General features: G+C 46.3%; 43 protein-coding genes, 1 tRNA gene and 1 pseudogene. 14 read left to right on the top strand and 31 right to left on the bottom strand.

The genetic code is table 11. The features are described from left to right. A pseudogene (locus QUA25_RS20245) lies at positions 1–206 on the top strand (hypothetical protein); the annotation flags it as partial. Between the two features lie 322 nt (positions 207–528). Here QUA25_RS20245 and QUA25_RS20240 read toward each other — a convergent pair. From QUA25_RS20240 to QUA25_RS20210, 7 genes are all read right to left on the bottom strand, one after another. After that, positions 529–1,068, bottom strand: a complete 540-nt coding sequence (locus QUA25_RS20240) for an MgtC/SapB family protein (protein ID WP_333040872.1) — start codon at positions 1,066–1,068, stop codon at positions 529–531. Between the two features lie 268 nt (positions 1,069–1,336). Beyond that, a complete protein-coding gene (locus QUA25_RS20235; protein ID WP_333040871.1) occupies positions 1,337–3,454 on the bottom strand; it encodes a DNA-binding protein in 2,118 nt (705 codons plus the stop codon). 263 nt (positions 3,455–3,717) lie between these two features. After that, positions 3,718–5,484 (bottom strand): NACHT C-terminal helical domain 2-containing protein, encoded by a 1,767-nt coding sequence (locus QUA25_RS20230; protein ID WP_333040869.1) that lies wholly within the window; start codon positions 5,482–5,484, stop codon positions 3,718–3,720. A 351-nt stretch (positions 5,485–5,835) separates the two neighbouring features. Further along, entirely contained in the window at positions 5,836–6,528 is a 693-nt protein-coding gene (locus tag QUA25_RS20225) for a hypothetical protein (RefSeq protein ID WP_333040868.1), read from the bottom strand. 151 nt (positions 6,529–6,679) lie between these two features. Continuing rightward, positions 6,680–7,351 (bottom strand): hypothetical protein, encoded by a 672-nt coding sequence (locus tag QUA25_RS20220; protein WP_333040867.1) that lies wholly within the window; start codon positions 7,349–7,351, stop codon positions 6,680–6,682. Between the two features lie 38 nt (positions 7,352–7,389). After that, a complete protein-coding gene (locus QUA25_RS20215) occupies positions 7,390–8,163 on the bottom strand; it encodes a PP2C family serine/threonine-protein phosphatase (RefSeq protein WP_333040866.1) in 774 nt (257 codons plus the stop codon). 182 nt (positions 8,164–8,345) lie between these two features. Then, positions 8,346–9,008: a VWA domain-containing protein gene (locus tag QUA25_RS20210; protein WP_332953856.1), complete on the bottom strand. Its 663-nt coding sequence runs from the start codon at positions 9,006–9,008 to the stop codon at positions 8,346–8,348. Positions 9,009–9,252: 244 nt separating this feature from the next. Between QUA25_RS20210 and QUA25_RS20205 the strand changes: the two genes are divergently transcribed. Continuing rightward, positions 9,253–9,855: a Uma2 family endonuclease gene (locus QUA25_RS20205; protein WP_333040864.1), complete on the top strand. Its 603-nt coding sequence runs from the start codon at positions 9,253–9,255 to the stop codon at positions 9,853–9,855. A 52-nt stretch (positions 9,856–9,907) separates the two neighbouring features. Then, positions 9,908–10,147, top strand: coding sequence for a DUF6737 family protein (locus tag QUA25_RS20200; RefSeq protein ID WP_333040863.1), 240 nt, complete (start codon positions 9,908–9,910; stop codon positions 10,145–10,147). Positions 10,148–10,431: 284 nt separating this feature from the next. Here QUA25_RS20200 and carB read toward each other — a convergent pair whose 3' ends face one another. Together carB and QUA25_RS20190 are read right to left on the bottom strand one after the other, a co-directional pair. After that, a complete protein-coding gene (gene carB, locus QUA25_RS20195) occupies positions 10,432–13,743 on the bottom strand; it encodes a carbamoyl-phosphate synthase large subunit (RefSeq protein ID WP_333040874.1) in 3,312 nt (1,103 codons plus the stop codon). Positions 13,744–14,316: 573 nt separating this feature from the next. Next, positions 14,317–14,556 carry a hypothetical protein gene (locus QUA25_RS20190; RefSeq protein WP_333040862.1) on the bottom strand — a complete coding sequence of 80 codons (240 nt, stop codon included), beginning with the start codon at positions 14,554–14,556 and terminating at the stop codon, positions 14,317–14,319. Positions 14,557–15,110: 554 nt separating this feature from the next. On the opposite strand from QUA25_RS20190, the gene QUA25_RS20185 reads away from it, so the two are divergent. The 4 genes from QUA25_RS20185 (at position 15,111) to QUA25_RS20170 (ending at position 18,550) form a co-directional block, all read left to right on the top strand. Beyond that, positions 15,111–15,368, top strand: a complete 258-nt coding sequence (locus tag QUA25_RS20185) for a hypothetical protein (protein ID WP_333040861.1) — start codon at positions 15,111–15,113, stop codon at positions 15,366–15,368. Continuing rightward, the gene (locus tag QUA25_RS20180) at positions 15,361–16,584 is read left to right on the top strand and encodes a murein transglycosylase A (protein WP_333040860.1); all 1,224 of its coding nucleotides are present in this window, start codon (positions 15,361–15,363) and stop codon (positions 16,582–16,584) included. The genes QUA25_RS20185 and QUA25_RS20180 overlap by 8 nt, the downstream gene beginning before the upstream one ends. A gap of 151 nt (positions 16,585–16,735) precedes the next feature. Continuing rightward, complete coding sequence (locus QUA25_RS20175; protein ID WP_333040859.1) at positions 16,736–17,443, top strand: tetratricopeptide repeat protein; 708 nt, start codon at positions 16,736–16,738, stop codon at positions 17,441–17,443. Between the two features lie 219 nt (positions 17,444–17,662). Beyond that, a complete protein-coding gene (locus tag QUA25_RS20170; RefSeq protein ID WP_333040858.1) occupies positions 17,663–18,550 on the top strand; it encodes an ROK family protein in 888 nt (295 codons plus the stop codon). Positions 18,551–18,702: 152 nt separating this feature from the next. Here QUA25_RS20170 and QUA25_RS20165 read toward each other — a convergent pair whose 3' ends face one another. The 3 genes from QUA25_RS20165 to QUA25_RS20155 all read right to left on the bottom strand — a co-directional run bounded on the left by QUA25_RS20165 (position 18,703) and on the right by QUA25_RS20155 (position 22,356). Further along, on the bottom strand, positions 18,703–19,125 hold the full coding sequence (locus tag QUA25_RS20165) for a hypothetical protein (RefSeq protein ID WP_015174977.1): 423 nt from the start codon (positions 19,123–19,125) through the stop codon (positions 18,703–18,705). A gap of 461 nt (positions 19,126–19,586) precedes the next feature. Continuing rightward, a complete protein-coding gene (locus tag QUA25_RS20160) occupies positions 19,587–21,245 on the bottom strand; it encodes a CTP synthase (protein ID WP_333040857.1) in 1,659 nt (552 codons plus the stop codon). A 106-nt stretch (positions 21,246–21,351) separates the two neighbouring features. Beyond that, positions 21,352–22,356: an Rpn family recombination-promoting nuclease/putative transposase gene (locus QUA25_RS20155; protein ID WP_333040856.1), complete on the bottom strand. Its 1,005-nt coding sequence runs from the start codon at positions 22,354–22,356 to the stop codon at positions 21,352–21,354. A 300-nt stretch (positions 22,357–22,656) separates the two neighbouring features. Between QUA25_RS20155 and QUA25_RS20150 the strand changes: the two genes are divergently transcribed. From QUA25_RS20150 to cutA, 3 genes are all read left to right on the top strand, one after another. Beyond that, the gene (locus QUA25_RS20150) at positions 22,657–25,209 is read left to right on the top strand and encodes a VIT domain-containing protein (RefSeq protein WP_333040855.1); all 2,553 of its coding nucleotides are present in this window, start codon (positions 22,657–22,659) and stop codon (positions 25,207–25,209) included. 253 nt (positions 25,210–25,462) lie between these two features. Further along, positions 25,463–26,362, top strand: coding sequence for a pentapeptide repeat-containing protein (locus QUA25_RS20145; RefSeq protein WP_333040854.1), 900 nt, complete (start codon positions 25,463–25,465; stop codon positions 26,360–26,362). Between the two features lie 330 nt (positions 26,363–26,692). Continuing rightward, positions 26,693–27,013: a divalent-cation tolerance protein CutA gene (gene cutA / locus QUA25_RS20140; protein WP_333040853.1), complete on the top strand. Its 321-nt coding sequence runs from the start codon at positions 26,693–26,695 to the stop codon at positions 27,011–27,013. A gap of 67 nt (positions 27,014–27,080) precedes the next feature. On the opposite strand, the gene QUA25_RS20135 is transcribed toward cutA, so the two are convergent. Then, complete coding sequence (locus QUA25_RS20135) at positions 27,081–27,620, bottom strand: DUF2231 domain-containing protein (RefSeq protein WP_333040852.1); 540 nt, start codon at positions 27,618–27,620, stop codon at positions 27,081–27,083. A 50-nt stretch (positions 27,621–27,670) separates the two neighbouring features. Further along, positions 27,671–27,949, bottom strand: a complete 279-nt coding sequence (locus QUA25_RS20130; RefSeq protein ID WP_333040850.1) for a hypothetical protein — start codon at positions 27,947–27,949, stop codon at positions 27,671–27,673. A 211-nt stretch (positions 27,950–28,160) separates the two neighbouring features. On the opposite strand from QUA25_RS20130, the gene QUA25_RS20125 reads away from it, so the two are divergent. Continuing rightward, on the top strand, positions 28,161–29,333 hold the full coding sequence (locus QUA25_RS20125) for an FAD-binding oxidoreductase (RefSeq protein ID WP_333040849.1): 1,173 nt from the start codon (positions 28,161–28,163) through the stop codon (positions 29,331–29,333). 19 nt (positions 29,334–29,352) lie between these two features. On the opposite strand, the gene QUA25_RS20120 is transcribed toward QUA25_RS20125, so the two are convergent. The 7 genes from QUA25_RS20120 to QUA25_RS20090 are packed head-to-tail and all read right to left on the bottom strand — an operon-like array spanning position 29,353 to position 42,532. Continuing rightward, positions 29,353–30,474: an ATP-binding protein gene (locus tag QUA25_RS20120; protein WP_333040848.1), complete on the bottom strand. Its 1,122-nt coding sequence runs from the start codon at positions 30,472–30,474 to the stop codon at positions 29,353–29,355. Positions 30,475–30,478: 4 nt separating this feature from the next. Then, positions 30,479–34,186 carry a PAS domain S-box protein gene (locus tag QUA25_RS20115; RefSeq protein ID WP_333040847.1) on the bottom strand — a complete coding sequence of 1,236 codons (3,708 nt, stop codon included), beginning with the start codon at positions 34,184–34,186 and terminating at the stop codon, positions 30,479–30,481. A gap of 44 nt (positions 34,187–34,230) precedes the next feature. Then, on the bottom strand, positions 34,231–37,053 hold the full coding sequence (locus QUA25_RS20110; RefSeq protein ID WP_333040846.1) for an adenylate/guanylate cyclase domain-containing protein: 2,823 nt from the start codon (positions 37,051–37,053) through the stop codon (positions 34,231–34,233). Between the two features lie 57 nt (positions 37,054–37,110). Next, entirely contained in the window at positions 37,111–38,667 is a 1,557-nt protein-coding gene (locus QUA25_RS20105) for a PAS domain-containing sensor histidine kinase (protein ID WP_333040845.1), read from the bottom strand. After that, the gene (locus tag QUA25_RS20100) at positions 38,664–39,200 is read right to left on the bottom strand and encodes a Rab family GTPase (protein WP_333040844.1); all 537 of its coding nucleotides are present in this window, start codon (positions 39,198–39,200) and stop codon (positions 38,664–38,666) included. Before QUA25_RS20100 ends, QUA25_RS20105 begins: the two co-directional genes overlap by 4 nt. A gap of 2 nt (positions 39,201–39,202) precedes the next feature. Then, positions 39,203–41,917, bottom strand: coding sequence for an OmpA family protein (locus tag QUA25_RS20095; protein WP_333040843.1), 2,715 nt, complete (start codon positions 41,915–41,917; stop codon positions 39,203–39,205). 6 nt (positions 41,918–41,923) lie between these two features. Further along, positions 41,924–42,532 carry a hypothetical protein gene (locus QUA25_RS20090; protein ID WP_333040842.1) on the bottom strand — a complete coding sequence of 203 codons (609 nt, stop codon included), beginning with the start codon at positions 42,530–42,532 and terminating at the stop codon, positions 41,924–41,926. Between the two features lie 1,128 nt (positions 42,533–43,660). On the opposite strand from QUA25_RS20090, the gene alaS reads away from it, so the two are divergent. Beyond that, entirely contained in the window at positions 43,661–46,312 is a 2,652-nt protein-coding gene (alaS, locus tag QUA25_RS20085) for an alanine--tRNA ligase (protein ID WP_333040841.1), read from the top strand. A 237-nt stretch (positions 46,313–46,549) separates the two neighbouring features. Here alaS and moeB read toward each other — a convergent pair whose 3' ends face one another. The 8 genes from moeB to QUA25_RS20045 all read right to left on the bottom strand — a co-directional run bounded on the left by moeB (position 46,550) and on the right by QUA25_RS20045 (position 53,502). Further along, complete coding sequence (moeB, locus tag QUA25_RS20080; protein WP_333040839.1) at positions 46,550–47,722, bottom strand: molybdopterin-synthase adenylyltransferase MoeB; 1,173 nt, start codon at positions 47,720–47,722, stop codon at positions 46,550–46,552. A 79-nt stretch (positions 47,723–47,801) separates the two neighbouring features. Beyond that, positions 47,802–48,281 (bottom strand): M67 family metallopeptidase, encoded by a 480-nt coding sequence (locus QUA25_RS20075; protein WP_333040837.1) that lies wholly within the window; start codon positions 48,279–48,281, stop codon positions 47,802–47,804. Between the two features lie 323 nt (positions 48,282–48,604). Next, positions 48,605–48,832: an indolepyruvate ferredoxin oxidoreductase subunit alpha gene (locus QUA25_RS20070; protein WP_006635695.1), complete on the bottom strand. Its 228-nt coding sequence runs from the start codon at positions 48,830–48,832 to the stop codon at positions 48,605–48,607. 144 nt (positions 48,833–48,976) lie between these two features. After that, positions 48,977–50,212, bottom strand: a complete 1,236-nt coding sequence (locus QUA25_RS20065; RefSeq protein ID WP_333040835.1) for an ATP phosphoribosyltransferase regulatory subunit — start codon at positions 50,210–50,212, stop codon at positions 48,977–48,979. A 444-nt stretch (positions 50,213–50,656) separates the two neighbouring features. Next, the gene (locus tag QUA25_RS20060; RefSeq protein ID WP_333040833.1) at positions 50,657–51,553 is read right to left on the bottom strand and encodes a DnaJ domain-containing protein; all 897 of its coding nucleotides are present in this window, start codon (positions 51,551–51,553) and stop codon (positions 50,657–50,659) included. Positions 51,554–51,654: 101 nt separating this feature from the next. After that, positions 51,655–52,470 carry an inositol monophosphatase family protein gene (locus QUA25_RS20055; RefSeq protein WP_333040831.1) on the bottom strand — a complete coding sequence of 272 codons (816 nt, stop codon included), beginning with the start codon at positions 52,468–52,470 and terminating at the stop codon, positions 51,655–51,657. Between the two features lie 113 nt (positions 52,471–52,583). Further along, on the bottom strand, positions 52,584–53,099 hold the full coding sequence (locus tag QUA25_RS20050) for a thermonuclease family protein (RefSeq protein WP_333040829.1): 516 nt from the start codon (positions 53,097–53,099) through the stop codon (positions 52,584–52,586). 34 nt (positions 53,100–53,133) lie between these two features. Next, positions 53,134–53,502 (bottom strand): 2Fe-2S iron-sulfur cluster-binding protein, encoded by a 369-nt coding sequence (locus QUA25_RS20045; protein WP_333040827.1) that lies wholly within the window; start codon positions 53,500–53,502, stop codon positions 53,134–53,136. A 214-nt stretch (positions 53,503–53,716) separates the two neighbouring features. Here QUA25_RS20045 and QUA25_RS20040 point away from each other — a divergent pair. After that, positions 53,717–53,801 (top strand) — tRNA-Ser (locus QUA25_RS20040). A gap of 204 nt (positions 53,802–54,005) precedes the next feature. Here QUA25_RS20040 and QUA25_RS20035 read toward each other — a convergent pair. Both QUA25_RS20035 and QUA25_RS20030 read right to left on the bottom strand, forming a co-directional pair. Beyond that, entirely contained in the window at positions 54,006–54,134 is a 129-nt protein-coding gene (locus tag QUA25_RS20035) for a hypothetical protein (RefSeq protein ID WP_333040825.1), read from the bottom strand. A gap of 82 nt (positions 54,135–54,216) precedes the next feature. Beyond that, positions 54,217–55,023 carry a pentapeptide repeat-containing protein gene (locus QUA25_RS20030; protein WP_333040823.1) on the bottom strand — a complete coding sequence of 269 codons (807 nt, stop codon included), beginning with the start codon at positions 55,021–55,023 and terminating at the stop codon, positions 54,217–54,219. A 71-nt stretch (positions 55,024–55,094) separates the two neighbouring features. On the opposite strand from QUA25_RS20030, the gene QUA25_RS20025 reads away from it, so the two are divergent. Then, on the top strand, positions 55,095–56,024 hold the full coding sequence (locus QUA25_RS20025; RefSeq protein WP_333040820.1) for a phosphodiester glycosidase family protein: 930 nt from the start codon (positions 55,095–55,097) through the stop codon (positions 56,022–56,024). Positions 56,025–56,184 lie beyond the last annotated feature (160 nt).

The raw sequence follows: 56,184 nt of genomic DNA, 5'->3' as shown, positions 1-56,184 counted from the left end.
TCTGGCTTTTCGCTCATCTGACTACATTACCATATTTTTCGGCTCTCTGCGGAACTATTTTTTACCTGAATCCTTACGTGCGATCGGGCGTTGCGTACGTTACGACTGTCGGGACTTTAGGCGGCGGGTTGTTGGCGGCGGTTGCTTTGAATGGTTTGGTTGAGTCTTTGATTGAAAAGCCGAATTGTCATTGTCATCTCAAGTAAAAATTGGCTTGAGAAAAGCTTACAACTCACATTCTCCTGTATCGGGATTTGTTTGATAGCGCAATTCTGGCTTGAAACCTAGTTCAAAGAGTATGGCAAAAAGAAGTGTTTATATTCTAAGTATTACTCCGGTTTTTCGAGGTTTAAGACAGCAAGATCGGACTTACTTACTCAGGCTCTTCTCACCCATGAACAAAATTTGAATTCTATTTTAATCTAAAAATTTCTGAGCTTCAAGCCAGAGCAATTAATCGCAAAAGGTACTCAGAATTGTGTTTAACCGTGCTGAGTATATCTTGTACTTTTTGAAAGGGAAGCTCAGTTATTCTGGCTGCCGATCTGGCACTGAGGCTGCATCTTTGACTCGTGTTTTTGGTTGGCTGTTAACATAAGCACGAATCAACGCAGACTTCTTAAGCCGTTTGACGCCACTCAAAACCAAGAGTGCAAACAGCGTTCCTATCAAACTCATTACCCACAAACCGCAGCCTGCCGCTGCACCTAATCCGGCAGCCAACCAAATAGTTGCGGCGGAAGTTAATCCTTTTACTTCAGCTTTACCCACTGGGTATTGAGTTTGTTGCAGAATGATTCCGCCTCCGAGAAAGCCTACCCCTGTGGCAACTCCTTGGATAGTTCGGCTCAAAGCATTGGAAGAGGAAAAGGTGCTGTCGCCATCCATCTGCAAAGGAATCATTACAAATATAGCTGCGCCTAGACTCACAATCATAAAGGTTCTTAAACCTGCTGGTCTACCTGGCTGCTGGCGGTTCATGCCGATCGCGAAGCCTACCAGTAGTGCAGCCGTCAGCCTAAAGGTGACTGTTTGCCAATCGTTGGGGCTGAAAAAGATAGAACTCATTGCCTGTACTCCTACTAGAACTGGCTGTTCACGCGCACGCATTCCCAGGCGTGGCAGGCTGACTTAATGTAACTCCGGTTAGTCGCTGGATTTACTAGGGGATCAGGTTAAGTTTAAGTTAAGACTAAGTTAAATTCAAGTAGAGGTTCGGAGCGATGTGCGGCCCCGAAACGTCAAACCCTGGAACTCGCAAGCTTTGTTGAGGCGCTGGGCTAATAGCTTGCAGAGAAATATCTGCGGTTGCGAATTTACATCGTTGCTTCTTTCTTCACCACTTCCCCAAAGCCCCCCAAACAGTACCCGAAACCACCCCCCAAATTGCCCCCAAACCAGCCCCCACGATCGCCCCCGCCACAGGCCCCAACTCCACCGGCACTCCAGCGCTAACAGCCGGAAACATCGCAGACACGCCCGCACCCAACACAGCACCCGCCAAAGTCCCCAAAAAACTGCCCCAAATCGCCCCCAAAGCCGCACCCTTCAAGCCCGAAGGCTGAAACGAAATCGGCAACTTCGGCGAAAACCCGCAAAAACCCAACAAACCCCCAGAAACCACACCTCCAACAGAACCCACACCAGCCGCCACGATCGCCACACCCAGCAGCAAACCCGCAAACTCATTCACCGGCCGCATCTGGACACCGTATTGCTGCCAAACCACCAGCCCAGCCCCCAAAAAAACACCAGCCAGAGTCCCCATAAACGAGCCCCAGACCGCCCCCAAAGACCCTCCCCGCCGGCCCCACACCCTCCCCGCCGGCAGCGCCAGAGGAGGCCGAAAACTCGCCCAAACACAGCCCCAGACAGCACCAACTCCCGCCCCAGCCAAAATCCTCTCCCCGATCCCCGGAGTGCTATTAATCGCGCCAAACACCGCACCGCCGATCGCCGCCAACAAAAAAGCGCCCCAAGCCGCCCCCACCAAAACTCCGCCCCACTTCCGCCAAATCTGATTCGGCGGCAAAGTAAAAATGCCCCACATCATCCCAAAAAAACAGCCCCAAATCGTACCAACAAAAATCGCCCCCAAAATAGCCCCACCGCCCTCAGCTATTACCGAATAAATCCCTCCGATCGCCGCCAAACACAAACTACCCCAAACACCTCCCCAAGCAGCATCCTGAACAATGCGCTCAAACTTGCCCACGGGAACCCGAGGCGCAGGAGTCCGACTCCGAGAAGACATCGGCATCGGTAGCAAGGGCACTGCGTACTGACCGAGGGGGCGTGGCAGCCCCGTGGCGGGCTGTTGCCGGCGCACTGCGGGCTCCCTCACGACAGGCGGTGGTTGAGGCTTTTTACGCTTGATTTTCGCAGGCTGCAAGTGCAATCCGTTGCTAATTGCTTGCCGGGAAGGAAACGGATCGCGCCCTTTGAGGAGTTTTGCCCGATCGCACCAAGGACAGCGACTGAGATGATTTCCGTATTTATGCTGACTATTTTTACTGCAAGTAACTAAAGCATCTTCCGCTTCCCGAATTGCATTCACCCAAGTTTTCGCATCCGGGCGCGCCGAAGGATTGCCGTGCCCTTCCTCAAAACAGCGGATAAACATCTGCCGCAGTCGCGGATGCAGCATCTCGAAAGGAGGCGCAGCGGGCATCGGGCGGTAGGGAATCCGTTTCGTACCTGTGGGGAAATGGCCCGATCGAATTCTCGCTTCCAAAGACGGTGGTTCATCGCTACCGAGATAAACTCCCGAAAACGGATGCGTACCTTCCATCAGCAATTGAAAAATTAATACCGCTAAACCGAACAAATCGTGCTCTGGGGATCGATCGATATCGCGGAAAGTCTGCCCCTGCAACTCCGGCGGCGTAAACTCCGGTTTCCCCACGGGACACCGATAAACGTAACCCGTATAAGGATCGCGGACTTGAAACGAATCCGTGTCTACCAGCGTTACCAACGCCGTATCCGTCACGAGAATGTTCGACTCGTTTACGTCGCCGATGACGTAACCCCTGACGTGGAGGGCATTTACAGCCGAGGCGAGATTTCTGGCGGTACGGTGGAGGTAAAGATAGCTAAATAGAGGTTTTTGTTCGCGCCTGGTTTTGGGAGTGTAAAAAGTGTGTACCGGCATCACTTTGTTGACGCGCGGCATCACAAAACCGACAATTTTTTCTCGCCCGCCGACAGTATGCAGCAAATCGATCGGCCAAGCAATGGAAGCGTGCCCGGGTTCCGCGATCGGCGCATCCGGCGGCATACTGAACATGACTGTGAGTTTGTCGCCGTCTTCGTCTGTCGGTTTGTGGTAGATTTTTGCTACAAGGGACGAGTCTTGGGCGATCGGGTAGATGCGACCTTCACCCCCACTGGCGATCGCAGTTTTGGTGTCGATCGCAATCAGTTGTCCGCTAAATTGGCGCTGCAACTGCATAGAATTCCGTTATAGGATACAGGATTTGGAAGCCATGACTCAATAAACTTGACTTGCCCATTAAATCTTACCTTTGTTATGACTTAGGCACCGGTGAGGAGAGACCGGGTTTTTCACCAAAAGACGTGTTGCAGACCGCAGATTCGGTAAAAAACCCGATTTCTTGGGGGGAGTGGTTAAGCCCTTTTGCTGTTAGTGGGATGGGCATCCCGCCCGTCCATCGATTAGTGGAATGGGCGTCTCGCCCGTCCGCGCTATCAAAATTAGATGTGAACCAGCTTCAAATCCACCGACAATAACAACATTTTATCCTCAATTTTTTGTCTGACGGCCGGTGTCACCTGACAATTATCGCTGTTGAGGCATTCCACCAGCAAGTTGTGGGCATAGTAATACTGTTTCAGCAGAGTTTTCTGTTGGGGGCGAAAGTCTCGATTGTAGCCCATCGCAGTTTTGAATTTTGCCAGCCAACAGCTACCGCACTCTTTGCGCCACTTTTTCCAGTTTTGCAAATCAGGCATCTCCGTCTGAAATTGTGCCAGCAGTTGTTTAAGTTCTGGTTCAATATCCAGTGCCCAAATGCCAACCACGATACCCGCCACATCATTATCAAAAGCCAATTTCAGAGACTCGTTAACATCTGCAAATTCTACATTTTTTCCCGCCTTGGCCAAACAATTCCGCAACTTGCGAACTTTCGATCTATCAAACTTCAGACTCGGATCGAGGACGCGAGTCAAAGCCAAATCGAGCACGCAAACTAAGGCAACATAAAAAGCGCGAATTTCGACGGGTTTGAAATTCTTTTGCACTAACTGAGACTTGTGATTTGCCCAGATTAGCAACTGCTGCAAGGTTTCATCTTTAGCCGCCATGCTGTCAATTTTTTGTTGCATCAGCAGCAAAAGTTCGTCAGCAGGTTGCAAAATGCTGACAACTCTCACAAATTCATTTTTCCACTTTTTGTCGGTAATTCGGCTGACTAATTCTGGCAGCGAGTCAGGGTTGGCACTGTCAATCACATATTCTGGTTGAGTTTCGCTTTCCTCTAGCAGTTCGTCAACTGCGCTTTTGATAAAGTTATCCACCAACCAGTCGCGGGTACGCGAGAAATTGCTCTCCAACTCTAGGTAATGGCTGCCTAATTTGGCCTTAAAGTCTTTGGGAAAAATCTTTTTAGCCACTAACATATTTTTCCAGCGAGTTAGCTGGCTGGCGTTGCGTTCGGGAAAGCGGTTGTACAAATAGTCGATCGCGATCGCCTCTAAAATATCCGCACCCAGGATTTCCCGACGCTTCACCTCGTTTTCGGGTCCCCTTTGTCGCCGCCCAGTTAGATCCAGATGCTGGCTAACCGTTGGTTCAATCAAGTGTTCAATCAGCCAGTTTCCCCCACTGGAAAAATCGCGATCGAACTCCAAGTAAATCGCGGCAAACAAAGCCTCAAAACTTTCTGAAAAAGATATAGTGTACTCGCTTTTGTCTGTTTCTTTCCCGTTCCGTACTAGCCAACTAAGTTCGTTTAATTTCAAGTTTTGTGTGAATTCCGCAGTTTTTTTTGAGTCTGCTAAACGAGCTTTTAAGGTTGAGATAGCATCTGGGTCGAGTTCTGGATGTTCACGGTAGAGGTAATCGGTAACAACGGCACCGAAAATCGCTCCCCCTAAGAGTGACAGCCGTTTGTACTTAACCTCTTGCCAAGCGGGAGACTCCTCCGGGCGATCGGAGTAATAGCTGGTAGAGTTACGGCAATTTAAGGCAATTTCCAGCAGTTTTGTCTGCTGAAAGCTGGGTATGTCGATCGCTGCTTTGACTGCTTCAATATCTACCTTTTTATTTTTTATTAGCTCTAATTCTTCTTCACATTTTCCCCACTTTTCCAACCAATCACCGCCAGCATCTTCCACATATAAATCCACAAAATCTACCCCATAATTCATCCATTCATCCTGCATCTTTCTGGCTGCTTCCAGTTCTTCCCAGACTTTGTGCAAGTTATTTTCAACAATGCTCGTACCTTGTACAGTCATAGTATTTGATTTTGATGTAATTTGATTTTATTTTCAACAAGTCCACCGCGATTTAATCAAATCTCAATTCAATTTAGGCAGAGTTGCTAGTTATTTCACAAGATTGATTGCGGCGGTCAATCTTCCCGTTATGTAGCCTTCGTAGGAAGCACCTCTTGCCAGCGTCTGGCAAACTCCTCCCGGAGACAGAAAAGGGGAGGAAAAATCTTGGTCGGTTTTCCCTTTTCCCGAAGCAGTCTGGGGGTTAGGTTTTTGGCATTGTCGACAATTGTGCAATATGTGAGTTAGTCAAATTTTTTTTCACAGAGTTTTGGAGCAGTCGAACTATTCTCAGCAGCAGATATGCTTGATTTACGGGAACTTGAGGTAACGACCGGCGGGCAAATTATCGCTATTATATAATGCAATGTTAACTAACTGATTCAGGAAATTTGCATCGTTTTTATCATAACTTAAAAACAATCCTCTGTCAATCCCCCAATCTTTAAGAGTTTGTTGCCAGTTCTGATATTTTTGTTCAGAGAATTCATCCGAAAGAGTTGTGACTTGAATGCAGAGGGGCTGCTGTTGCCGGCTGCTAACGATCGAATCGGTTGCCATAGAAAGATCTGCAACATATCGATACAAAACAGTGCCTTGGCGATCGACAATTCGGGCTGCGATCGCACGAATCACGATATCATCTCCCGGATCGAATTGACCTGCCTTGAGTTTTTGTTTCCAGATGTAAAATTTGCGATCGTTTTCGCTCAGCCATTTAGGAAATAGATAGCTGTACCAATACCTTTCCCCGGGCGTCATTAACTCAAACGCGGCTTGTTGTTCTCTTTCTGAAGGTAGAGATTGAATTGCCAGCCAAACCTGAGAATCTCGGATAAGCTGCAGCAAAAAAGCCATCACAAATTTTTTAGCAGTTAGCGAACCGGGTTTAATATCTTTCACCCAGCGATTGATTTCATCCAATCTTCTCGCCAAACTCGGATCTATTGGATCTGCTGCGCTAATTAGGGAGTTGAGCTTATCCTTAATCTCTTGTGCTTGCAAGTGACGACCTACTGTACAGATTAAACCAGAATTGTTGACACCTCGATTTTATTATAGAACCGCACCAAATTTTCACCGCTCGCGAGACAGCGCTAACAATTTTTGTGGAGTAGGTATCCTGACAGCCCTTGACTTGATTTTTAGGAGATGTCTATTTAATAGTTGCTGCCGATTCCCGCAGGCGCAGGTACAATAAAACCAAATAAACATTCATCAACGGTCCGGCTAAAAATCCGAGTAGATTACTTGTAAGCTGATATCCTACGGATTTGGCCGTCGGATCGATTAATAGGGAAATCAATATTATTGGCACAAAAACGACCAAAGCTATCAGACAAATCGCTCGAAATAGCAACCACCAGCGCCCTTTAGTTAATTTCCAACTGCTGTTAAGACTGTCCACCGCCGAAGAGTTATCAATGACGGCAGCGTACAATGAAAATGTTAAGCGACATGATACATAAAGCCCGGGAATTATTAGTGCAAGGAAGCCTGCAAACACCAGCCCCACAAACAAAATATAAGCCAAAATAAGGTGCAGCAATCTTCTGCTTGCTTGATTGTAAGCCTGACCCACAGTTACTTGATTTCGAGTCAAACTTCGGTAAGTGTAGAAAATCATGGCTCCCGAAAATAAAGGAACTGCCACTAACGAGTAGATAAAGAAAACAACACCTGCTGAACCGAGATTGCCAAAACTATTGACGATCGCGGACAATATCAAATTGGGAAAATTGATTGTCAACAGGGAAGGGTATAGAGGTTTCGCAGTAGCAAATGTTTCTCGCAACAAGCTTCGGGTACTAATTCGTGGATTTGTCATAATTTTTTATCCGCTTTTTGTAAGTGGAGTTGAACATATCAGACATTGCTCGAAAAAGTTGCTAACAATAATGTTAAGTCATCATCGGTGCGTTCGGAAACGCGGGGCGATCGCAAAAATGACTCTAACTGCTGTTTCGCATCTTCCTCTTCTTTCCACTCGCCAGAAAACCGAAACAAAGGCGCAAAAAACGGCTTGTGCGGCGTGCCTTCTGGGATTTTGAGAGCTAACATTTGCAAGCCGTCGGAAAACACCGCCAAGTGCGGCAGTTTTTCCCGCAGTACCTGAAATTGCGCTGTTTCTATCGCATTCGGCGAAATCAAAAAAATAGTTTCGTTGATGTATTCGCCGCAGGGAGGTACAGTCAGGGCGATCGCATTTCCTGCACTGTCACCTGCTACCGCGGCACCGTCGCCGATTTGAGCAACTGCGATTAATTCCGGCGTAGCAACAACAGCAATTAAAGTGCAGGCTAAATCTCTCGCAGCCACTTCCCGCACAGCCGCTTCTGCTTCCACCTGCGCCCGCGCGACTTGCAGTGATGCTGTCAAGAATACCTGCCATTCGTCGTCATTTTCAGGCAGCCTTTCCTGTTGCTGGCAAATCGTTTCGACAACCGCTTCCACAGCAATTTTCGCCCCAATTTCTGCGAGTGCTGCGGAGCCCGCACCATCGGCAACCGCTGCCGCTAAAACACCGTTCGGCAAGAGACGCCAGCAGTGGGCATCTTGACAAGGCTGCGATCTTTTTTCGTGGCTTGTACCTATCACCGATGCCGCTACAACTTGCCAATTAAAGGATGAATTCTGCATTAATAACTCTTTAACTCAAAACTTCGTAAATTCACAACTATGCAAAGTCTGGACGGGTTTATTTATCCCTAATTAGATAGGGCGATGCACACCACACCTTACTTATTATGTAGGGCTATGCACACCGCACTTACCGCTGGTCACTTACTAATGACCAATGATCAATGAGCAATGACTAATACCTAAACAGTTCCCCATCCGGGTGGTGGCAGCGCTACTTGTTCATCAATTTTTGAGTGAGAAACTCTCTGCATACTAGCCGACAGCCAGATGAACATCTCTCTAAAGTCTAGTCCTCTCAATTTTACAGGCGTGCGCTCGACAATTTGCGCCAGACGGGTGATATTAGCACCTTCCACTCCGACTGCAAAAAATGCCACGCGCTTGTTAGTTTCTTCCTCTTTAATCCGCTGTGCTGCTATTTCCACAACATCGTCTGATTCACCTTGAGGTTCGCCGTCAGTAATCATAAATACCCACGGGCGGTAGTAGGTAATGCCGTTGTTGCGGTATTCGGATTTGCGAGCCGCAATAGTATCTAATGCTAGCTGAATGCCTGCGCCCATGTGGGTTTGTCCTTGAGCTGTCAGCAGTGGCGTCTCGAATTGGTCGGCGGTCACGAAGTCTTGCACGACTTTGATATGATTGTCAAATGAAATAATCGCGACTTCGACTCGCTTTTTAGCTAGTTCGTCTTTAATTAGGTCATTCCTAAAAATTTCCAGCCCCTCATTCAAGGCATCTATGGGTGCGCCTTGCATGGAGCCGGAGGTGTCCAGCAGGAGGACGCAGGGACAGCGCGGCTCTGGGTTTTCGGCAAATTCTACGGCTTCGTCTAGTCTCATGGTTCGGGGTTGACCTGGGAGTGGCTCGATTTCTAGGTTTGTTACTTTACTGTATCAAGTCAGTAACAAATTTAAGTGCAAATTGCTAGGGCGATCGCATTTTACCATTTACGTGAATCGATTTTTTATTTTTGATTGTATATTTTAGATTTAAGAATTGGATGTCTGCCGTCAAAAAAACAAATCTTTTCCTGCCTGTGGTAATATAGACTAATAGTATTACTGCAAAATAAGGATTAATCTTATGATTGCAACAGTCACACAGAAATTAACCTTTGACCAATTCCTTGTAGAATGTCCAGAAAATGGACGCTATGAACTGGTAAATGGAGAAATTGTAGAGATGAATGCGACAAGAAATCATGATGATGTTGCTGATTTTACGTCTGACTCATTTAAAGATCAAGTTAAACGGCTAAGTTTAAATTATGTAGTCAACAATACCGCCGTTATCAGAACTGTAAGTAAAGCGGGCATCGAACAAGGGCGGAGGCCGGATGTCAGCGTAATTGATCGCGATTTGTGGCGATCGAACCGTTCTGCTTATTCTGCATTGCGGGAACCAATTCAACTGGCAGTGGAAGTAACATCAACAAATTGGGAGGACGATTATATAGACAAATTGGACGAATATCGGCGTTTGGGAATTGTAGAATATTGGATAGTCGATTATTTAGCAATTGGTAGCAGGGAATTTCTGGGAAATCCCAAAGTTCCAACTGTATTTGTCCACCTTTTGGATGCAGAGGGCAACTATCAAAGAAGCGCGTTTAAAGGCAGCGAACGAATTGTGTCGCGGACTTTTCCCGAATTAACGCTGACAGCAGAAGAGGTTATGAATGTTTAACTTCCGTTAATCCATCTAGCCAGACTATTATCCATAAAAAATTACTGAAAATATGAAGTATCTTTCTGATAAAAAATCTATTAGTCCTTGGAGTTACAAACCTGGGTGGTGTCAGCCTTGGTCGATTCTTTTAACTGGTACTAGCCTAATTAGCGGTAGTTGGTTTTTATTAAAAAATGTTTGGATAACTGTTTTAGTGGCGATTCCTTTATTAGCTTGGATGAGTTTTTTCTTGTTAGTTTGGCCGAGGTTGATGCTTTCTAGCGGAGTTTTGGATTCCGATGCAGATTAGGTTTTGGTGACGCGCACCTTATGTTTAGGATAAGGTGCGCGGTCATTGGTGTCAACTTAACGTTAAACCCTCAGTCCGGCTCTTGTTGAAACCCCTGCCTCAAAGCGAAAGTCCTCGCTTCCGAAGACTAATGAGTTCTTCAGTCCTCTTTGAGAGGACTTTCGCTATAAGACAGGGAATTCATTCCCTGGCGGAGTGCGGGGTGAGCGAGAGGACTGGCGGACTAAAAGCTTAAGTTGACACTAATAGTGCGCCCTGCACACCCTAAACATAGGGTGTTTCGCCTAGGTTTGCGGGTAATAGTCTTGAATTGCTTTTACTTCCATCGGGTGAGATTTGAGCGATCGAATTCCCGCTGCTGTCGCTTTGGCACCGGCTATTGTGGTAATAATCGGGATTTTGTAAGTCAAAGCTGTGCGGCGGATAAAGATGCCGTCGGCTCGGGATTCTTCGCCGGAAGGTGTGGTGATAATTAGTTGAATTTTCTCATTTTTGATCGAATCCAACAAATTCGGCCGCCCTTCGTGCAGTTTCAATTCCAAATCTACCTGTAAACCTTGCTCTCGCAAAACTTTTCGTGTTCCGTGAGTTGCGACTACTCTGAAACCCAATTCTAAGAATTCCTTGACAACGGGTACAACTGCTAGTTTGTCCCGATCGCGCATCGAAACCAGCACGGTTCCCAACAGCGGCATCATTTGTCCAGCACCTAATTGAGCTTTGGCAAAGGCTTTGCCAAAATCGGTGTCAATTCCCATGACTTCGCCGGTCGATCGCATTTCTGGCCCTAACAAGGTATCAGTTCCCGGGAACTTAGCAAAGGGTAATACAGCTTCTTTTACCGCAACATGAGTGGGTATAATCTCTTCAGTAAAACCCAAAGCTTCTAGAGTTTTGCCAGACATGACTCGTGAGGCCATTTTTGCTAAGGGAACTCCGATCGCCTTGGAGACAAAAGGCACTGTTCGAGAAGCGCGCGGATTAGCTTCCAAAATAAAAACTTGTTCCCCTTGAACAGCAAATTGAATATTCATCAACCCGATTACTTTCAGGGATTTTGCTAATTCTACAGTCCAGCGGCGGATTGTTACCAAGGCTGCATCAGAAAGCGTTTGATAAGGGATAGAACAAGCAGAGTCGCCGGAGTGGATTCCCGCTTCCTCGATGTGCTCCATAATACCGCCGATCGTCACATTGCCCGTAACATCGGCGATCGCATCGACATCCACCTCGATCGCATTCTCCAAAAACTTATCAATTAAAATCGGATGATCGGGTTCTACTAGCACGGCATAGGTCATGTAACGTTCCAATTCCGTATCGGAATAAACAATTTCCATGGCTCGCCCGCCTAATACATAACTTGGTCGCACCACTACCGGATAACCGATCCGTTGAGCTACTATTAAAGCATCCTCAAAACTACGGGCTAAACCGTTAGCAGCTTGCTGAATATCCAATTCCCGCAGAATCTTTTCAAATCGCTCCCTGTCTTCAGCAGTATCAATGGAATCCGGCGAAGTTCCCCAGATTTTTGTTTGTACATCGGGGTGATTTTCCAGAGCTTTTTGTAAAGGAAGCGCCAACTTCAGCGGCGTTTGGCCCCCAAATTGAATAATTATTCCCTCTGGATTTTCCGCTTCGATGATGTTGAGAACATCTTCTTTTGTTAGCGGTTCAAAATACAGGCGATCGCTCGTATCATAATCCGTCGAAACCGTTTCCGGGTTCGAGTTGACCATAATTGTCTCAAAGCCATCTTCTCCTAGGGAATAGGAAGCGTGACAGCAGCAGTAATCAAACTCAATTCCCTGTCCGATCCGGTTCGGCCCGCCACCTAAAATCATCACTTTTCGTTTGGTAGAAGGCAAAACTTCCGACTCCGGCGCGAGACTGTGGCCTACAGGCGAAATCTTCTTCTCTTCATCGCCCAAGTCCCAAATTGCTGCTCCCGCTTCGTAGGTGGAATAATAATAGGGTGTAAACGCTTCAAATTCAGCGGCACAGGTATCGACTGTTTTGTAAACCGGAATTACGCCTAACTGTTTGCGGTAAGCGCGCACTTGATCTTCGGATGTTTTGGTGGCGTAAGCAATTTGGCGATCGCTAAAACCCAATTGCTTTACTTCAAACATTGTCTCTTTTGTCAACTCTTCCAACCGCGTTCGTTTCAAGAACTTCTCAGTTTCCAGCAATTCCTGCATTTTATCCAAAAACCAAGGATCAATTCCTGTAAACTCGAAGATATCTTCCACCGACATTCCCATCATCATCGCGTGGCGAACTGTAAAAATGCGATCGGGATTTGGCGTCCGCAATCCGGCGCGAATTTGTTCCAAACTCGGCAACTTTTCCGGTTTGTCGCACCCGAAACCCGCGCGGCCTGTTTCCAATCCCCGCAGGGCTTTTTGGAATGATTCGTTGAAGCTGCGCCCGATCGCCATTACCTCCCCAACCGACTTCATTTGCGTTGTCAAAGTCGGTTCGGAACCAGGGAACTTTTCAAATGCAAATCGGGGAATCTTCGTCACCACGTAGTCAATTGTCGGCTCAAAAGACGCCGGAGTTTTCTTGGTGATATCGTTGGAAATTTCGTCTAGGCTGTAACCTACCGCTAATTTTGCCGCCATTTTGGCAATAGGGAAACCAGTTGCTTTCGAGGCCAAGGCGGAGGAACGGGAAACCCGAGGGTTCATTTCAATAACGATGAAATCTCCGTTGACAGGATTGACGGCAAATTGAATATTGGAACCGCCGGTTTCAACTCCGATTTCTCGAATAATTTTCACCGAAGCATCTCGCAGGCGCTGATATTCTTTGTCTGTGAGAGTTTGCGCCGGGGCGACGGTGATAGAATCGCCGGTGTGGACGCCCATCGGGTCGAGATTCTCGATCGAACAAATAATCACCACATTATCTGCCAAATCCCGCATTACTTCGAGTTCGTACTCTTTCCAACCAATCAAAGATTGTTCGATCAAAATTTGCGATACTGGACTGGCATCAATCCCGCCTTGTGCCATTTCTTCAAACTCTTCTTGGTTGTAAGAAATGCCGCCTCCCGTGCCTCCCATTGTAAAAGCAGGACGAATAATTAACGGATAACTGCCAATTTGGTGACCAATTGCTTTGGCTTCGTCGAGAGTGTTGGCAATTCCCGAAGGGCAAACTGCGACTCCAATTCGCGCCATCGCTTCCTTAAATAATAGCCGATCTTCTGCCATTTCAATTGCTGGCAACTTAGCACCAATCAACTCGACGTTGTATTTTTCTAAAACGCCATTTTTGGCGACGGCAACTGCTAAATTTAGCGCCGTTTGACCGCCCATTGTCGGTAAAATTGCTTGAGGTCTTTCTTTAGCGATGATTTGTTCGAGGATGGCTGGCGTTAGAGGTTCGATGTAAATGCGATCGGCAGTTTCCGGATCGGTCATAATCGTTGCAGGGTTGGAATTCACCAACACTACTTCATAACCTTCTTCTCGCAAAGCTTTGCAAGCTTGTGTCCCTGAATAGTCAAATTCGCACGCTTGACCGATAACAATTGGGCCGGAACCAATGAGAAGAATTTTTTTTAAGTCTTGACGACGGGGCATAGGTTCGTAATTAGTAATTGGACAAGGTGGAGGATTAATTTGATATTTTGCATCACTCTTAGAAACAGGCTTTCTAAGCTGTTCCCCCCAAAGCTTACTCAAAATAGTGCAAGTTTTGTTGTTAATTTGAAATTGTGCACCATTATCAGCATTTTGGAAGCAGAACCTCGCAACTCCGGCTGACAGACACCCCCAGCTAACCAGAAATATTGATGAGAAAAGGGTGCGGTCGATCGGTAAATCAAGACTATTTTAAGTGTTGCGGTCAAATCGTGTTCTAAAATACACAATCCCTGTATTCCGCCGGATTAATCATTGTAGAGACACTCCAAGAACCCTTCTTCGTGTCAACTTAACGTCTAACCCAATCACAGACTGTTGTTTGAGTATTAAATCTAGATCCCCCCTAGCCCCCCTTAAGAAGGGGGGGACAAGATTCTTCTCAAAGTCCCCCTTCTTAAGGGGGATTTAGGGGGATCTAGACTGGGTTAAAAGCGAGATTTATCAATGGTTTCAGGCGATTGTTGACACCAATGGGTTCTTGGAGTGTCCCTAGCGTATTTCAGCCTATTGTTAAGCTTTGCGCGATCGGCGAATGAGTACACTTATAACTTGTCCCGGCTTTGCACCTCGCTGCGGCGGACTCCAATCGCCAACTTGGGCAAATCCCAGTCGGTACAAGGTGTGGATGGTGTCTAACACGGCGGCGCGGGAACCGACAACCGTTATCCGCACGACTTCCTGTTCCGATACTGCTGAGTCGTCATTTGGACGCGCGGACAAGTTATCGTCAGGTACGAATTCCTGTGACATAATATGGTCTCCTGGTTTTTGGTTTTCTAGGAAAACCCAAAAACCCAGCCGCCCCGCACGTTAACACAGAGCAGGGCGGCTACAGAGAGTGTTAAAATTCTCCATTAGCCTCCATACTGCTTACTCAGTTTGGCGGTTAGCTGTCCATTGCTGTTGGTAGCAGCTTTGGGCAGTGCAACTAGATTTTTGGGCGACGCGGGCTGCTTCTTCTTTGAGGAAAGCAGCCTTAATTTCACAGCGTAGCCGCAGATGGGGGCCACCGTCAATCGATTTAAGATTTTGGATTTAAGATTGAGATTTTTCTCCAACAACTCTCGCACTCTCCCCTTCTCCCACTCTCCCCCTCTCCCTCAACCCAACCTACTAGATGAGGGAATGCGCCGAGGAAGAGGTAAAATATGGAATCGTTCCAAAAGCTTAAAATCAAAAATCTAAAATAAAGATATGCCTAGAACACAAGTGCGAATATTCCGTGCGCCTGCTGCTTGAGGGCAACCACATCAATTTTAGATTTTAGATTTTAGATTGTCCTCCAACAACTCTCTCCATCTCCTATGCCTAGAACACCCAGCGAATATTCCGTACACCTGCTGCTTGAAGGCGGCCACCGCGAAGAAGTGCGTTTCGCAACGCTGCAAGATTTTCAAAAGTGGTACAGCAGTACGCTGGTGCCGAAACAAGATTCAAGAGAATTTCTTAACGTCCCGATCAAAAATATTCAAGGCGAATACATGGTAGTTCGGCCTACCAGCGTTCTCGCAATTCGCGTAGAACCGATATTTACTTCTAGCGTCGAACGATTCGATGAATAAGGAAAATAATCAATTTAGTAGGGAAGATTGGAAATTGAGCAAGATTTTTCGCTATCAGCTATTAGCGATCGCCTGTTGCGTTTTGGCGATCGCTTTTTCGGTGCCAGCCGTTGCAGCCCCGCCACTGCAACCAATTAGTATAAATCAATTGCAAGCTGGCGAGTCGGAGGATCTCGCCTTTGACGCTCAAATCTGGGGCGAAAATGGCAAACCGGGTGATAAAGAATTGCTGTTAAAGTCGATCGACAACAGCCTCCGCTATCTCAATACATCCGCCGCCGCCACTGCTTACAGCCGCTATCCAGTCGCAGGAGTTACGCGCGATCGAGTTCGGCGTTCTCTCGATCGATTCCGCCAATTAGTTGTCAGTTCCACAACCCCATCACAACTTCAGGAATCGGTCAAGCGCGAATTTGTATTTTACAAATCCACGGGCAAAGATGGCCAAGGAACAGTCGCATTTACAGGTTATTTCGAGCCGACTTACGCAGCATCTCGCACGCCTAATTCCGAATACCGTTATCCCCTGTACCGGATGCCGCCAAACATGGCATCTTGGCCGAAACCTCACCCGACAAGATTGCAATTAGAAGGCGAAGATGCTTTGCAGGCGAGTAAAGGATTGCTGCGAGGATTAGAATTAGTTTGGTTGCGCGATCGATTCCAGGCATTTCTCGTGCACGTCCAAGGTTCTGCGAGATTGCAGCTAACAGATGGTAGCGTGATGACCGTCGGTTTTGCAGGCAAAACCAGTCACAGTTATACAGGAGTCGGGCGAGAATTAGTTAAAGACGGAAAGTTTACTTTAGAAGAGTTAAATTTGCCGAAACTAAGGGAATATTTCACTAACTTTCCCGCAGATATGAACAAATATTTGCCGAAAAATGAAAGCTTTGTATTCTTCCGGGATACTAATGGAGTTCCAGCCACAGGAAGCATTGGAGTGCCAGTAACTGCCGAAAGGTCGATCGCCACCGACAAAGCCTTAATGCCACCCGGTGCACTAGCATTAATTAGTACAAAACTCCCTTATCCGAATGCGGCAGGACAACTCGAACAAAATGCCGTGAATCGGTACGTTTTGGATCAGGATACCGGCGGTGCAATCAAAGGCGCGGGGAGAGTTGACGTATTCATGGGAACGGGGAATTTAGCGGGCGATCGGGCCGGTTATATCAACTCAACAGGAGAACTGTATTATCCGCTTTTAAAGTAGATTAATTCTACTTCATGTGATTTTTGACTGTGCGTCGCCATCCCGGACACGGCAGTGCCGTGTCCCTACAGATACCGCCGGCAATCAATATGTAATCTATTTTTGATAATTGCTATAAAATAGAAAATACCCCACCCTCCCAACCTCACAAATGCTCAACAAAATTCTGCAATTCATCAAAGGACTAATTCAGCGGCTGTTCGGAACCCCAACCAAACCCTCCCCGCCTTCGGAAAATACCGCCATCCGCCCAACATTAACTGACGCGGAATACGAGTCGAAATTCATGGAAATTCTCGAAGGGGTGAATGCCGGCTGGAGTCGCGGGGATGTGGCAGGATTCTTAATCGCAAAACGCCTTAAAGATAGTGAATTGGCTGCTTGGCTGCGACGGTTTGGCAAAAGATTGTTAGAGGGCGAACATGATGACACCGCTGCTACGGATGCGGTGGCATCGCTTCAGGAATTGGCGCAGCGGCTGGTTTTGTTAGGTAGAATTGGCAGCGGGGAATTGTCAGAGGTGGCGAGGCAAATTGGGCGGGATATATTGACACGGTTTCCGCTGCCGGAGGTTGAGGAGGAGGATACAAAGGGGAGGGTGATTGAGGCGGTGTTTGTTGGGGATGGTTTGGGTTTTTCTGGGGAAGTGAACCGCAGAGGCGCAGAGGCTGCGGAGGCTGAATCGGAAGTTAATGTAGATGCTGAGGCGTGGTGCGAGCGAGGGAATGAGCAGTATAATTTAGGAAGATTTGAAGATGCGATCGCATCTTATAACCAGGCAATTGCTCTCCAACCAGACTATCGCGATGCTTTGCACAACCGAGAGGTAGCGCAACGTAAGTTAGGCGAAATTCCATAGGCGAACTCGCTGGTATCCATAATTTTTGCTAGGTATTGCGATCGGTATGATAATATTAAGAATTAAGTGCCGTTTGGGTCATTATTATACACTAAAATAAGAGTTAGAGGCCTTAAATCCTCACTAGAAACTTAATTGGTAAGGTGCACAATCCGCACCTAAAATATGTTTATCCTATGAGGATTAATCCCCAACCCTTGCATCTCAAACCCAAATCGAATGACACAAGTAATCGGCATAGACTTAGGCGGAACCGCAATTAAACTCGGCAGATTTAGCGAAGACGGCATTTGTCACCAATCCTTAACTGTCCCAACCCCTCAACCCGCAACGCCAGAAGCAGTTTTAGCTACAATGACGGATGCTATTTTACAACTGAATCCGGTCGAAAATGCTGTAAGTGCGATCGGCATTGGCACTCCAGGCCCCGCAGACGCCGCCGGCCGCATAGCCAGAGTTGCAATTAACCTCAAAAACTGGCATAACGTCCCCCTAGCTGACTGGGTGGAAGCTAAAACCGGACTGCCGACAATATTAGCGAATGATGCCAACTGTGCCGGATTGGGAGAAGCTTGGTTGGGCGCAGGAAGGCACTTTAAAGACCTAATTTTAATAACTTTAGGTACAGGCGTCGGCGGTGCAGTTATCCTAGACGACAAACTATTTGTAGGTCATCAAGGCGCGGCCGGAGAACTAGGATTGATTACTATAAATCCCGACGGCCCGAAGTGCAACAGCGGCAATCGCGGTTCTTTAGAACAGTACGTTTCGGTGCAAGCAATTCGCCGAGAAACGGGTTTGGAACCTATAGAATTAGCAAACTTAGCTAAGTCTGGAGATGCCAAAGCTTTAGAATTTTGGCAAAATTACGGGCGCTATTTGGGTATCGGTTTGGCAAGTCTCATTTATATTTTGACGCCGGAAGCTATTATTATCGGCGGTGGAATTAGTGCAGGTACAGAATTTTTCTTGCCGCAGGTTCGAGAAGAAATTGAGCGGCGGGTTCTGCCGACTTCTCGCGAAGATTTGCAGTTATTGGTTGCTGAATTGGGCAATCAAGCAGGCATGGTAGGCGCGGCCAAATTAGCTTGGCAGCTTGTTCAATAGTTAAAATTTAAAAAAGCAGCGCATTTTACTGCGCTTTTTTAATATCTAAAATGAGGCGGCAACCTAAGCACTTTAGCTCAAAAAAAAATAAAATCAATGTGAGGAGTTACTAAACATAGTCTCCCTTCATCCTTCAATGACTAATGACTTTTTTATGGCAGAGATTGTCCAGTCGTATTTTTAATGTATTCCTGAATTTCTTGATAAGTTTCCGGGTTGCTTTGGCGGAGGATAATAATATTAGTTGCGCTGTCAGGCAGGCAAAAGCTTAGCCGACCGTTCTGTTCACAAGCAAAAGAGCTAATTCGACTCATATCAATCGCAAATTCTTTGCGGTCATAATGAATTTTAATCCACGAGCCTCTAGAATTGCGATCAATGGTTTTTTTGAGGTAATCGAGAACTTGCTTGTAAGCCTCATAATTGCCTTGGGGATTGAGGATAATCGGCTGACTGCTATTAGGCAGCCAAAAGGTGAGACGCTTGTTATCCAGTTCGCTAGAAAAAGCACTAATAGTGTCAAGGTCAATTATGTATGTACTTTTCTCATAAGTAATTTTGCTCCAATAAGCCACAAAGCCTCCTCAAACCTGTGTTTCCTGGTATTTTAGGATAGTTTGACAACTCCTACCATTTTAGATTTTAGATTGTAGATTTTAGATTGGGCATGACAGATGACTATCGGGGTTGGGAAGTTGCCTAAAGTTGCATTTTTTTGGGAAACTGGTATCACCCTTGAAAGCCGTAAAAAGTTAAGAAAAATATTAGCATTTTTACCTTCTGCCTTCTCCCTTCTGCCTTCTCCCTTGTGGTACTATCCCCCCAGCCCTAGCATAGGGGTTGGGGGGAGGTTTTTCACTCGTTGAGAATGCTGCCCGATATCTAGTCCGGTAAGTGCGACCCCTATCAAATCCTATTGGTCTGTTGGGTGGGTTTTGTAATGTCCATTGTAGGGGCGATTTGAATATTGTCTATTCTGAACCGCCCCTACAGACATCTAATATATCAGAACTCATCGATCGCACATGATATGAGATCAGTTGGCGACAACTTTCCCAGCCACCAAGTCGCGACCCTCATCTTCTAAAACATCCTGCTTTCCCTGGATGCTAGCCGCCTGGATAAACCCTTGAAACAATGGGTGGGGGGTGCTAGGTCGAGATTGGAATTCGGGGTGAAATTGGCAGGCTATGAAAAAGGGATGGTTGGGAAATTCGATCATTTCTACCAATCGGCCGTCTGGAGATGTACCGGAGACTGCATAACCTGATTCTAAGAAAAGATTGCGGTAGGCGTTGTTAAATTCGTACCGATGGCGGTGCCGCTCGTAAATCACTTCTTTCTGATAAAGTTTGAAAGCTAGCGTGTCTGGGTTGACACGGCACGGATACAAACCCAGTCGCATTGTACCGCCCAAATCGACTACATCTTGCTGTTCTGGCAATAAATTAATTACCGGATTTGATGTATCCGGGTCAAATTCAGCGCTGTTGGCATCCTCTAGTTGGGCGATGTTGCGCGCCCATTCAATCACAGCACACTGCATCCCCAAACACAATCCCAAAAATGGAATTTTGTTGTGTTTAGCATATTCTATCGCCGCTATTTTGCCGTCCACTCCCCGAACCCCAAAACCTCCCGGTACAAGAATGCCGTTGATATCTTTGAGATAATTATCGAGGTTTCCCGATTCTAAATCTTCTGAGTTAATCCAGCGCAAATTCAGGTCGCAGCCGATCGCAATTGCCGCGTGCCGCAAAGCTTCGACTACCGAAAGATAAGCATCGTTCAACCGCACGTATTTGCCAACTAAAGCAATATCAATTTTGTGATTGGGACTGTAAAGCCTGTTGACTAAAGTTTGCCACTGATGCAAATCTGGCTGGCGATGTTCCAGTTGCAGCAAATTGAGTGTTTGTTGCGCCAAACCTTCCTGTTCCATCATCAGGGGTACTTCGTAGATACTTTTAGCATCTTGAGAGGTGATGACACATTCTTCGGGTACGTTGCAGAATTCCGACAATTTCTGTTTCATGCCCAAAGACAGCGGGCGATCGCACCGACACACTAAAATATCTGGTTGAATGCCGATCGACCGCAATTCCTTCACCGAATGCTGAGTCGGTTTAGTTTTCATCTCCCCAGCCGAAGGAATCCAAGGTATCAGCGTGACGTGCATATACACAACATTTTGCCGGCCGACATCCTTGCGAAACTGGCGAATTGCCTCCAAAAACGGCAAAGATTCAATATCTCCCACCGTTCCGCCGATTTCTGTAATCACGACATCGGGATTAGTATTTTTGGCTACTCGGTGAATTCGCTCTTTAATCTCATTAGTGATGTGCGGAATCACCTGCACCGTACTCCCCTGATACTCGCCGCGGCGTTCTTTGTTGATCACCGCTTGATAAATGGAACCCGTGGTGACGCTATTGAGGCGAGACATTGAAGTATCGGTAAAACGCTCGTAGTGCCCCAAATCCAGGTCAGTTTCCGCACCGTCTTCCGTCACGAAAACTTCTCCGTGCTGAAACGGGCTGAGAGTGCCGGGGTCAACGTTAATATAGGGGTCTAGCTTCAAAATCGACACTGAATAGTCCCGCGACTTCAATAGGCGGCCCAAAGAAGCACCGACAATACCCTTGCCGATGCTGGAAACCACGCCGCCAGTCACAAACACAAATTTGCTCATAGGATTTTCGACTTTAGATGTTTCAATGTCAGGTCAGACTCAAATGTGACATAGGTAATCCATAAGGGCAACCACGGGGGATTGCCCCTACACCCATTTGACCAAATTATTGACGATTGTTATGTGCTTGCAACCAAGTTGTCAAATCTGACACACTGGCAAAGTCTAATAGTGCCTCTCCTAGATTCTCTAATTGCTGAGCGGATAACTGAGCGATGCTGGTTTTGATCTCCGGCGACAGCAGGCCGACACTGCGCTCCAACTGACGAACAATTAATGTCACATTTCCTTGTTTGATGCCTTGTTCGATGCCTTGTTCGATGCCTTGTTCGATGCCTTGTTCGATGCCTTGTTCGATGCCTTGTTCGATGCCTTGTCTGATTCCTTGTTCTATCCCGATTCTGGTAGCTTTTGTAATTGCACCGCGCTGGTCTTGAATAAAAATTTCTCGCCTTTCTAAATCTTCCAATTCATCAGGATCGAGATTTGCTTCATTGGCAATTGTAAAAGCTTTGCGGAGTTCCGGTACATTTCCCAACTCTTCCGGCACAGACCTTAACGTCCGAGCTGTTTTCATGAAATATATCCACTTATCAGTCAGAGTCTCTAATTCTGCTAAAGTCTTGTCAAATTTGGGCAACTCAACAAATACAAATTCTAATTCATCCGCCAAATAATCGACCAAGTTGTTTTTTTCTTTGATACAAAACCGCGAAATTACTGTTTCCAGATGCTCAAACATTTGGAAATCTGTAATCGTTAAGGCAATCACGGGATTTAATAGGTTGTAGTTTTCTCCGCTTTTCAATTGCACTGAGTAAGCTTTGGTAGCATTGTATAAAATACGTTTTTCAAAAGATTCTACATTCAATACCTGCATCTCAATAATCACTGTTTTGCTACCACTAATTTTAGCTTTAACATCCAAGTAAGTATCTTTGACTCCTTTGATTTTGGGAGCTAAATAAGGGTCAAGAATTTCTAAATCTTCGATGACTGGCTGCGCTTCGTAGAGGATGGCATTTAAGAAGCTAATCAAAATGTCTTTGCTGTCAGCAGAGCCGAAGATTTTTTTAAAGGCAAAGTCGGTTTTGGGGTTAATAAAATTCATGGCTTTTTCAATTTATTAGAGCTTGAGAGGTTGAGGTTAGAGTTATTTAATTATTTAACTATCATACAATCTTCTAGGTTGGGTTCGCGGACGATCGCCCCAACCGACATCACCCCAAGACGGATGGAAGCCCACAGCAGTCTAGACAAAAGTTCCAGTCCCCCATTAGCGCCTGTGGAGTCAATCTAAAATCAGCCCTACGCGCTCAGTCATTTTTCTCAGAAAGCTAACTCAGGAACGTTTCGCGAAGCGTAAAGTCATGGTAAACAAAGCACCTCAAGTCTGCTAAAAAAAACAGCTATGAAGTTTGTCTGCGTTTTATCCCCTCAACGGTTGCTTTCTGCTGGTATGGCATTGCTCGCTGCGATCCTCTTCGAGGGCTTCGCTAACGAGTGTGGCGCGTGGCTTGCTCCCAATGCAGCGCGGGCAAAAGATCCTGGGGAAATTTATTCGTCTGTGTCGCCGAAAATCCTCGCTAGTAACGATGTTAATTGCAATGGCGGACGATCGCCACAAAATCGCTGTCCAGTCGGCGGTTTGTTCGTCAAAACTCCAAATACGACCTCAGAACAAGTCTTTCCTCTCAAGCAGACTGAAGTTAAAGCCAAAATAGCTGGCAATATCTCTCGCGTCGAAGTTGTTCAGAAGTTTGAAAATCCTTTTCCTGAATCTATAGAAGCTGTTTATATATTTCCTTTGCCCGACGAAGCGGCGGTGGACGATATGGAAATTAAAATAGGATCACGAACTATTAAAGCTGATATCAAACGCCGCGAGGAAGCTTTGGAAATTTACGAACAAGCCAGAAAGCAAGGCAGGACTGCTGGTTTGTTGGAACAAGAACGATCCAATATTTTTACTCAGTCTCTCGCTAATATCAAACCCGGAGAAAAAATTGAAGTTACGATTCGCTACACGGAAAGTCTCAAGTTTGCCGGCGGCGATTACGAATTTGTGTTTCCAATGGTGGTAGGGCCTCGCTATATTTCGGGAAATACGACCCCCCCCAACCCCCCCTTGCTAAGGGGGGGCGATCGTTCAGGTGCCGATCGCATTAACCCGCCTGTCTTGCCTCCAGGAACGCGATCTGGTCACAATATTGCTGTGTCGGTAGAAATAGATGCCGGAGTTGCGATCGGCGATGTCCGCTCTACTTCCCATCAAATTACAACTGACCGCAGCGGCAATATTGTACAAGTCCAATTAGCCAATTCAGACACAATTCCCAATAAAGATTTAATTTTGCGCTATCGAGTCGCGAGCGAAAATACTCGGGCAACTATTTTGACTCAATCAGACCAGCGGGGCGGTCATTTTGCTACTTATCTGATTCCGGCATTAAACTACAAAACTAATGAAATTGTACCCAAAGATGTCGTGTTTCTGATGGATACTTCCGGTTCTCAACAGGGCGAACCGCTGGCAAAATCTAAGGAGTTGATGCGCCGCTTCATTCAAGGACTCAATCCCAACGATACTTTTACTATTATTGATTTTGCCAACACTGCGCAAGCGCTTTCAACAACTCCTTTAGCAAATACGGCTGCCAACCGACAAAGCGCCATAAATTATATCGACAAGTTGCAGGCAAACGGTGGTACTGAACTACTTAACGGCATTCAAGCAGTGATGAATTTTCCGGCGGCGGCAACGGGAAGGCTGCGGAGTATTGTACTAATTACTGACGGTTACATTGGTAATGAAAATGAAGTGCTAGCCAGGGTTCAGGGGAGTCTTAAACCGGGAAATCGACTTTATAGTTTTGGTGTCGGCGGTTCGGTGAATCGGTTTTTGATTAACCGTTTGGCGGAAGTGGGAAGAGGCACGTCTCAAGTAATTCGTCAAGATGAACCGTCAGCAGAAGCGGCAGAAAAGTTTTTTCGGGAAATTAATCGTCCGGTATTGACTGAGATTCAAATTAGTTGGGAGGGAATGGGGGAAAAACCAGAGATTTATCCGATCGCACCCCCAGACTTGTTTGCGAGTCAGCCGCTGGTTTTGTTTGGCAAAAAGAGCGATCGAACTAACGGTCAACTTCGCATCCGCGGCACTCTTGCCGGCGGCAAAGCTTACGAGCAAGTTTTACCTGTTAATTTTGCTCAATCCGGCGGGCGGCAGCGGGAGTCAACATCAGTCGCAGCAACCGCTACGGATTTTGGCAATTCGGCGGTAGCTCAGCTTTGGGGTCGATCGCGCATTAAAGATTTAATGAATCAAATGTTTGGTGGCGAGACTAAATCTTTGGTGGAAGCTGTGACTAATACTGCTCTGACTTATCGGTTGCTGTCTGAATACACGGCTTTTGTGGCTGTGAGCGAAGAAGTGCGAGTCGAACCAGATGGAACTCGTCGTCGAGTGCAAGTGCCTGTGGAATTGCCGCAGGGTGTCAGCTATGAAGGTATTTTCGAGTCGGGAGGGGCAGAGCAAACTAGGGGTGGCTCTCGCAGCGTTACCTCGAATCGCAACTCGGCACCGGTGAGTCCAATTCCTGCTATGCCGCGGCAGCCCGGTTACGGTGAGTTGCAACGCCCGAAGCCTTTGGTTTCTCGCCTCCAAGTAATTAGCGCCGAAGGGTTGGATGCCGGGGCGATCGCGGCTTTGACTCAATACCTGCAATCTGTTAATCTCCCGGCGGGGGTTAGCGGTGAAACGGTATGGGAGTTATCGGTACAAGACGGCCGCGTTGCCCGATTGGCGATCCTCTTCGAGGGCTTCGCTAACGACCCTCAAACCTCGACGCTGCAAGCAACAGACGCCGTAGAAACTCTCAAGAGGGCCTTGAGTTCCTGGCAACCTCCCGCAGGGTTCAAGGGCACGCTGCGCCTGAAGTTGCGAATTACTGTCGATCGTTAAGCAAGGAGTATCTATCTCAAAAAATATTAACTTTTAATTCAAAAATACCGAAAGCGCGATCGCTACCCCGTGGAAGATATAAAATCTTTATTAAGAGATTGCCTTTAAACAGAAAGTGATGTTAAGGAAATTTATACCGTTTGAGGCAAACGCTAAAACAGTTTCCTTTCTGAAACAGTTTCCTTTCTGAAACAACCTTAACAGTAAAGATTTCTGGATCGAAACCCCACAATCATAGAAGGTATGATGCCCTATGGAAGTTAGTGAACTGCTCAACAATTACGAAAAAGGACAAAGAGACTTTACTGGAGCCGACCTCAGCGGGAAAAACCTCAGCGGAGCAATCTTAATCGGAGTCAACCTTTCGCGAGCTAATCTTTCCGGGGCGAACCTCAGCAGGGCGTTTCTCACCAAAGCAACACTCAACGATGCACAGATGCAAAGAACAAATCTGACTTTTGCCAAAATGGGCGAAACCCAACTTTCGGGTGCAGATTTGACAAAAGCTAATTTGAGTGGAGCTTTTTTGGTAAAAGCAAAATTGCCCAGAGTAAAGTTAAGTGGCGCAACTTTAACTAGCGCCAACCTGCGGGGCGCTGTGTTGTGGAATGCCAATTTGTGCAGCGCCGACTTGCAATTAGTTAACTTGCTGGGCGCGAATCTGACGGCAGCTAATTTTAAGTGGGCTAACCTTTACGGTGCAAGGCTCAATAATGCAAAACTTTTTGGAGCTCAATTAACCGGAGTCAGTCTGCGGCGAGCGCAGTTGACAGGGGTGAATCTCTGCGGTGCAGATTTAAGCGGAGTTAACGTGAGCGAAGCTAAACTAATGGGAGCTAATTTGGAAGGCTCGAATTTGGCAGGGGCGAATTTCAGCGCGGCTCAGTTGCGTGGGGTGAAGTTGGCGGGTGCCAACTTAACGGGGGCTAAGTTGAGGGGAAGTTGTTTGAGAGGGGCAAATCTGAATTGGGCAAAGTTGTGTCAAGCAGATTTGATGGCGGCCGATTTGAGCGAGGCGACGTTAATAGGAGCTAATTTAGATAATGCTTTGTTGGCGGGAGCTATTTTGCCGGAATCTACTAGGCGCTATTTTTCTTTAGCTGGGGCTGGCAAAGTCAATTCTTGGGAAGTTACGGAAATTAAAAATGGGTAATGGGTAATGGGGAATTGGTAATTGGGAATATCAAATCTGGTAAATATGGAATTATAGGCGAGTGCCAGCGGGACGCTCGCACTGCTTTAAAATCAATGGATGCACTCGCGCACAAAGAAACCGGGTTTTTTTACCGAGATTGAGGGTTTAAACTAAGTATTTTGGTTGAAAAACCCGGTTTCTAGGCATCGGTGCCTAAGTCCTAGAATTATTAAAAGTGGCAGATATCCACGCCGGACGTAGCCTGGGCCGTTGCGCTACAAGTGACTAAGTTCAAGGTTTTCTGTTGAAATCAAATCTTTAATCTCAAATCTCAAATCTCAAATCGTTATGACTGTTAATTTTGGCGTCGTGCTGGTAACTGCTTCATCGGAGGCGGAGGCGGAGAATATTGCTAAATCTCTAGTTGAACACAAGCTAGCTGCTTGTGTGAGTTTGTCGCCGATTCGCTCTATTTATAGTTGGCAAGGCGAGATTCATTCTGAGTCAGAGTGGCAGTTGGTGATTAAAACTGATTTGGCTAAATTTGAGGCTTTAAAAACAAAAGTTCAGGAACTCCATTCCTATGAAGTTCCCGAAATTATTGCTATTCCTATTATCGCTGGCAGCGATGCTTATCTCAATTGGCTGGGACAATCTTTAAGTTTGTAGTAAGGACTTTAGTCCTAAAGTGTCAAATGAAGAGGGACGGAAGTCCCTACTACAAATGGTCATAAACCTACGAATTATGACTGGTAGGGCCGATGACGCCGATTTTGTGGCGAAAACTTAGTTCGCCGCCGAACCAGCCTGTAATGCCCAGCAAGGTTGCAACGACGATCGATATTGCTAAACCTGTATATACGATCGGCTCCGCCGGATTTCCTTGGCGCAACAGCAAGTTAATCAGGGTAAGTACCATAACCGCCACATTGCCGCCCATGTGCAACCAGCCAGCACTGCGAGCGCGCACTCTTTTAACTTTGAAAAAATCTAAAAAGCCCGTGATTGCTGCCAAAATCCCCGCAGCAAAACCGACACCCATCAGCCAAACCGAAGCTCTGGCCCAAAACGGATCGCTTGTCAGCCAATAACCGATGTCCGTGCCCGCGGCTCCTACTAAAAAGGCTACCGGAAAGATCACGATGATGGGGTGGATGGGATGGCCTGCAACTGAAAGCGTACTCGTAATGCCGGCGTCGCGATACTCTGAGTCGTCACTTTCGAGAATCGGCGGAATATTGGGATAAGGCGTACTATTTCTTTGATTTGTTTCCATGATTTCTACAGTAACTTTTGTACAACAAACCCATTTTTATTGGATTGAACTTAATCCCAAATCCGCTCGCCATTTTCGTCAACGCGGGCCTGCCGAATTACGTCGGAAATTTCCTCGGCGTCTTTGACGTGGTGCAGGGCTTTCTTTTCCCCATCCGGTTCTTCTACGATCACATAAGTTGGAACTGTAACAACATCGCCCGTGATGTCTGGCACGTGGTCTACCGCCAGTTGCTTGGCTTTTTCTTCGATGGTTTGCGGTTCATCAGAAATGCGATCGCCCGGATTGACCGTGCGCTCCATATCTTTGCCTGGTTTGTCGATACTCATAAAAACCTCTCTGGTATTTCTAATTTTTTGCTGACTCTAATTGCTACTATTGAACGAAAAATATCTCTACCTAAACATCTCCCGACGGGTGGAAGTTTCAGTTAGGGCGATCGCAGGCAGCCTCTTCCTGTAGGTAGAGGTTTTTCGATTGGTTCCGAAAAAACGTAAGCTAAAATCTAAGCATGATATTTTCCTTCCCTTTGAGTTGCCCATGAAAAGTTACGATTGGATTGTTGTCGGCGGTGGCATTACTGGTGCATCACTGAGTTACGAACTGGCAAAAAAAGGTTTTGCTGTGCTGCTTTTGGAACGAGATGCTGCCATGCAAAATGCTACTCGTTTTAGTTATGGTGGCTTGGCTTATTGGTCGGGGACGACTGATTTAACTCGCCAATTGTGTCGGGAAGGTATCGAACGCCACCGCCATTTATCGGCGGAATTAGATGCGGATACTGAGTTGCGCGAGTTGGATTTGTTGCTGACAATTGATGCGGGCAATGATGCCGAAAAAGTGGCGGCTAATTACGCACATTTTGCGATTGTTCCGCAGCTTTTGAGTGTTGCAGAAGCTGGCGAGTTGGAACCTTTGCTGAATAAAAGTGCGATCGCCGGAGCTCTGACTGTGCGTCACGGTCACATTTCGCCGACTGCCACAAATAAAGCTTATTGTCAAGGGTTTCTGAGGTTGGGAGGAACTATAGAATTTGCTGAAGTAATTGGGTTGATCAAAGAGGGAAATCGGATTTCGGGAGTCCAGACGGTACACGAAAGTTATGCCTGCGAAAATACGGTTATTTGTGCTGGAGGTTGGAGTCGGAGTTTGCTAAAAGCCGCTGGTGTTTCTGTGGGAGTTTATTTTACTCGCACGGAGATTTTGGAAACTGCACCTGTGGATTTGAAACTCAGAACTTTGGTGATGCCTGCGGTATTAAAACGTTTTGAATTGGAAGCAGAATCGAGTAGAAATGAGGTGGATTTTCTTTGGGATGAACCGGGTAAAGAGTTGCTGTCGCCGATTTTAGATTCGGGTGCAATTCAGTTTAATGATGGCAGTTTGCGTATCGGGCAATTGTCTCGCACTTTGAGCGATTTGAATGCTAAAGTCGATCGCGAAACCAGCGAAACGGCAATTCGTGCAGGAATCCGCAAGGTTTTGCCTGATTTGGCAGGCTTACCGGCAACTTGGCACGAGTGTAGTGTGGCATTCAGCGCTGATAATTTGCCTGTAATGGGACCGATTGCCGATCGCCCTGGATTGCACGTTTTTTCGGGGCTCAGCAATCCTTTGGTGATTGTACCTGCTTTGGCTGAGCGATTTGCGAAGGCGGCGGGGGGAGAAGAAGATAGGGCGATCAAACTTTTGTCTCCCAATAGATTTTGCTGAAAATGACTAATGTTAACTGTTAGCTGTTATCGTCACCACAAAAAGGCAGCGCGACAATAAAGGTAGTACCTTTGTCGATCGCACTTTCCACACTTATTGTACCGCCGTGCAGGTCAACTATGTGTTTGACAATGCAGAGTCCCAAACCCGATCCTTTAATATTGCCTACATTAGCACCCCGTTCAAACTGCTGAAATAGTTTTCCTTGATATTCCGGTGTCATCCCAATTCCCTCATCTCGAACGCACAAAATTATTTGTTGGTTTTCGCAGCTTAAGTCTAAACTTACCTTGCCGCCGTTAGGAGAATATTTAATAGCGTTTGAAAGCAAATTAGTCAGAAGGTGGTGCAGTAGTTTGGCATCAAGATTGGCGTGCAGCGGATTTGTGTGACTGCGGAAATGTACTAGGTGTTTGTCGGTGAGAATAGGTTGCAGCTCTTCTAAAATAGAATTGCATAAATCAGTGGCATTAATCGGATTTAAATTTAAGGAAATTTTCCCTGCTTCTGCTTTGCTAAGCATTAAAATATCTTCCAGCAACCCACTCATATTACTGACTGCTTTTTTAATGCGATCAACATTTTTATTCTTCGTTCCGGGGGTTCTATGCAAGTCGCTATCTTCTAGCATTTCAGCCGATAACTGTATAGTAGTTAAAGGAGTATTCAAATCGTGGAAAGCCATCGAAATAAACCGCGATCTGTTTTCGCTTTTTTCTGCTGCTAAGGCCATTATTTTTTTCAGGATCACTGCTTCTTGGTGTTTGCTCAGTGCTATCTTGATAGTGGCGTGCATTTCTCTTTCTTTAAAAGGTTTGAGCAGGTAGCCGTAAGAACCCGTATTTTCGGCTCGCTGCAAAGTTTCGTCGTCAGCATAGGCAGTTGTATAGATAATTGGTATATCTAATTCTTGATTAATTATTGCTGCTGTTTCTATGCCGTCAATGTCGCCTTTGATAACTATGTCCATTAAAATTAAATCGGGTCTTAGTTCGCGGGCGCGCTGGATCGCATCCGCTCCAGAAGAAACGATATCAGCGACTTGATATCCCAATTTTTCTAATTTAGGGGATAAATTTTTAGCAATTAACAGTTCGTCTTCGACAATCAAAATCTGAATGGGTTTTTCGACCAAGCTCATATTGTTACAATCTTTGAAAGTAGTTTAACTCGTTAAATTTTAAGTGAAAAGATGTACCAAATTCTCGGGAGATTTCGATAGTTCCTTCTAACTGCTCGGTCAAAGTACAGACAACTTGAAACCCCATCGAATGAGTCTTCCGAAAATCTAAGTTTTGAGGAAAGCCAATGCCGTTGTCCTTAACTAAGAGGTTGATTTCTTGCTCTCCCGTTTGATAGCATTCAACACTAACTGTACCAGTTGTGCCATCAGGAAAAGCGTGTTTCAGGGTATTTGAAACCAATTCATTGGCAATTAAACCGCAGGGAGTAGCAGTTTCAAGATTTAGGGAAATTGGCTCAGCTAATACCTGCAACTGAATTTGGTTGTTGCTAATATTGTAAGAGTGAAACAAATTACTTACCAAATCTTCGAGATATTCGCCAAAATTAATTTGGGCTAGGTTAGTCGAACGGTACAGTTTTTCGTGAATCAGAGCCATAGAATAAAGGCGATTCTGACTTTCTTCAAACATTTTGCTTACTTGCGGGTCGGCAACTGTGTTTGATTGCAATTCTAACAGACTGGCAACTACGCAGAGGTTGTTTTTGACGCGGTGGTGAATTTCTTTGAGCAAAATTTCTTTTTCTCTCAGGGAGTTTTTCAAATTTGCTTCTGCTTGTTTGCGGTCGCTCAGTTCAGCTTGCAGTTGCTGGTAAAGTAGAGATTGCTGAATGGCGATCGCCAATTGATTCACCAACTGCTGAAATAAATTGATTTCCGATTCTTTCCAATCACGAGGGCGATCGCATTGGTGGGCAATCAGCAATCCCCAAAGCTGGCTGTGCTGAATAATCGGCACTACTAACTTTGCCCTAACTTGAATGTGTTTCATAAACTCCACCACACAAGGTGTAATGGAGGGGTCATCTAGTTCGGAGATCGCAGAAATTCGCCCTTGCAGATAAAGCTGATAACTTTGGATTGGAAAAACCTCTTCCCCAAAATATCTATCCACGAGTTGGCTGCATCCTTCTGCCACGGCTTCAGCAATTACTCGCCCGCCGCTTGTGGGTAAAAGTTGATAAACCAAAACTCGATCGGCTAATAATACTTGCTGGAGTTCGGCAACCGTGGTGTTGAGAATTTCCTCTAATTGCAAAGACTGGCGGACACGACGGGCGATCGCCTCCACAAGCCGTTCTTGCTCGAACTGCTGCCCCCTAGCGAGTTCGGCGTATTTAGAATTGCTGATATCAGCGGCATAACCAATAATTTCGATCGGAATGCCCATGCTGTCAACCAATAGTTTTAGTTCCGTCCTTAGCCAACGGTAAATTCCGTCTTGGTGTAGAAAACGATACTCGCAAATGCAATTTTTTTCCTCGGACAAATCCGAAAAATTTACTAGAAATTGTGGTCGATCTTCAGGGTGAATCCTGCTAGACCAAAATTTACAATCTGCTAACAATTGTTGGGGGTCGTAGCCAAAGATTGTCTGAACGTTGTCGCTAATGTAAGTAGTACAAAAGTCCTCCATCGGTGCGGCTGTAAAAATTACCGCCGGATTAGAACCAAGTAAAAATTGCAGGCGTTCTTTTAACTGCTGAAATTCCATTTCTGCTCGCTTACGATAACTGATATCTTCGATCGCCCCCATGCTGTAGAGAGGAATGCCCTCGCGATCGCGGATCAGCGTCACCGTCAAGTTTGCCCACATCAGCTCGCCATTCTTCTTAATCAAGCGTTTTTCCCTTTGGAAGCGAGAAATCTTGCCACAGATCAACTCCTTGACTTCCTCTACATCTGCTTGTAAATCTTCTGGATGCGTGAGTTCAGTAAAAGTCATGCTAGCCAACTCAGAATCGCTGTAGCCCAACATCTGGCGGTGAGCTCCATTCACTTTGATCGTGCGGAAGTCGCGCAGGCTTGCCAAACCAAGCGCGATCGGAGCATCGTCAAATAAGTTGCGAAACTTTTCCTCGCTCTTTTGCAGTGCAGCTTCTGCCTGTTTGCGAGCGGTAATGTCTCGGGCGACCCACATCACCCGATCGAGCTCCAGTGGCGAAATACTGGCATCAAACCAAAATAATTTGCAGCCAATTTCCATGCTGTACTCAACTCTGTGGGTTTGCCCAGATGCCAATGTTTGGCGAATGTGAGTCAGGGCAAAATTAGCTTCCGCTTCTGGGAATATTTCGGCAAGGGTTTTGCCCAGCACTTCAGGAGCGGGTTTGTACAGCAGTTCGGGAGCCGTGGGGGCGATTTTGAGGTAGCGGCCGCTTGCGTCGAAAACCAGCACGATATCTGTCATGGCGTTAAACAGCGCCAGCAGTTCGGCTTCGGATTTTTGGAGTTTTTCTTCGGTCAATTTGCGCTCGGTAATGTCGGTGTCAGTGCCAGTCAGGCGCAAGGCCTTGCCAGAAGCCGATCGGATCGCGCTGCCGCGGGCAAGTATCCAGCAGGTGCTGCCGTCTTTACGCAGCATCCGGTGTTCTACTTCATAAATTTCTGTCCAACCCTCTAGATAAGCATTTACTGCTTCCTCGACTGCAACTCGATCGTCGGGATGAACCTGAGACGCCCAATTTTCCATGCGGTTAGGAATCTCTGCGTCCTGATACCCCAACAAAGCTTTCAAAGACGGAGCAATATAGATTTCGTCGGTTTCCAAATTCCAGTCCCAAACCCCCACTTTGCCTGCAGATACTGCCATTTCGTACCATTGTGTCCGCTGCTGCACTCTCCGTTCTAACTCTGCATTGAGCTGCTGCAAAGCGATTTCTGCTTGTTTGCGATCCGTGACATCCCGGCCTGCTGCTTGATACTCGACGATTTGTCCGCTCTCGTCGAATATCGCCCGATCGATCCACTGCTGCCAGCGAATTTCCCCGCTCGGCAAAATTACTTGGTGCTCGCAGGTAAAAATAGGGTTGTCGGGAGACACAGAAGTATATTGCTGTTGAAAAATTTCTCGGTCTGCTTCTGGCAGCAGCGACATGAAGCATTTGCCGAGTAAGTCGAACGGCTGCAGGCCGAAATAACGGCAGTAAGCTTGATTGACAAAAGTTATTTTACCGTCTGGGAGGTAGCGGCAAATCAGTTCGGTTTGGTCTTCCACAATCGCCAGGTAGCGCGCCTCGCTCTGCCGCATCGCATTTTCGGCATTTTGGCGATCGCTGGCTTTTTCTAGTTCACAATTGCCCTCTAACAGTTCGCATTGTTCCTGGAGTTTTGCCACTTCTTGATGCAGTGCCTCGATCCAGCTATACATTGCTGGGCGAATCCTTTTTTCGCTGACTATACCTACTGGCTGACCCCGTTCATCTACAATTGGCAAGCAATCGATCGAGTATTGACAAAATAGCTTGAATGCGGTATTAATATCTGTAAATTCTGATTCTTGTAAGACAATTAAATTCCGCGTCATTGCGTCGGCAACTTTCATGCCTTGCCATCCGTATTCGGCGGCGGCTAAGTTCAGCACATCTTCCGGGCTTAGCAGTCCGACTAGCTGATTTTCATCGACAACTAAGACGCAACTAATCGATGCTTGTACAGTTTCGTTTGAGTCGGGAAGTGCAGGTGAATTAGGCAGTGGGCAAGGGTTGCTCGCCCGACGCATCAGGGCGATCGCCTCTGCGAGCGAAGTTGAGGGCGCAACCGTCACAGGGTGGCGATCGACAGCTTCGTCGGGCGATCGTAAATTTGCCGACAAATTAGCAAGTTCCATTAGTCTTGGTAAAAAAATATTGCTAATTAACTTTAGCAATACTTTTAGTCATCAGCCAGATGATTGATGACTGATGAGCTGCCTGATTTTCGACCAATGAGAATATAAGTTTTCATTACCCCTTTGCCTTTAACTTCAATCATTCCTCGCTCCTGAAATAAATATTTGTTTTCCAACAATTTATAAGTAGTTTCGCTCACTTGAATCCGCCAAGGCAAACCCTGAGATTCCATGCGGGAAGCAATATTTACCGTGTCGCCCCATAAATCGTAAATAAACTTCTTTATACCAATTACTCCGGCAACAACCGCGCCGCTGTGAATGCCGATGCGGATGCTAAAATATTTATTATTATTAGCATTAAATCTGGCTATTTCTGCTTGCATATCTAGGGCAATTTTGGCGATCGCATCTGCGTGATCTGCCCTGGGTTCAGGCAGTCCTCCTACTGCCATGTATGCGTCGCCGATGGTCTTGATTTTCTCTAAACCGTGCCGTTCGCACAAAAGGTCGAATCCTGAGAAAATCTTATTTAGGAGATCCACGAGTTCGATCGGATTCATGACGGCAGACAAAGCAGTAAACCCCACAATGTCGGCGAACAAAACAGTCACTTCCGGAAAGTATTCGGCAATAGTAGTTTCGTTTTTCTTGAGGCGTTCTGCTATTGCCTTGGGCAAGATATTTAACAGCAGCTTTTCTGATTTTTCTTGTTCTTCCCGCAGGGCATCTTCTGCTTGTTTGCGTTCCGTAATGTCGTGGTAACTCCACACTCTGCCGATAATTGTATTCCCCAGCCGCTGCGGTTGCGAATAGCGTTCAAAAAATCTGCCGTCTTGAAATTCCAACAAGTCGTAACTTTCGGCTTCTGGCTGCTCGTAAAGCGATTGTATTCTTTCTTGAAATGCTTGGGGTTCTTTGAGTTGGTTCAGCACAAAGGCGATCGTTGTGGCTTCGTCTCGCAGTGCCATCACTTCATCAGGTATGCCCCACATTTCCAGAAATTGTCGATTGAAAGTGACGATTTTTCCGCTCCTGTCAATCGCTAAAATACCGTCCGCAGTAGAATCAAAAGTTGCTAGCAGCAGGGACACAGATTTTGCTAGGGCGTCTTCGGCCATTTTTCGAGCAGTAATGTCTCGCAAAATAGCGCGAATCGCTACTAGCGAACCTACCGCAAATTTACAGCTTATGCTGCCTTCTAGTAAAATTTTTTCCTGATATTTAGTAATAAATGTTAGTTCAATAGAGTCTGGATACAATGTATTTTCATTTACCGTCTGTTCGGTAATAGCTTGATACAATATATCCAGAGACTCTGGCGAACTGTTCGGATGAATGATATCAAAAACAGTCATTTGAGCAATTTCTGCTTCGGTGTAGCCCAGAGTTTCCCGCCAAGCCCGATTTACATACAAAAAATGACCGTCTGCTCCAATACTTTGAATTAAGTCAGTAGCATTTTCAAATAAGTCTCGCAGTTGTTCTTCGCTTTCCCGCAAAGCTATTTCCGCTTGCTTACGCTTGATAAATTGACCGAGTTGGCTGCCGATGGTTGCCATTATCTGGAGCAATTCTTCATCAAAACACTGCACTTCGCGGCTGAATAAAATCATCACCCCCAACACAGACTTTGCAGAATTGTCCGGGTCGTAGTCGCCCACAATTGGAAAACCAAAAGCTCCGTGCAGCCCTTCTTCAGCAGCGATTTCGCGGCGCATACAACTGTCGCTTTTTGCGACATCGGCAATCCACTGAGAGGAACCGCTAGCCCAAACGAAACCGGGTAATCCTTCGCCAAACGCACAAGTCATTTGTTCGGTAAATTCGGCAAATTTGGGGATAGAAACTGAGCGTTTTGTCCAACTGGCGACGCAGCGAAGCAAATTGGGGTCGGAAACCGCAGTTATTCTCTTAGTTTCTGACAGCAGTTTTTCCCCAGATTCGGGCATCCAAAGTTCGGCAGTATCCCATCCCAAGCTGTCACAAATTACGGGGAGAATAGCTGCTATAGCTTTTTTGATTGTTTCGGATGCCGACAGGATGCGAGTTGTGACGTACTGAGTTATTTGTCGCTTGCGGGCGCGCTGTCTATCTGTGACATCGCGGCCAATGTACACGAAATCTTGAAGGGCGGGCCCAGAGCCAGAAAAACCTTTAATATCAGTCGAAATCGCCGTACAGGAAAACGAAACTGTTAGCTTTTCTCCGGTTTTTGCCGTGCAAATTACTTCGGCGTTAGTTTGCAAGTGTTGAGGCTCCTGGCTGAGTGCTTGCAAAGAGGAGCCAAAAGCCGCAAGAGCGTCTATTTGCTGGCCTACTAATTCTGATTCGCTGTAACTGAACAAATCTTGAGCCGCTTGATTGACTTTTTTAATTTTTCCCGAGGCTGTAGTTACCAACAAAACTTCGGCCATTGAAGTAATAATTTTTTCAACATAATTATTAGTAGCAGCTAAGGTACTCAATAAAATATCCATTTCATTGGTAGCTTGCACTAGAGTTTGTTCTAAAGCCATCCTGTCGCTTACGTCTTGAAAAAATATAATTAATCTCTGATAATTCTCGTCATTGGTGAACTCGACTATATACATATCAAAATAAAGCCGCGAACCATTTTCTAATAGTCGCGTCATCGCTTTTAATTCAAAATTTGGCAAACGTTTCTCAAAAATATCGATTAAAATTTCTTCAGTTCCCACTAATTCGGGAAAGGGAATGCGGACATCGTTGCCGGCGACTACTTCCTCGGGACAGTCGGCAAACCGCTGCACTTTCAGAGAGATTTCTTGGATTAAAAAGTTTTTATCCAGTGCTAGGTACTCCAAGTTGTGGGGAACTAACAGTTTTTTTAACAAGGTTTTCATGTGAGGTTTTTAGTATTGAAGGCGCCCTCTGGATCTAATTATATAAAATTAATTTATTTATCTCTGTTTCTCAAATGGAATTCTGACTATAAAGGTAGTGCCTAGCCCTATCTCACTGGAAAATTCGATTTGACCTCCGTGCAAGTCTACACACTGCTTGACTATGGATAAACCCAGTCCTGTACCGGGTATTTTTCCGACATTTTTGGCTCGATAATAAGATTCAAAGAGTTGTTCTTGGTCTTCGAGAGGAATGCCAATACCTGCGTCTTTAATTTTAAATGTAGCTTCTTCATTATTGTGACAATTTAATTCAAAATAAATATGGCTATCGAGGGGCGAATATTTGACAGCATTTGACAGCAAATTTGTCAAGATGTGCCGCAGCAATTTTGGATCTAGTGCGGGCCACTGTTGCGTTTCCTGCGAGTCGGTATCATTTTGTTTCGCGGGCGTAACTAATTCTTGATAAATAAAGTTAATTGTATGATTTTTTCCATAACTAATTTTAATTGATTCTACTAACTCGCTGCAAAATTTTTTTAAGTCAACTGGTGCAGGATAAAATTCGAGTTTTCCTGCTTCGGCGCTGCTTAGCAACCGCACGTCATCTAATAGCTGAGCCATCTGTTGAGATGCTGATTTAACGTGTTGCAGGTATTGTTGTTTTTCCGCGTGGGTGATATCGTCGCCGTAGTCTTGGAGGATTTTAGTAGCAAATAATACTGTACTTAAAGGATTGCCGAATTCGTGAGCAATCATCGAGAAAAAACGAGATTTTACCTGTCTGAGTTCTTGCTCTTTTGCTAAAGAACGACGAATTTCTATTTCTTGTTGTTTGCGTTCTGTGATGTCCCTACCTATATAAATGAAATCGTAAAGTCCCTCTAATTCTGTCTGAATTGCCGAACAGGAAAATTCTACCCAAATTTCTTCTCCTGCTTTTGTAGTGCAGACTATTTCTAGTTCTCTCCGCAGCTCTTTTTGAGACAAAATATAGCGGTGGCGAGCTTGGTAAATTAATGTTTCTTCTACTACTATTAAAGACAGGGGGTTGCCGATCAATTCTGCTTCGCTATACCCAAATAACCATTGTGCAGATTGATTGATTGTTTTGATAGTTCCTAATGTTGTTGTCACCAACAAAGCATCGCCCATCGAACGAATAACTTTATCTATATAATCTTTAGAAGCGGCTAAGGCACTAACCAAAAGATTAGCTTCATTCGCCCTCTGAATCAAGGATTGCTTCATTACCATCTTTTCGGTGGTATCTTCAATCAAAATTAGCAATTTACTTGGCACATCTTCTTGTTGTTCTTCATATTTGATAGCCAACATATCAAAGTATAAAGGGCGATTCGGGTCGGCAAACCGAGCGATACCTTTGACTTCAAAACCCGGCAACCGTCCCATAATGATAGACATGAGGATATTTTCAATGCCAATCAGTTCGGGAAAACTTAGGCGCGCATCTGCACCGGGTATCGCCTCGCCCGGAGTATCGGCATAATGCTGCACTTCGGCGGAGGTTGCCTGAATGATGAAATGGTGATTAACTACAAAATACTGTGTTTGTCGCGGGCCTAACAGTTTTCTTAACAGAGGGTTCATACTTGTTCTACCATTGTGTAAGCTAGTTTGTAGAAAATTTCGTCAACGTCTTTGCCTGTTTTAGCAGATGTCGTGCACACTGCTATTACTTTGTCTTGACTTATCGAATGGGACATTTCCACTAGCAGCGCCAATTTTTCCTCATCAATCAAGTCTACTTTGTTCAAAGCTACGATAATTGATCCTTTAGGATTGACTGAAGAAAAAAGCTGAATGTGTTCGGAGATTCGCTCAACTGTTTCCGAGCGGCTGACATCGGCAACGATCAAAACGCCGCTTGCTCCCTGCAAGTAAGTCGGTGCTATTCCTTTGAATTTTGTATGCCCTTCTAAGTCCCAAATTAGCAACTGTGCAGTCACGTTTTCCCGCTGTTTTACGCCTTCTAATTCTACGTTTTTGCGAGAAATTTTTACTCCCACGGTGGAGAGGTATTGGTCGCTGAATTGCCGATCGACAAAACGGCGGATTAGGCTGGTTTTGCCCACGCCAAAATCGCCGATCATACACATTTTTTTAGCTATAGTAACTGACATAATTATTTAGTGTTTATGGTCTTAGTTATGGGTTCAAATAGCACGCATCTGCTTAAAATTCGCGGTTGATTGGGTTCCACGTCGGCAGGAGGATGGGGGATGCCAACCGTTTGGAGGCGCTTTGGGTCAGCACCTTGCCGCACTAAAGCATCTCGCACTGCTGCGGCACGCCTGAGCGACAACTGTTGATTTGTAGCAAGTTCTCCACTTTGATCGCTGTGCCCAATTATCTTAATCTGTTTTTGAGGATATTGATCCATGAATTTTTTGACACTGGCGATGATTTCTTCATCTGTTGAGTCTAATTTTGTCGTTCCTTGCTCGAAGTAGATGCGGGTTGTAATCTTCAGCGGCTCTAATTTAATCGTACTGATGACCGACTGAACACCGGGAATTTGCTTCAGGGACTGAGCTATTTTCTGTGCGTCTGCACCGTCTCTAACTCGGCCCTCTACTGTAAGTTTGCGATCGCCATACCGCGTAGAAATAGAAACGCCCTCTCTCTGGTTCAAAACGGCGGTAATCCGCTGCACCTCAGCCGCCGTCAAAACTGGATCTGGGGGCACATCTACAGCTATAATTCTATTATCTAATTGCAATTTTGGTGCAGTTGATGCGGCTATTTTTTCGGCTTGTGCCCGCAATTCTTGATTTGGCAACTTACCGGTTAGCTTTAAAGTTTTGCCATCCACTGCAACATCTAAGCGGTAAACTGCTAATTCGGGAGTGGATGCTAAAGCTGCGATGGCATTTGCTTCGAGGCGGCGATCAACACTGCTGCGGTACTGATAAATTCCCCAAGGTACTAAGATTAAGCTCAAGGCGGCTAAACTGATAGCAGCTAGGGCGATCGGGGGTTTTGTTGATTTTTCCGTTTGTAGCGGGTCGAATAAAGTTTTTATACACGGGTGCAGCGAGTCCGGTATAGTACCCGGATCGCCGTTAAACTCGTGAATTACTTGACCATAATTAAGGATGAGATTACTAACGGTTTGTCGTATTTTTTGGATGAACAAGTTTGGCGGTTCTCCTTTAATCACGACGGCTATGTAGCAATATCCCGCTACTTCTAGCAGAATTTTTGAGGCGCCGTATTCAATTTGATTTAGTTCGGAAGATTCTCCCGGCTGCACGATGCACTCGTTGACAAAGCTGCGAATAGCTGTGAGCATTCCTGCTACCATTTCTGATTCTAACTGGTAGCTTTCTGAGTTTTGAACTTCAGAAATTATTAAGCCTGATGCTTTTTGAATTAAGAATGCTGCTTGGACGGTGAAGGGTACTGATTCTTGGAGGATTAATTCAGCTTCGGAAACTCCTTGTACTTTGGAGCGAATTTTTCTTTTGAATCCTTCCACGCTGATGGCATTTGACACTTTTTCATTGATTGTCTTAATAGCTTCTGCCATGTATCGGGCAATTGTACTGCCAATTACGGGATAGAGCGCATCCACCATAGAGTCGCGTTCGAGTTTTATTTGGGCTGTAATCGCTTTGCCCATTTCGGGGGCGAGGGCTTGGGCGATCGACTCTTGGTCGAGGCGAATTTGCTCTTTAATCGCCAGACCGATTTCTGGGGCGATCGCCTTGGCAATTTCCGCTGGCGAATTCACTATTTGTTGAGCAAGTGCGTCGGGAAGCAGCTCAGCTATTGCCGCACTCATTGCCGACTTGTTTTCGTGAGTTTTTGCCCTAATCACTTCGTCAATAATTGGGACGATCGCCTTGACAACTTCTTCTCTGGAATCGGCAATTTTACGGCTGAGAATTTCTGCGATCCAAGGCAGCATCAACTCAATCAACTCTTGGGGCTCGTAGATTTGGTGCTCCAATTTTCCTAATTTATCGTCGATTGTTGCCATCAGGTGGCGCACCCCCGGCAAATCGTTTTCTGCCAGCAGACTTTTTACTTGCTCGATATCCGAGATTTGCGATCCGAACATCAGATTTTGCAGCCTTTCCATGGCGCTGTCGGCTTCATTTAAATCCTGTTTAATTTGGCCTAATATTTCTCCTGGCTGCGATATCGGTGTCGGCTGTTCTACCAAGTTTGGCATCGATTGAAGCGAAGCAACCACCGGATCTAAATCTGCAGTTTCTGGTGAGTCTGAGACTGTGGAAATTATGGGATTATCGGGAATTTCCGAGGATTTTGACTCGGTTTCGGGAGGGGAAATATCTTGTTGCCGATCGAACCCGTGGGATTCTTGAGCCTGTACTTCCTGTAGAGAATCTTTCATTGTCAAGTTAGACAATTCTTGGACAGGCTGTGATGCCTCCTCCAAATCCGGCTGGGCGATCGCGGAAACATCTATAGTTTTAGCTGAGGAATAGTCTTTTTCCAGTTCTGAAGTGTTGAGTTTGTGAGTAGCGAATAGCAAACTTTTGAACTCGTCTGCAACAGGCGGGGAATCGCCAGACTCAGGTTGGCGATCGTTAGTTTCGGTTACACTCGCTGCAACTTCCTCTGGCGCTTGTTCAGAAATACCTAACAAATCCATCAACCCGCCGAGGGCCCCAGCTTGATTATTTTCGCCACTGCTGTCATCTTCGGGCTCTGCATTTTGCTGGTTGGAACCTGCAAAAATTTTGAGATCGACTAACAGATTAAGCAAGGGTTCTAGCTGGGTTGCTGCATCGGCAGCAGACTCGTCAGGTTGAGAAACAAAACCCTCTAACTCATTTTCGTCAGCCGGATTTTCTTTCGGTAAAGCCATGCGTTATTATCCGTTATGGTGGCGCTCCGGCAACAGAAATTCCGTATTTAACTTATTATCCGCAACGCCTTTAAGTTCGGGTACAAATTCTGTTCCTTTGAGCCTCATACCGAGTTCAAAGAGAATTTCTGCCATGTCGTCTCTAGAAACTTTAACATCTCTGAGCATAGAAAATCGACGATCTAGTTCTTCAAAAACCTGTGTTTTCAAAGTGCGGGTTTCTTCAGATAGTCGCTCTCTGGTTTGGGAGAGTTCGTCGCGAAGCGAACGGGTTTGATTGTCAATAGCCTCGTCAAGGGCTTCAATGCTGCTGGAGAATTTTCGGTTAACGCGATCGACTTGCTGACGGATGTCTGCACTTTCTTCTTGGGTGTTTGAGCTGAGCGATTTAACTTTCTTTTCTAACGAATCAACGGCAGCCCTCATTTCTCCCGACAGAACTGTCTTCACTTGTTCGATGCGAGCTTGCATATCTTGCTGCATCATGGACAAGTCGGAATCTATTTTATCGAAGCGATTGTCGTATTCTCTAAGCTGCGCTCCAAAAATTATATCGCGAATTTGGTCGATATTTCCCAGCCGTTCGCGCATTTCTTCTTTACTTATTTCGGCCATGCTTGTACCTAGAATCTCCGGAGATTGTGAGTTTAAGAACTGTGCTAGTGATTTACTACCGTTGTTGGTGGCACTAGCTTTTTTGAGTGGGCGGGCTTTTATTTTTTGAACTCTCACCCCTGCCTCGGAGATGGGATTTTTTAGAGTCTTGACTCTAAATATCCTGAGATTCAAATTTTTGAGCCTGGTCTTGTCACCAAAAATGGCGGTTGGCGATCCTTTGCTTGCAGCAAGCTCAGAGAAGCGTAGATTTGCTGCTATACAGGACAGCGGGGTAGATTTTAATGTCTTGTACTGACATCTTCAATGATATCGCATCTTGACAGTGCCTCATACCACAGCGCTTGATCCCCGGCAAAAAGCGGGCGGGGGCGGGCGCCCACGTCCTATTATATATAATATATAACTCAAAAGCTGCACAGATCGCTCGCCGATCGGCTCCCAGGGATGTAGCCTTTGAGCAGAAAGCACTTATACAGCCCAACTCGGCCCCTCTGTGCCCCTCGAAGCCTCTTCTCCTGCGATCGCCCTATAAAAATTCATAGGGCCCGATCGACAGCGACCAGACCCAATAATATGAGAGCTTTGTTTTTTCTAACAAACGAGATGTGTTTCCGATTGAGAACTGTTACTTACTAGGGTTTACAACTTGTGCAGCTTTACTTTTAATTAACAACGACAACTAAGTCTTACTTGACTGCGGTTTGGCTTGACTGCTCGATCGGCAGTTCGCCACTATTCCAAGTTGTGTTCGGTTAATTTCTGCTGCGCCTGGGAATCTAGACCGGAGACACCATGCCTATATCCTTGAACTTTCTTTCTAAATATAGTGACCTCCTTTCTCTTTCTGTCCCGGTGTCTATTATTAAGTTAGCATGGCCTTTCGGAGGAGTAAAGCACTATTTGCAAAACTTGATAGGTCTTTACATTACTAAGTATAATGATATGAATCTCCAAATAGATGTAAGTTAGCACTCACGCACTCGTAACCAAGAAACCGGGTTTTTTTACCCAGATTGAGGATTTTAAGCAAGTATTTTGGTTTAAAAACCGGGTTTCTGGACACCCGTGCGTAAGTCCTATAAATTCTATTGTTGCTACATCTTTACATACTTAAGTGTTTTTGTCATGTCTATTTCTCCTAAGTTTCTCAGTGGCAGCCAAATCCGCCAAACCTTCCTCGACTTTTATGCTCAGCGGGGACATAAGATATTGCCGAGTGCTTCTTTGGTGCCCGAAGATCCGACAGTGTTGCTGACGATCGCCGGAATGCTACAATTCAAGCCGATATTTCTCGGACAGCGCAACGCCGAATCACCGCGCGCCACGACTTCTCAAAAGTGCATCCGCACCAACGACATCGAAAACGTCGGCCGCACCGCCCGCCACCACACGTTTTTTGAAATGTTGGGGAATTTCAGTTTCGGGGATTATTTCAAGAAACAGGCGATCGCCTGGGCGTGGGAACTTTCGACGGAAGTTTTCGGTTTACCAGCGTCGAATTTGGTTGTTAGTGTTTTCCGAGAAGATGACGAAGCTTTTGCGATTTGGCGCGATGAAATTGGCATTCCGGGCGATCGCATTCAGCGCATGGGAGAAGATGACAATTTCTGGCAATCCGGCCCGACTGGCCCCTGCGGCCCGTGTTCGGAGATTTACTATGATTTCCACCCAGAGAGAGGCGACAATATTGACCTCGAAGATGATACCAGGTTTATTGAATTCTACAACCTGGTTTTCATGCAGTACAATAAAGATGCAGAGGGCAATTTAACACCGCTGCAAAATCAAAATATTGATACTGGCATGGGACTGGAACGGATGGCGCAAATCCTCCAGAAAGTCCCCAATAATTACGAAACAGATTTGATTTTTCCGATCATTCAATCGGCAGCAGAAATTGCCGGGATTGATTACCACAATAGCGATGAAAAAGTCAAAGTTTCGCTGAAAGTAATTGGCGATCACATTCGGGCTGTGGTGCACATGATTGCGGACGAAATTCGCGCGTCGAATGTTGGTCGGGGTTACATTTTGCGGCGGTTGATTCGCCGGGTGGTGCGCCACGGCCGACTGATTGGAATTCAGGGCGAATTTACGGTGCGGGTGGCTGAAAGTGCGATCGCGCTTTCGGAAGCAGCTTATCCGAACGTGCGGCGGCGGGAAGCTCAAATTAAGGCGGAATTGGCAAGGGAAGAGGCGCAGTTTCTCAAGACTTTGGAACGCGGAGAGAAGCTGCTGGAGGAAATTGTCGATCGCACAAAACAGCAAGCAAACCAACAAATCAGCGGTCAAGATGCTTTCACTCTTTACGATACCTACGGTTTTCCCTTAGAACTGACTCAAGAAATTGCTGAGGAACAGGGAATTACTGTGGATTTGGACGGCTTTGAAAGGGCGATGAAGGAACAGCAAACTCGCGCTAAAGATGCTCGCCAAACAATCGATTTAACCGTGCAGGGTTCTTTGGATAAGTTGGCTGAAACTATCCAGAAAACTGAGTTTGTCGGTTATGCTGAATTGTCGATTTTAGCTGAGGTGGAAGTTATTTTAGTTGACGGCAAATCTGTCGAGGAAGCAGCCGCCGGCACTGAGGTACAAGTTGTTTTGAACCAAACGCCGTTTTATGCAGAATCCGGCGGACAAATTGGGGACAAAGGTTATTTGAAAAGCGGAGATAATGGTGATGGTTTGTTGGTAAGAGTTGATGATGTGAAGAAGGAATCGGATTTCTTCGTGCATTTCGGCTTGGTGGAACGGGGAACGCTGAGAGTTGGCGATAGTATTACTGCGAAAATTGACAACAGCAGCCGCCGCCGAATTCAGGCAAACCACACAGCAACTCACTTATTACAATCAGCTTTGCGGAAAATTGTGGACGATTCGATTTCGCAAGCTGGTTCGCTGGTATCGTCAGAAAGATTGCGATTTGATTTCAATTCTCCGCGCGCTGTCACAGCAGAAGAGTTGCAGAAAATTGAGGATTTAGTTAATAGTTGGATTGCTGAAGCGCACGCTGCGGTCGTTGCAGAAATGCCGATCGCCCTTGCGAGAGAAAAAGGCGCGACTGCGATGTTTGGCGAGAAGTACGGCGATGTGGTGCGGGTTATCGATTTTCCCGGCGTTTCGATGGAATTGTGCGGCGGAACTCACGTCAGCAATACGGCAGAAATCGGGCTGTTTAAGATTGTTTCCGAAGCCGGGGTAGCGGCGGGTACTCGCCGGATTGAAGCGGTTTCCGGTCAAGCTGTTTTGGACTATTTGAACGTGCGCGATAAGGTGGTGCGCGATTTGGGCGATCGATTTAAGGCGAAGCCTGAAGAATTGCCGAACCGGATTACTAATTTGCAGAATGAGTTGAAGGATACTCAGAAACATTTGGCTGCTGTCAAGTCGGAATTGGCGATCGCGAAATCAGACCAGTTGCTGAGTGCGCCGGAGGCGATCGGCGAATTCAAAATCATTGTAGCTCAATTGGGAGATGTGGATACGGAAGCGCTGAAAACTGCGGCGGAAAGGTTGCAGCAAAAGTTAGGAAATGCTGCGGTTGTTTTGGCCTCAATTCCTGAACCGGATAAGGTAAGTTTGGTGGCAGCTTTTAGTCCAGAAGTTAATAAGAAAGGATTGCAAGCTGGCAAGTTTATCGGGGGAATTGCTCAAATTTGCGGCGGAAAAGGCGGCGGGCGGCCTAATTTGGCGCAAGCTGGGGGACGCGATGCAAGTAAGTTGCAGGAAGCGTTGGAAAGTGCTCGGAATCAGTTGCTTGAAGGGTTGGGTTAATCGGCCTTTTATGTGGGGACACGATTCCCTGCATTAGTGTCAACAAACACGTCAAACCCGCAGTCCGACAGGGGTTTTAACCCCTGTCTCAAAGCGAAAGTCCTCGCTATGAGGACTGAAGAACTCATTAGTCCTCTTAAGAGGACTTTAGCTATTAGACAGGGACTTCAGTCCCTGGCGGGCTTTCGGCTTAAATTGACACGATGAAAGGCACGGTGCCGTGTCCTGCTTTGCTACTTAATATTGAGGTACAGACGGGTCTACTTCTTCACTCCAAGCAGTAATCCCGCCCTTAACATTAATCCCCTCAATTCCCGCTTCCTTCAAAATCCCCAAAGCCTTCGCAGAACGTCCGCCCATTTTGCAGTGTGCAATCAAGCGGTGGCCGTTCAACAATTCCTTGACCTTGGCGACACCTGCGCCGTGTTCGATATCCGGCAAAGGAACCAAAACCGACCCAGGAATTTGACAAATTTGATACTCATTGGGATTGCGAACATCCAACAAGACAAAATCTTTCGCACCGCTGTCGATTAACTCCTTAAGTTGCGTGACAGTCATCTCAGGAATTTGCGTTTGCTGACTTGCTTCCTGCGCTTTTGCTTGAGGAATGCCACAGAATTGTTCGTAATCGATTAACTTTTCAATTACCGGGCGCACTGGATTCGGCCGCAGTTTCAATTGCCGGAACGTCATATCTAAGGCATTGTAAAGCAACAGTCTGCCGCTCAAAGTAGTGCCTTGACCCAAGATAATTTTGATAGCTTCCGTTGCTTGGATAGACCCGACAACTCCGCACAAAACGCCTAAAACGCCGCCTTCTGCACAAGAAGGAACCATCCCAGGAGGCGGGGGTTCTGGGTACAAATCGCGGTAATTCGGGCCGCCTTCGTAGTTGAAAACTGTGGCTTGCCCTTCAAATCGGAAGATAGAACCGTAGACGTTGGGCTTGTTTAAAAGCACGCAAACGTCGTTCATCAAATAGCGAGTCGGGAAGTTGTCCGTGCCGTCGATAATGATATCGTAAGGAGTGGCAATGTCGATCGCATTTTCCGAACTAACGCGAGTTTCGTACAAATCAACTTGACAAAAAGGATTAATTTCTAAAATCCGATTTTTAGCCGACTCAATCTTCGGTTTCCCAACCCAAGAAGTGCCGTGAATTACTTGCCGCTGCAAATTGGAATGGTCTACAACATCAAAGTCTACAATCCCAATGCGGCCAACACCGGCGGCGGCTAAATACAGCAGCAGCGGCGAACCGAGACCTCCCGTACCGATGCAGAGCACGCTGGCAGCTTTGAGACGCTTCTGCCCTTCCAATCCAACTTCTGGCAGGATGAGGTGGCGAGAGTAGCGTTCGTATTCTTGTTTGTTGAGCTGGATCTCGTCCAGATTAGGATTTAGCATGATATTGTGTGTAGCGCAGATTTTGAATTATATCCTATCTGAATCTTTCGCATTTTTACGTGTTTGTTATTTTTACTAATTATTTCTTAATCTCAGTCGGTTCCAGTGCGAGAATTTCCTCTGCTTGAAAGTTCCCCTCTCCGTCAAGACTCCAACTGCGGAGGTCTTCTGAACAGCCTTGTCGGACGGACACAATGATGTAAGAGTATTGGGCCCAGGCCAATGTCCGATCGCACTCTGAGGGCACTGCCGGACAATCCGTGTGAGAATGATATATACCGATAATATCCAGATTGCGATCGCGCCCATGTTTCATCGCCCGCAACATATCTTCGGGTCTGATAGCATATCTGCGTCTTTCTGTCAATCCTTTTTGTTCAGGCCAATTCTCCTCAGCTTCCGCACTCCAAGCATTGTCAGTTGGCCAAACTTCTACCACAGTTTTAACATCGCTAGTAACTCGACCGAGCAACAAACCGCAGCATTCTTCAGGATAAGCGCTTTCGGCGTGGGTACGCATGGATAAAATGTGAGAGTCGGAAAGTGCGATCGATGGCATAGGATTTTATTGTAGATTTTATTGTAAAGTGCGCTCGGGCTTTTTCTTTAACGAACCGCGAAGACGCGTTAGGCGAAGCCGCGCGTAAGCGCTAGGACACGAAGGAAGAGAAGGGAAGAGAAAGAACTCACAAAAGTAACCTCATTAATTACCTGCACGTAGATATCTAAACGTTAGATTTTTCGACTATTTCTCACTCCTATTCTCTGTGTCTTCTGCGCCCTCTGCGGTTCATAAAAAAATTACTGTAAGGTGCGCCTGGTCGCGCACCTTACCCCTTAGTTAATGTAGCTATCTAGCCCTCAATTGCAATCAAGTTGCAATTAAGAGGGAGTTTGCTGCAACTCAGGTCGCTCATCTGGAACGATCGCACCTTCGACAGGACACACCTGCAAACAAATGCCACAGTCAATGCAGGTATCAAAATCAATCCAAAACCAATCAGTACCCTTGACATTTTTGCCGGGGCCGGGGTGAATGCAAGCCACCGGACAAGCGCCAACGCAATCAGCAATTCCCTCGCAAATATTCGTAACAATAGTGTGTGCCATAGTGTTCTCTCAAAAGATTTTAGGTAGATAGGGAATTAGCAATTAGTAATTGGCAAAACCTTCTATCAATCAGCAGGATACATAATATCATATCAGGTGATTTCTAACCAATTACCAACTACTAATTACCAATTACCAATTAGCCTAATTTACCGTTTCAATTGTTGGCAATCCTTCGGCATTTACCCAAGCAATTTGAGCAATTCGTCGATCGCGCGCGTATTCCCGCGCCGACTCTGCTGTCTCCCGACTCTCTAAATCTATTTCTACCCGAACTAGGTGAGTAGAGTCTCGGAGTTTGCGAGCGTAAGCAAACGCGGCTGCACTAGCTTCAGGAGTTTGAGGCACAACCAACCAGTCGCTAGCTGGCGTCTGGCTGGGCAATTGCCCCTCTGTCAGCAAAACTTGGTGCAAATCTTCAATATTCAAACAAAACCCGATGCCGGGGGAATTTTGCCCTTGCGGATCGAACAGTCCCAACAGTTGGTCGTAGCGTCCCCCTTGTCCTAAAACTCGCTGTCCTGTCTTGCTGCTGCTGACAACTTCAAACACAATTCCAGTGTAGTAGTCAAATGTTTGAATTAAACTCAAATCGAGGTGAATGTGGGATTTGAGATTGGGAATTTTTGACTGACATTGGTGCAGCAATTCGATCGCCGATTTGAGATTATTTAAGGCGGCTTGCTGTGGCAAATCTAAATCCAGCTTGGCAACAATTGGCAACACCTCTTCTGGGCGGCCGCGCAAGTCAAATAACAGCAGAGCTCTTTCTCGCAATTCGGTTGACAGCGGCAAAGTTTCCAAGGCAATTCGATCGAGATTGGCGATCGCCCCCCGAACTTTCTGGCGCACATTTGGCGGAAACGGTTCTAGCAATCTTGCAGTCAAGCCCGCTTCTCCCAAAACCAAATGCCAGTCATCAATTCCCAAGCTCTGCAAGCACTCAGACAGCAGCAGCAGCACTTCCGCATCCGCAACCGTCCCCCCCGCGCCTAGGAGCTCTACCCCAGCTTGATAGAACTCTTGTTGCCCGCCTGAGCCAGTATCGGGGCCTTTGCGGAACACGTTGGCGTTGTAGTAGAGGCGCTGAGGCTGCCAACGAGTCCCGGCCATCCGCATCGCAGCCGCGCGGGCGATGGATGCTGTCAATTCCGGCCGCAAACCAAGTTCTCCATCCTCGGCATCTTGCAGTTGAATTAAGGTCGATCGGTCGATCGCACCCCCAGCCATTAATGTCTCCAGCCTTTCTAGGGTAGAGGTAATAATCCGGTGATAGCCCCAGCGGTGAAAAACCTGCTGTAAGCGCCGTTCGATCGAAATTTTTTGAGCAACGTCAAGGGGCAATAAATCTCTTGCACCGGATGGGGGTTGGTGAACCATATCAATTTTAGATTTTAGACTTTAGAAGATTTTAGATTGGGCTTAGAAGCTTAGCTTTATGGACGGTGTTAAAGTCTAACGAGGCAAGCTTAACATTTGACTTTAACAAATTAAGGTGTCATATCAATTTTAGATTTTAGATTGGGCTTAGAAGCTTAGCTTTAGGGACGGTGTTAAAGTCGAAGCAGGCAAGCTTAATCTTCGACTTTAACAAATGAAGGCGTGATAGCGTTTTGGTTTGCATGGGAATAATCATTTTCCCGGTCAGTGCGATCGTCCCGCTCTTTCTGGATCACCCGATCTCGCGGGACGATCGCACTGACGGTATAATTCCGATGTCACCGGATTTGATCTCACCAAGTCTTGATTGTTTTGATCTATCTCACTCCACTGCTGTGCAGTTCACCATTTTCTCAAAATTCAAGACTCACAAATCACAACTTCTCACTTCTTCTTCCCGCCAAACAAACTTGCAAAAAATCCTGGTTTCTCGTCACCTTTTTTTGCCTTTGCGGAAGCTTGTTCCAGCTTTTTCTTAACCTCCAAAGCCGTCGGTTCTTCAGGATTTGATGCCAAAGCTTTGTTCATCTCAAGTTTTGCCATTGTGGCTTGATTTTGTTCAACGTAACACATTGCTAACAAAGCGTGGGTCTTGCTGTGTTTCGGATCGCGTTTCACGCCTTCTTTCAACTCTATAATTGCTTTGGCGTAACTTTTGCTGTCCATAAATCCTTGAGCTCGGCGGCAATAGGCTTCGGCCGGCGAGCCTGTTGCCGGAGTTGGGGTTGGGGTTGGGGTTGGGGTTGGGGTTGGAGTTGGGGTTGGGGTTGGGGGGTCTGTTTTTTTTAGGTCGGTTGGGGCTTGGCGCTCTTTTCGCAGCAGGTAAACCATGTTGAGTTCGCTAATTTGATTAATCGCCTCTTGCGTTTCCTTAACTGATTCGTACTGCTTGAGAGCGAGTTTGCTAACTGCTGTTTTGTAAGCTTCTTCCCAATCTTTAGCGGTAGCTAACTGTTTGGCTGCTTCGCTTTCAATTTGCATTTTCGCCTGTTCTTTAACAACGCGCTTGCCGATGGCTCCTAATAGCAGGCTGTATTCTTTGCGATCGCTTTCCTTGGAGAATTTGTTGTAAGCCGGATTGACTACTTTTGACAAAAATTGGTTAGCCCAATCTTTATCGGCTTGGCTTTCAAAAGAGCAAGTATCCGAATGCAACCGGCGGGCGATTTTCATGTAGCGCTTGCGGATGTCGTTAAACTCGGCGTCTAAGGGAATTCCCAAAATTGCGTGCTGATCTGTAAAGTCATACTTGAACAGCCCTTTTGTCATTTCAAAAGACATAACTTTTACTCTTCCTTTCCTGGCTTTTCACTATTCTTTAATGTAGCTTGAGTCAAGGGGTTGTGACCCCCGTACTACCCCCGATCTATTGCTGGGAGGCGCTACTTCCAAGAAGATAAGGGAGGAACTGCTAGCAGTGCGCTGCTGAGTTCGGCGTGTATTTTGCCGTTTGTGGCCAAAATCCGACCCGAGTTCATCTCAAAGGCACTGCCGTCATAAGCTGTAATTTGACCTCCGGCTTCGGAGACGATGACTACACCTGCTGCTACGTCCCAAGGGGCGAGTCCCCGTTCCCAGTATCCGTCCGATCGCCCCATCGCCAGGTGTGCGAGGTCTAGGGATGCGGAACCGCTGCGGCGCACGCCTTGGGTGAGGTGGGTAAGGTGACAGAATTCGGCATAGTTATTGTCTGCTGTTTCGCGCCGATCGTATGCAAAGCCAGTGACTAGCAAGCTGGTTCTCAATTCTGAGATTTGGGAAACTTCGATCTGCGAACGGTTGCAGGTTGCTCCCAATCCTTTGCCTGCCCGAAATAATTCATTATGAAAAGGGTCGTAAATTACTCCAATTTGTGGTATACCGTCGATTAAAAGTCCGATCGACACGGCCCAAAAAGGATATTGGTGAGCATAATTTGTTGTGCCGTCCAAAGGGTCGATCGCCCACAGGTATTTGCTGCTGGCATCCCCTAATTTGCCGGATTCTTCGGCGAGGATGGCGTGGTCGGGTACGTGGCGGCCGAGAATTTCTAAGATAACCGCTTCTGAGGCTTTGTCGGCTTCTGTGACTAAATCGCCCGATCGCCCTTTTTCTTGAATTTTTTCTAATTTTCCGCAGAAAGATTTCAGGACGGAACCGGCGGCTAGGGCTGCTTCGGTGGCTATTTCTAAGAAGTTTTGCAGTTGATTGTCTGTCATTAGGAATTGTTGGGAATTGGGAATTGGGAATTGGGAATTGGGAATTGGGAATTGCTTCCAATGACAACTGTCAACTGCCAACTGTCAACTGTCAACTGTCAACTGTCAACTGACTATTTCCGATTTTGCTGGCGAAATTCTGCGGGAGTTTGGCGCAAAGCTCGTTCTGGATTCCACAGGCCTTTACCCATGAGTCTCGCCCATTCTTGAGCGTTGATGAGTCGCTGCTGATATTTGGTGTTGGGCGATCGCACTGAGGCCAGGGCATAACCTTCTTTGACTAGCTGTTCGTTGAGCAAAATTTTATCTTGCCACAAGTAGGCTAGTTTGCGATCGAACTGGTCTTTCTCTTCGATGTCGGATTCTAACAATACCTGTTTTCCCCCAATTAGCTGTTCTAGTCTTTGTTTGGCTGCTTCTCCCCAAGGCTGCTGTTTTAAATCCGGCGCATCAATACCAATCAGCCTGATTTGTTCTAATAAGGCTATTTTGTCGGCTGTACTGATAACTTCGATTGTTTGGCCGCTGATGGCCCTTTCTACTTTGGCGATCGTACCTTGGGGCATTTCTGGTTTTTGGCAGCTAGCTAGCAACAGACACAGGGCGATCGCACATAACCGATAAAGCATGGATAATTGGTAGTTGATTATTTATCAAATTGCCTTATTCTTCATCCAACGGCAAACCGGCTTTAACTTTACCTTTGCCGAAGTAGCGGCCGAATTGCAGTTCGTACACTTCGTCTTCGTCTTGCGTCTCTACCTCGATGTTGGAACGGGGATAGCTGACGCACAGCAGGGCATAACCCTCTTTTTGCAGTTCCACAGAAAGCCCCATTGCTTCTGGCTGGTGCAGTTCCCCCGAATTGACGCGCACCGCACAGGCGGTACAAGCGCCGTTGCGGCAGGAAAAGGGCAATTCTACTCCTTGGTTTTCGGCGCTTTGGAGGATGTAGCGGTCTTCGGGTACTCGCACGGTATGGCGATCGCCTGTCTGTCTGTTATGAATTTTAATTGTGTAAGAGTTAGTCATGGAATTTTAGATTTTAGATTTTAGATTTTAGATTGGGGTTGGCGGGGCAAGATCCTTGAAATGAATGGGTTTGCGACCCAGGGAGGAGAACCCAAGCCTGCCCGTTTCACACCCTACCCATATTAAACAGCAAATTTATGCCGTTACCCCTTCCCAAATCAGATTTGTTCTGCTAAGATAGTTTAGCTGTGGCTAAATGAATGAATTTAGCCCTGGAGAGGTGGCCGAGCGGTTGAAGGCGCACGCCTGGAAAGTGTGTTTAGGGCAACTTAACGAGGGTTCGAATCCCTCCCTCTCCGTTAAACAAGCTGTTTAGGCAAAAAAAACCAGCTTGCAACAAAAATCTCTGATATGAGATAAATACTTTGATGAGAGCGAGAGTCCTTGAATTCTTTTAGAAAAATCAAGGGCTCTAGCTTTTATATTTTTGAGTGTAAATTACGGGCGATCGAACCGAGAATAAACGCCCCGATATAATGCCAATAATAGAACACCATAGTGACCTACACCAATCGCCAGCGATATGGTGTATCGGCTAAACTCAGCCTCACCATTCCCTGCGAATCTCCCATACATTCGACCATCTTTTTGAGCAGTTCGCTGTCGCTGGGATTCAAATTTTCGACGGCCATTTGCTCCCTCACCGTTTGCAGCAAAGCGTCGCTTTCTGCTGGATCAATTGCTGTTTGAATATCAGTCTGGGAATTTTAGATTTTAAATCTTAGATTTTAAATTGAGGTAATTTATATCGAACTTAGCATCAGCGAGATTTGCCCCTCTGAACGACGTACCCTCAGCATTTCCAATCTCTCGAACAATAGCCGAGAAAGACACAAACGCAAACCAAAGATACAGCAGCGACAGCAAACCGAAACACATACCCCAAAACAGTTTGTGAGTGCTCAGAAAAGCGCTCGCCGTTGCACTGAACAAAAAAGCCGCTGCGTAAGTTGCCACACTTCCAGCCGATGCGATCGCCACCTGTGCAAATTGGCCGCGAATCCGGGAACTCACAAAAAACATTAACACCCCGCCGATCGCCATTCCAGCAATAGCAGCCTGGGAATTATTATTAGTTGCAGTGCCAGCATAAAAAAATCCCAACAAAGCTCCTGATAGAATAGCAGAAATTGTTCGTGCCCATCTACCCGCTGAGGTTTTTGGCTGTTTGCTGGCGATCGCCGAAGCGAAACCAGCAGCGCTCAAAACCCCGTACAGCAACAGAACAAAAGGCCAACTGCCAGAGTCCGGTATTTGTCCTTGGGCTCCCAAAATCAGTCGAGTCAGAACATCGCCCACAACCAAACAAATCGCGATCGCCCCAGCACTCAAAACAGCAATCTGTCGCCGAGAAAGCCCGATTTTTGCACCGAGAAAATTCGCACCCGCTAACTGAGCATTTCTAAAATTGCAGCCTCTAACATCCGCACCGCTGAAATCAGCACCGTTAAGAACTTGTCCTTGGAACGATCGATTTCGTAAAATTTGATTGCTAAAATTATTGGAATCCGAATACTTCATATTAGTAGAGGATGCTGGAGAATATATAAATCTGTCAGTGTTTCCGTCCCCAATCTAAAATCTAAAATGGTATGACTTATCGGCCCACGTTCAAACAAATTTGGCATATTCTCGGTCTCGGAATATTGCTCGCACCAATACTACTTTACAACATTCCCTACTTTTTGCGTCCCCAACAAACAAACGAAGCCCGATCGCTATTTCAGGGAATAGCCTACCGCAGGGAATTTCGGACTAATCCGCGTCCCACCCTAATTCACATTGTTAGCATCGACCTAAAAGCGCCGGGAATAGGAATTTTTGTCACTCCCGGAAACCCAACAGCCGATTTAACAGAAACCAATGCCCGCACCGCTACTGAATTCCTGAAAGAATTTAAATTGCAATTAGCAGTCAACGGCAATTTTTTTTATCCCTGCATCGAGCAAGCACCTTGGAATTACTATCCTCGCAGTGGCGATCGAGTAAATAATGTCGGACACGCCATTGCCAAAAGCCAAGCTTATTCTCAACCAGACCTAGCCTTTCCAGCCCTTTGTTTTGATGCCACAAACCGCGCTCAAATAATCGAAAACGGCACTTGTCCTGCGGGAACAGCCTATGCAGTTGCCGGAGATACTTTGCTGGTGAAAAATGGCCAACCCGTAGCACAAAGTCAGAAAGAACGCACACAGGATAAACCCTATCCCCGTGCCGTCGCGGCGATCGACAAAACAGGCGACAAGTTGTGGTTAATTCTGGCAGACGGCAAGCAGAGGCTTTACAGTGAAGGGCTGAAATTGAGCGAAATAACTGATATTTCGATGCAGTTGGGAGCCGAGACAGTGCTAAATTTAGATGGTGGCGGTTCGGTAACTTTTGCAGTAGCATCGCCGTCAGGGCCGAAACTGTTGAATGCTCCGATTCAGAATAAAATCCCCATGCAGGAACGTCCACTTGCCAATCATTTGGGATTTTATGCGCGGGATAATAATGATGCCTCCGCATACTCAAATAAATAGGGTATTGATTGCCTTCATTACTAATACAAAAGTTCGCTTAAATACCCACAAAATTTCTTATTCAGCAGTGAGTTTTTTTTGAACCCACATTCCGCAGATATTCAAGGAGAGGTAAAGGAAGATAGATTCGGCAACAAGAAACTCCCAAACGATTGCCGTG

This window comes from Microcoleus sp. Pol17C6, from assembly GCF_036701145.1.
In the GTDB taxonomy this organism is placed as follows: Bacteria; Cyanobacteriota; Cyanobacteriia; order Cyanobacteriales; family Microcoleaceae; genus Microcoleus.
This window is presented reverse-complemented; position numbering and strand designations above follow the sequence as displayed.

Excerpts from the sequence above, each read along its gene's own strand:
- QUA25_RS20175 (WP_333040859.1), top strand. The coding sequence starts at position 16,736 with ATGCTCAACAAAATTCTGCAATTCATCAAAGGACTAATTCAGCGGCTG.
- moeB (WP_333040839.1), bottom strand. The coding sequence starts at position 47,722 with ATGCTAAATCCTAATCTGGACGAGATCCAGCTCAACAAACAAGAATAC.
- QUA25_RS20065 (WP_333040835.1), bottom strand. The coding sequence starts at position 50,212 with ATGGTTCACCAACCCCCATCCGGTGCAAGAGATTTATTGCCCCTTGAC.
- QUA25_RS20025 (WP_333040820.1), top strand. The coding sequence starts at position 55,095 with ATGACTTATCGGCCCACGTTCAAACAAATTTGGCATATTCTCGGTCTC.
- QUA25_RS20235 (WP_333040871.1), bottom strand. The coding sequence starts at position 3,454 with ATGCAGTTGCAGCGCCAATTTAGCGGACAACTGATTGCGATCGACACC.
- QUA25_RS20210 (WP_332953856.1), bottom strand. The coding sequence starts at position 9,008 with ATGAGACTAGACGAAGCCGTAGAATTTGCCGAAAACCCAGAGCCGCGC.
- QUA25_RS20150 (WP_333040855.1), top strand. The coding sequence starts at position 22,657 with ATGAAGTTTGTCTGCGTTTTATCCCCTCAACGGTTGCTTTCTGCTGGT.
- QUA25_RS20200 (WP_333040863.1), top strand. The coding sequence starts at position 9,908 with ATGAAGTATCTTTCTGATAAAAAATCTATTAGTCCTTGGAGTTACAAA.
- QUA25_RS20130 (WP_333040850.1), bottom strand. The coding sequence starts at position 27,949 with ATGAGTATCGACAAACCAGGCAAAGATATGGAGCGCACGGTCAATCCG.
- QUA25_RS20120 (WP_333040848.1), bottom strand. The coding sequence starts at position 30,474 with ATGAGCTTGGTCGAAAAACCCATTCAGATTTTGATTGTCGAAGACGAA.
- QUA25_RS20030 (WP_333040823.1), bottom strand. The coding sequence starts at position 55,023 with ATGAAGTATTCGGATTCCAATAATTTTAGCAATCAAATTTTACGAAAT.
- QUA25_RS20135 (WP_333040852.1), bottom strand. The coding sequence starts at position 27,620 with ATGGAAACAAATCAAAGAAATAGTACGCCTTATCCCAATATTCCGCCG.
- QUA25_RS20180 (WP_333040860.1), top strand. The coding sequence starts at position 15,361 with ATGAATAAGGAAAATAATCAATTTAGTAGGGAAGATTGGAAATTGAGC.
- QUA25_RS20160 (WP_333040857.1), bottom strand. The coding sequence starts at position 21,245 with ATGAGCAAATTTGTGTTTGTGACTGGCGGCGTGGTTTCCAGCATCGGC.
- QUA25_RS20125 (WP_333040849.1), top strand. The coding sequence starts at position 28,161 with ATGAAAAGTTACGATTGGATTGTTGTCGGCGGTGGCATTACTGGTGCA.
- QUA25_RS20045 (WP_333040827.1), bottom strand. The coding sequence starts at position 53,502 with ATGACTAACTCTTACACAATTAAAATTCATAACAGACAGACAGGCGAT.
- QUA25_RS20215 (WP_333040866.1), bottom strand. The coding sequence starts at position 8,163 with ATGCAGAATTCATCCTTTAATTGGCAAGTTGTAGCGGCATCGGTGATA.
- QUA25_RS20155 (WP_333040856.1), bottom strand. The coding sequence starts at position 22,356 with ATGAATTTTATTAACCCCAAAACCGACTTTGCCTTTAAAAAAATCTTC.
- QUA25_RS20070 (WP_006635695.1), bottom strand. The coding sequence starts at position 48,832 with ATGGCACACACTATTGTTACGAATATTTGCGAGGGAATTGCTGATTGC.
- QUA25_RS20035 (WP_333040825.1), bottom strand. The coding sequence starts at position 54,134 with ATGGCCGTCGAAAATTTGAATCCCAGCGACAGCGAACTGCTCAAAAAG.
- QUA25_RS20115 (WP_333040847.1), bottom strand. The coding sequence starts at position 34,186 with ATGGAACTTGCTAATTTGTCGGCAAATTTACGATCGCCCGACGAAGCT.
- QUA25_RS20230 (WP_333040869.1), bottom strand. The coding sequence starts at position 5,484 with ATGACTGTACAAGGTACGAGCATTGTTGAAAATAACTTGCACAAAGTC.
- QUA25_RS20090 (WP_333040842.1), bottom strand. The coding sequence starts at position 42,532 with ATGGCCGAAATAAGTAAAGAAGAAATGCGCGAACGGCTGGGAAATATC.
- alaS (WP_333040841.1), top strand. The coding sequence starts at position 43,661 with ATGTCTATTTCTCCTAAGTTTCTCAGTGGCAGCCAAATCCGCCAAACC.
- QUA25_RS20110 (WP_333040846.1), bottom strand. The coding sequence starts at position 37,053 with ATGAAAACCTTGTTAAAAAAACTGTTAGTTCCCCACAACTTGGAGTAC.
- QUA25_RS20055 (WP_333040831.1), bottom strand. The coding sequence starts at position 52,470 with ATGACAGACAATCAACTGCAAAACTTCTTAGAAATAGCCACCGAAGCA.
- QUA25_RS20060 (WP_333040833.1), bottom strand. The coding sequence starts at position 51,553 with ATGTCTTTTGAAATGACAAAAGGGCTGTTCAAGTATGACTTTACAGAT.
- cutA (WP_333040853.1), top strand. The coding sequence starts at position 26,693 with ATGACTGTTAATTTTGGCGTCGTGCTGGTAACTGCTTCATCGGAGGCG.
- QUA25_RS20170 (WP_333040858.1), top strand. The coding sequence starts at position 17,663 with ATGACACAAGTAATCGGCATAGACTTAGGCGGAACCGCAATTAAACTC.
- QUA25_RS20185 (WP_333040861.1), top strand. The coding sequence starts at position 15,111 with ATGCCTAGAACACCCAGCGAATATTCCGTACACCTGCTGCTTGAAGGC.
- carB (WP_333040874.1), bottom strand. The coding sequence starts at position 13,743 with ATGCCCCGTCGTCAAGACTTAAAAAAAATTCTTCTCATTGGTTCCGGC.
- QUA25_RS20145 (WP_333040854.1), top strand. The coding sequence starts at position 25,463 with ATGGAAGTTAGTGAACTGCTCAACAATTACGAAAAAGGACAAAGAGAC.
- QUA25_RS20240 (WP_333040872.1), bottom strand. The coding sequence starts at position 1,068 with ATGAGTTCTATCTTTTTCAGCCCCAACGATTGGCAAACAGTCACCTTT.
- QUA25_RS20100 (WP_333040844.1), bottom strand. The coding sequence starts at position 39,200 with ATGTCAGTTACTATAGCTAAAAAAATGTGTATGATCGGCGATTTTGGC.
- QUA25_RS20095 (WP_333040843.1), bottom strand. The coding sequence starts at position 41,917 with ATGGCTTTACCGAAAGAAAATCCGGCTGACGAAAATGAGTTAGAGGGT.
- QUA25_RS20075 (WP_333040837.1), bottom strand. The coding sequence starts at position 48,281 with ATGCCATCGATCGCACTTTCCGACTCTCACATTTTATCCATGCGTACC.
- QUA25_RS20220 (WP_333040867.1), bottom strand. The coding sequence starts at position 7,351 with ATGACAAATCCACGAATTAGTACCCGAAGCTTGTTGCGAGAAACATTT.
- QUA25_RS20105 (WP_333040845.1), bottom strand. The coding sequence starts at position 38,667 with ATGAACCCTCTGTTAAGAAAACTGTTAGGCCCGCGACAAACACAGTAT.
- QUA25_RS20050 (WP_333040829.1), bottom strand. The coding sequence starts at position 53,099 with ATGCTTTATCGGTTATGTGCGATCGCCCTGTGTCTGTTGCTAGCTAGC.
- QUA25_RS20190 (WP_333040862.1), bottom strand. The coding sequence starts at position 14,556 with ATGTCACAGGAATTCGTACCTGACGATAACTTGTCCGCGCGTCCAAAT.
- QUA25_RS20205 (WP_333040864.1), top strand. The coding sequence starts at position 9,253 with ATGATTGCAACAGTCACACAGAAATTAACCTTTGACCAATTCCTTGTA.